Source organism: Acinetobacter sp. SAAs474 (assembly GCF_032823475.1).
Lineage (GTDB): Bacteria > Pseudomonadota > Gammaproteobacteria > Pseudomonadales > Moraxellaceae > Acinetobacter.
In genome coordinates, this window is the sequence record NZ_CP127915.1 from 807,402 (window position 1) to 865,072 (window position 57,671).

55 protein-coding genes and 3 pseudogenes (2 of these 58 cut by a window edge) are annotated in these 57,671 nt (G+C 36.5%); 34 read left to right on the forward strand and 24 right to left on the reverse strand.

The features are described from left to right. From QSG86_RS04765 to QSG86_RS04825, 13 genes are all read left to right on the forward strand, one after another. A protein-coding gene (locus QSG86_RS04765; protein ID WP_317030438.1) for a glycosyltransferase family 4 protein crosses the window boundary here: on the forward strand, nt 1-20 show its 3' end. 1,120 nt of this gene lie to the left of the window's left edge; only the last 20 of its 1,140 coding nucleotides appear in the window; its start codon lies off the left edge, out of view; its stop codon occupies nt 18-20. Further along, nucleotides 20-628 carry a sugar transferase gene (locus QSG86_RS04770; RefSeq protein ID WP_317030439.1) on the forward strand — a complete coding sequence of 203 codons (609 nt, stop codon included), beginning with the start codon at nt 20-22 and terminating at the stop codon, nt 626-628. The genes QSG86_RS04765 and QSG86_RS04770 overlap by 1 nt, the downstream gene beginning before the upstream one ends. Beyond that, the gene (locus tag QSG86_RS04775; RefSeq protein WP_317030440.1) at nt 621-1,277 is read left to right on the forward strand and encodes a NeuD/PglB/VioB family sugar acetyltransferase; all 657 of its coding nucleotides are present in this window, start codon (nt 621-623) and stop codon (nt 1,275-1,277) included. The genes QSG86_RS04770 and QSG86_RS04775 overlap by 8 nt, the downstream gene beginning before the upstream one ends. Nucleotides 1,278-1,299: 22 nt before the next feature. Next, on the forward strand, nt 1,300-2,469 hold the full coding sequence (locus tag QSG86_RS04780; RefSeq protein WP_317030441.1) for a DegT/DnrJ/EryC1/StrS aminotransferase family protein: 1,170 nt from the start codon (nt 1,300-1,302) through the stop codon (nt 2,467-2,469). Between the two features lie 67 nt (nt 2,470-2,536). Further along, on the forward strand, nt 2,537-4,402 hold the full coding sequence (locus QSG86_RS04785) for a polysaccharide biosynthesis protein (RefSeq protein ID WP_410487444.1): 1,866 nt from the start codon (nt 2,537-2,539) through the stop codon (nt 4,400-4,402). A gap of 135 nt (nt 4,403-4,537) precedes the next feature. Then, entirely contained in the window at nt 4,538-5,827 is a 1,290-nt protein-coding gene (locus tag QSG86_RS04790) for a polysaccharide biosynthesis protein (protein ID WP_317030442.1), read from the forward strand. Nucleotides 5,828-5,829: 2 nt separating this feature from the next. After that, nucleotides 5,830-6,699: an ATP-grasp fold amidoligase family protein gene (locus QSG86_RS04795; RefSeq protein WP_317030443.1), complete on the forward strand. Its 870-nt coding sequence runs from the start codon at nt 5,830-5,832 to the stop codon at nt 6,697-6,699. Further along, nucleotides 6,699-7,868 carry a nucleotide sugar dehydrogenase gene (locus tag QSG86_RS04800; protein ID WP_317030444.1) on the forward strand — a complete coding sequence of 390 codons (1,170 nt, stop codon included), beginning with the start codon at nt 6,699-6,701 and terminating at the stop codon, nt 7,866-7,868. Before QSG86_RS04795 ends, QSG86_RS04800 begins: the two co-directional genes overlap by 1 nt. Beyond that, nucleotides 7,868-8,446: a glycosyltransferase family 2 protein gene (locus QSG86_RS04805; RefSeq protein WP_317033359.1), complete on the forward strand. Its 579-nt coding sequence runs from the start codon at nt 7,868-7,870 to the stop codon at nt 8,444-8,446. The genes QSG86_RS04800 and QSG86_RS04805 overlap by 1 nt, the downstream gene beginning before the upstream one ends. 281 nt (nt 8,447-8,727) lie before the next feature. Then, nucleotides 8,728-9,702: a glycosyltransferase family 2 protein gene (locus QSG86_RS04810; RefSeq protein WP_317030446.1), complete on the forward strand. Its 975-nt coding sequence runs from the start codon at nt 8,728-8,730 to the stop codon at nt 9,700-9,702. Between the two features lie 2 nt (nt 9,703-9,704). Further along, complete coding sequence (locus tag QSG86_RS04815) at nt 9,705-10,745, forward strand: EpsG family protein (RefSeq protein WP_317030447.1); 1,041 nt, start codon at nt 9,705-9,707, stop codon at nt 10,743-10,745. Between the two features lies 1 nt (nt 10,746). Next, nucleotides 10,747-11,634 (forward strand): glycosyltransferase family 2 protein, encoded by an 888-nt coding sequence (locus tag QSG86_RS04820; protein ID WP_317030448.1) that lies wholly within the window; start codon nt 10,747-10,749, stop codon nt 11,632-11,634. A gap of 2 nt (nt 11,635-11,636) precedes the next feature. Continuing rightward, on the forward strand, nt 11,637-12,773 hold the full coding sequence (locus QSG86_RS04825; RefSeq protein WP_317033360.1) for a glycosyltransferase family 4 protein: 1,137 nt from the start codon (nt 11,637-11,639) through the stop codon (nt 12,771-12,773). An 89-nt stretch (nt 12,774-12,862) separates the two neighbouring features. Here the strand turns inward: QSG86_RS04825 and QSG86_RS04830 are convergent, their stop codons facing one another. Next, nucleotides 12,863-13,333 (reverse strand): transposase family protein, encoded by a 471-nt coding sequence (locus QSG86_RS04830; RefSeq protein ID WP_317030450.1) that lies wholly within the window; start codon nt 13,331-13,333, stop codon nt 12,863-12,865. Beyond that, complete coding sequence (locus QSG86_RS04835) at nt 13,281-13,670, reverse strand: transposase family protein (RefSeq protein ID WP_317030451.1); 390 nt, start codon at nt 13,668-13,670, stop codon at nt 13,281-13,283. The genes QSG86_RS04830 and QSG86_RS04835 overlap by 53 nt, the downstream gene beginning before the upstream one ends. A 124-nt stretch (nt 13,671-13,794) precedes the next feature. On the opposite strand from QSG86_RS04835, the gene QSG86_RS04840 reads away from it, so the two are divergent. Beyond that, nucleotides 13,795-14,515 (forward strand): IS5 family transposase gene (locus tag QSG86_RS04840; protein WP_317030452.1). Its coding sequence is split into 2 segments (ribosomal slippage): nt 13,795-14,030 and nt 14,029-14,515, totalling 723 coding nucleotides; the frame shifts between segments, so codons are not numbered across the junction. Nucleotides 14,516-14,593: 78 nt separating this feature from the next. On the opposite strand, the pseudogene QSG86_RS04845 reads toward QSG86_RS04840, so the two are convergent. After that, nucleotides 14,594-14,689, reverse strand: a pseudogene (locus tag QSG86_RS04845) (IS3 family transposase); the annotation flags it as partial. A gap of 26 nt (nt 14,690-14,715) precedes the next feature. On the opposite strand from QSG86_RS04845, the gene QSG86_RS04850 reads away from it, so the two are divergent. The 3 genes and pseudogenes from QSG86_RS04850 to tnpC all read left to right on the forward strand — a co-directional run bounded on the left by QSG86_RS04850 (nt 14,716) and on the right by tnpC (nt 16,968). Then, a complete protein-coding gene (locus QSG86_RS04850; RefSeq protein WP_317030453.1) occupies nt 14,716-14,976 on the forward strand; it encodes an IS66 family insertion sequence element accessory protein TnpB in 261 nt (86 codons plus the stop codon). Next, nucleotides 14,973-15,308 (forward strand): IS66 family insertion sequence element accessory protein TnpB, encoded by a 336-nt coding sequence (gene tnpB, locus QSG86_RS04855; protein ID WP_317030454.1) that lies wholly within the window; start codon nt 14,973-14,975, stop codon nt 15,306-15,308. The genes QSG86_RS04850 and tnpB overlap by 4 nt, the downstream gene beginning before the upstream one ends. 74 nt (nt 15,309-15,382) lie before the next feature. Continuing rightward, nucleotides 15,383-16,968: pseudogene (tnpC, locus tag QSG86_RS04860) on the forward strand (IS66 family transposase). A 260-nt stretch (nt 16,969-17,228) separates the two neighbouring features. Here tnpC and QSG86_RS04865 read toward each other — a convergent pair. From QSG86_RS04865 to QSG86_RS04880, 4 genes and pseudogenes are all read right to left on the reverse strand, one after another. Beyond that, a complete protein-coding gene (locus QSG86_RS04865; RefSeq protein WP_317030455.1) occupies nt 17,229-18,143 on the reverse strand; it encodes a beta-1,6-N-acetylglucosaminyltransferase in 915 nt (304 codons plus the stop codon). A gap of 224 nt (nt 18,144-18,367) precedes the next feature. After that, nucleotides 18,368-18,838, reverse strand: coding sequence for a transposase family protein (locus QSG86_RS04870; protein WP_317030456.1), 471 nt, complete (start codon nt 18,836-18,838; stop codon nt 18,368-18,370). 133 nt (nt 18,839-18,971) lie between these two features. Further along, nucleotides 18,972-19,235 carry a transposase family protein gene (locus QSG86_RS04875; protein WP_317030457.1) on the reverse strand — a complete coding sequence of 88 codons (264 nt, stop codon included), beginning with the start codon at nt 19,233-19,235 and terminating at the stop codon, nt 18,972-18,974. A gap of 140 nt (nt 19,236-19,375) precedes the next feature. Beyond that, nucleotides 19,376-20,143 (reverse strand): annotated as a pseudogene (locus QSG86_RS04880) (IS982 family transposase); the annotation flags it as partial. Nucleotides 20,144-20,343: 200 nt separating this feature from the next. Here QSG86_RS04880 and QSG86_RS04885 point away from each other — a divergent pair. The 6 genes from QSG86_RS04885 to galE all read left to right on the forward strand — a co-directional run bounded on the left by QSG86_RS04885 (nt 20,344) and on the right by galE (nt 26,862). Continuing rightward, nucleotides 20,344-20,577: a transposase family protein gene (locus QSG86_RS04885; RefSeq protein WP_317030458.1), complete on the forward strand. Its 234-nt coding sequence runs from the start codon at nt 20,344-20,346 to the stop codon at nt 20,575-20,577. 793 nt (nt 20,578-21,370) lie between these two features. After that, nucleotides 21,371-21,991 carry a sugar transferase gene (locus tag QSG86_RS04890; protein WP_317030459.1) on the forward strand — a complete coding sequence of 207 codons (621 nt, stop codon included), beginning with the start codon at nt 21,371-21,373 and terminating at the stop codon, nt 21,989-21,991. Between the two features lie 26 nt (nt 21,992-22,017). Continuing rightward, nucleotides 22,018-22,893, forward strand: a complete 876-nt coding sequence (galU, locus tag QSG86_RS04895) for a UTP--glucose-1-phosphate uridylyltransferase GalU (protein ID WP_317030460.1) — start codon at nt 22,018-22,020, stop codon at nt 22,891-22,893. Nucleotides 22,894-22,908: 15 nt separating this feature from the next. Beyond that, nucleotides 22,909-24,165, forward strand: a complete 1,257-nt coding sequence (locus tag QSG86_RS04900; RefSeq protein ID WP_317030461.1) for a nucleotide sugar dehydrogenase — start codon at nt 22,909-22,911, stop codon at nt 24,163-24,165. A 2-nt stretch (nt 24,166-24,167) separates the two neighbouring features. Beyond that, complete coding sequence (gene pgi, locus QSG86_RS04905) at nt 24,168-25,841, forward strand: glucose-6-phosphate isomerase (protein ID WP_317030462.1); 1,674 nt, start codon at nt 24,168-24,170, stop codon at nt 25,839-25,841. After that, on the forward strand, nt 25,834-26,862 hold the full coding sequence (gene galE / locus QSG86_RS04910; protein ID WP_317030463.1) for a UDP-glucose 4-epimerase GalE: 1,029 nt from the start codon (nt 25,834-25,836) through the stop codon (nt 26,860-26,862). The genes pgi and galE overlap by 8 nt, the downstream gene beginning before the upstream one ends. Nucleotides 26,863-26,909: 47 nt before the next feature. Here the strand turns inward: galE and QSG86_RS04915 are convergent, their stop codons facing one another. The 8 genes from QSG86_RS04915 to ribBA all read right to left on the reverse strand — a co-directional run bounded on the left by QSG86_RS04915 (nt 26,910) and on the right by ribBA (nt 35,076). Continuing rightward, on the reverse strand, nt 26,910-28,280 hold the full coding sequence (locus QSG86_RS04915) for a phosphomannomutase CpsG (protein ID WP_317030464.1): 1,371 nt from the start codon (nt 28,278-28,280) through the stop codon (nt 26,910-26,912). Nucleotides 28,281-28,344: 64 nt separating this feature from the next. Next, a complete protein-coding gene (gene glmS, locus QSG86_RS04920; protein WP_317030465.1) occupies nt 28,345-30,183 on the reverse strand; it encodes a glutamine--fructose-6-phosphate transaminase (isomerizing) in 1,839 nt (612 codons plus the stop codon). 12 nt (nt 30,184-30,195) lie between these two features. Continuing rightward, entirely contained in the window at nt 30,196-31,560 is a 1,365-nt protein-coding gene (gene glmU / locus QSG86_RS04925; protein ID WP_317030466.1) for a bifunctional UDP-N-acetylglucosamine diphosphorylase/glucosamine-1-phosphate N-acetyltransferase GlmU, read from the reverse strand. Nucleotides 31,561-31,582: 22 nt separating this feature from the next. Further along, complete coding sequence (locus QSG86_RS04930; RefSeq protein ID WP_317032675.1) at nt 31,583-32,059, reverse strand: phosphatidylglycerophosphatase A; 477 nt, start codon at nt 32,057-32,059, stop codon at nt 31,583-31,585. A gap of 22 nt (nt 32,060-32,081) precedes the next feature. Continuing rightward, complete coding sequence (thiL, locus tag QSG86_RS04935) at nt 32,082-32,999, reverse strand: thiamine-phosphate kinase (RefSeq protein ID WP_317030467.1); 918 nt, start codon at nt 32,997-32,999, stop codon at nt 32,082-32,084. A gap of 19 nt (nt 33,000-33,018) precedes the next feature. Then, the gene (nusB, locus tag QSG86_RS04940) at nt 33,019-33,468 is read right to left on the reverse strand and encodes a transcription antitermination factor NusB (protein ID WP_317030468.1); all 450 of its coding nucleotides are present in this window, start codon (nt 33,466-33,468) and stop codon (nt 33,019-33,021) included. 4 nt (nt 33,469-33,472) lie between these two features. Beyond that, nucleotides 33,473-33,943, reverse strand: a complete 471-nt coding sequence (gene ribE / locus QSG86_RS04945; RefSeq protein WP_317030469.1) for a 6,7-dimethyl-8-ribityllumazine synthase — start codon at nt 33,941-33,943, stop codon at nt 33,473-33,475. Nucleotides 33,944-33,954: 11 nt separating this feature from the next. After that, nucleotides 33,955-35,076 (reverse strand): bifunctional 3,4-dihydroxy-2-butanone-4-phosphate synthase/GTP cyclohydrolase II, encoded by a 1,122-nt coding sequence (ribBA, locus tag QSG86_RS04950; RefSeq protein WP_317030470.1) that lies wholly within the window; start codon nt 35,074-35,076, stop codon nt 33,955-33,957. A gap of 972 nt (nt 35,077-36,048) precedes the next feature. Between ribBA and mhpT the strand changes: the two genes are divergently transcribed. From mhpT to QSG86_RS04970, 4 genes are all read left to right on the forward strand, one after another. Continuing rightward, nucleotides 36,049-37,263: a 3-(3-hydroxy-phenyl)propionate transporter MhpT gene (gene mhpT, locus QSG86_RS04955; protein WP_317030471.1), complete on the forward strand. Its 1,215-nt coding sequence runs from the start codon at nt 36,049-36,051 to the stop codon at nt 37,261-37,263. A 200-nt stretch (nt 37,264-37,463) separates the two neighbouring features. Continuing rightward, nucleotides 37,464-38,105, forward strand: a complete 642-nt coding sequence (gene pncA / locus QSG86_RS04960; RefSeq protein ID WP_317030472.1) for a bifunctional nicotinamidase/pyrazinamidase — start codon at nt 37,464-37,466, stop codon at nt 38,103-38,105. A 143-nt stretch (nt 38,106-38,248) separates the two neighbouring features. Beyond that, complete coding sequence (locus QSG86_RS04965) at nt 38,249-39,193, forward strand: bile acid:sodium symporter family protein (protein ID WP_317030473.1); 945 nt, start codon at nt 38,249-38,251, stop codon at nt 39,191-39,193. 819 nt (nt 39,194-40,012) lie between these two features. Further along, the gene (locus QSG86_RS04970) at nt 40,013-41,029 is read left to right on the forward strand and encodes an AI-2E family transporter (protein WP_317030474.1); all 1,017 of its coding nucleotides are present in this window, start codon (nt 40,013-40,015) and stop codon (nt 41,027-41,029) included. 454 nt (nt 41,030-41,483) lie between these two features. Here the strand turns inward: QSG86_RS04970 and QSG86_RS04975 are convergent, their stop codons facing one another. Continuing rightward, a complete protein-coding gene (locus QSG86_RS04975) occupies nt 41,484-42,740 on the reverse strand; it encodes a hypothetical protein (protein WP_317030475.1) in 1,257 nt (418 codons plus the stop codon). A gap of 77 nt (nt 42,741-42,817) precedes the next feature. Here QSG86_RS04975 and serB point away from each other — a divergent pair, with 77 nt between their 5' ends. The 3 genes from serB to QSG86_RS04990 all read left to right on the forward strand — a co-directional run bounded on the left by serB (nt 42,818) and on the right by QSG86_RS04990 (nt 45,433). Next, the gene (serB, locus tag QSG86_RS04980) at nt 42,818-44,038 is read left to right on the forward strand and encodes a phosphoserine phosphatase SerB (RefSeq protein WP_317030476.1); all 1,221 of its coding nucleotides are present in this window, start codon (nt 42,818-42,820) and stop codon (nt 44,036-44,038) included. Between the two features lie 431 nt (nt 44,039-44,469). Then, the gene (gene aciT / locus QSG86_RS04985; protein WP_317030477.1) at nt 44,470-44,805 is read left to right on the forward strand and encodes an AciT family ciprofloxacin tolerance protein; all 336 of its coding nucleotides are present in this window, start codon (nt 44,470-44,472) and stop codon (nt 44,803-44,805) included. Between the two features lie 148 nt (nt 44,806-44,953). Further along, a complete protein-coding gene (locus tag QSG86_RS04990; RefSeq protein WP_317030478.1) occupies nt 44,954-45,433 on the forward strand; it encodes an SCP-2 sterol transfer family protein in 480 nt (159 codons plus the stop codon). 59 nt (nt 45,434-45,492) lie between these two features. Here the strand turns inward: QSG86_RS04990 and dtd are convergent, their stop codons facing one another. Beyond that, a complete protein-coding gene (gene dtd / locus QSG86_RS04995; protein ID WP_317030479.1) occupies nt 45,493-45,933 on the reverse strand; it encodes a D-aminoacyl-tRNA deacylase in 441 nt (146 codons plus the stop codon). A gap of 317 nt (nt 45,934-46,250) precedes the next feature. Between dtd and pncB the strand changes: the two genes are divergently transcribed. The 3 genes from pncB (at nt 46,251) to asd (ending at nt 49,314) form a co-directional block, all read left to right on the forward strand. Then, a complete protein-coding gene (gene pncB, locus QSG86_RS05000) occupies nt 46,251-47,450 on the forward strand; it encodes a nicotinate phosphoribosyltransferase (RefSeq protein WP_317030480.1) in 1,200 nt (399 codons plus the stop codon). Nucleotides 47,451-47,623: 173 nt separating this feature from the next. Next, complete coding sequence (locus tag QSG86_RS05005; RefSeq protein WP_317030481.1) at nt 47,624-48,466, forward strand: sulfurtransferase; 843 nt, start codon at nt 47,624-47,626, stop codon at nt 48,464-48,466. After that, on the forward strand, nt 48,463-49,314 hold the full coding sequence (asd, locus tag QSG86_RS05010; RefSeq protein ID WP_317030482.1) for an archaetidylserine decarboxylase: 852 nt from the start codon (nt 48,463-48,465) through the stop codon (nt 49,312-49,314). Before QSG86_RS05005 ends, asd begins: the two co-directional genes overlap by 4 nt. A gap of 67 nt (nt 49,315-49,381) precedes the next feature. Here asd and phoR read toward each other — a convergent pair whose 3' ends face one another. The 7 genes from phoR to QSG86_RS05045 form a co-directional block, all read right to left on the reverse strand. After that, the gene (gene phoR, locus QSG86_RS05015; protein WP_317030483.1) at nt 49,382-50,749 is read right to left on the reverse strand and encodes a phosphate regulon sensor histidine kinase PhoR; all 1,368 of its coding nucleotides are present in this window, start codon (nt 50,747-50,749) and stop codon (nt 49,382-49,384) included. A gap of 9 nt (nt 50,750-50,758) precedes the next feature. Then, nucleotides 50,759-51,469 (reverse strand): phosphate regulon transcriptional regulator PhoB, encoded by a 711-nt coding sequence (gene phoB, locus QSG86_RS05020; RefSeq protein ID WP_317030484.1) that lies wholly within the window; start codon nt 51,467-51,469, stop codon nt 50,759-50,761. A 335-nt stretch (nt 51,470-51,804) separates the two neighbouring features. Further along, on the reverse strand, nt 51,805-53,175 hold the full coding sequence (locus QSG86_RS05025) for an MATE family efflux transporter (RefSeq protein WP_317030485.1): 1,371 nt from the start codon (nt 53,173-53,175) through the stop codon (nt 51,805-51,807). 109 nt (nt 53,176-53,284) lie between these two features. After that, nucleotides 53,285-54,439, reverse strand: a complete 1,155-nt coding sequence (locus QSG86_RS05030) for a methionine aminotransferase (protein WP_317030486.1) — start codon at nt 54,437-54,439, stop codon at nt 53,285-53,287. Nucleotides 54,440-54,536: 97 nt separating this feature from the next. Then, nucleotides 54,537-55,841, reverse strand: a complete 1,305-nt coding sequence (locus QSG86_RS05035) for a DUF445 domain-containing protein (protein ID WP_317030487.1) — start codon at nt 55,839-55,841, stop codon at nt 54,537-54,539. 14 nt (nt 55,842-55,855) lie between these two features. Continuing rightward, nucleotides 55,856-56,422: a CC0125/CC1285 family lipoprotein gene (locus QSG86_RS05040; RefSeq protein WP_317030488.1), complete on the reverse strand. Its 567-nt coding sequence runs from the start codon at nt 56,420-56,422 to the stop codon at nt 55,856-55,858. Nucleotides 56,423-56,462: 40 nt separating this feature from the next. Then, a complete protein-coding gene (locus QSG86_RS05045; RefSeq protein WP_317030489.1) occupies nt 56,463-57,002 on the reverse strand; it encodes a DUF924 family protein in 540 nt (179 codons plus the stop codon). Between the two features lie 204 nt (nt 57,003-57,206). Here QSG86_RS05045 and gshA point away from each other — a divergent pair, with 204 nt between their 5' ends. Then, nucleotides 57,207-57,671, forward strand: partial view of a glutamate--cysteine ligase gene (gshA, locus tag QSG86_RS05050; RefSeq protein WP_317030490.1) — the 5' portion only. It continues 1,113 nt past the right edge of the window; 465 of the gene's 1,578 nt are visible here — the first part of the coding sequence; its start codon is at nt 57,207-57,209; its stop codon lies off the right edge, out of view.

The window sequence follows — 57,671 nt, forward strand, 5'->3', positions numbered from 1 at the left end:
ATAAAATGGGGATTCACTGATGTTAAAACGTATGTTGGATATTGTGATTGCATCTAGCGCTTTGCTGATTTTATCGCCTTTGTATGTCTGGGTGGCATATAAAGTGAAAAAAAACTTGGGATCTCCAGTACTTTTTCGTCAGCTACGTCCGGGGCTACATGGTCAACCTTTTGAAATGATTAAATTTCGCACCATGAAAGATGCGGTTGATGCACAAGGTGATCCATTGCCAGATGCGGCACGTTTAATACCTTTTGGTCGAATGCTTCGTGCCACCAGTCTGGATGAAATGCCAGAGCTCTGGAATGTGCTTAAAGGTGAAATGAGTATTGTTGGGCCACGGCCATTATTGATGGAGTATTTACCTTTATATAATCCAGAGCAGGCCAAGCGTCATCAAGTTCGTCCGGGAATGACCGGTTATGCACAGATTAATGGACGCAATGCTATTTCTTGGGAAGAAAAATTTCAACTCGATACTTGGTATGTCGAACACCAATCTTTATGGCTTGATGTTAAAATCATGTGTAAAACCGTCAAAAAAGTGTTGATGAAAGAAGATATTCATGCAGCAGGTGAGGTGACCATGTCTAAATTTACCGGTACAGTGGATCAAGATCATGACTAGACTGTATGCCGTCTATGGCGCTTCGGGGTGTGGACGCAGTCTGATGCCTGTAGCGCGTCAACAACTGGCACGTGAACAGCAGCACGCTGAAATTGTGTTTATTGATGATGGACTCAGCCAAATCAGTGATATCAATGGCCATCGTGCGATGAATTATGCCATGTTTCAGGCACAAACTGCCGATGAGAAATGGGTCTTGTTGGCGATTGCCAATAGTCAGATACGTGCGCAGTTGGCACAGCGTTTGGTTGCTGATGATATTCGGCTGTGGTCAGTATTTGCAGATAACATGCTGTGTATGGATCAAACGGAGATTGCTGCAGGCGCAGCGATCAGCCCTTTTGTCACGCTTGCCTCAAATGTGAAAATTGGTCAATGTTTTCATGCCAATTTATATAGTTATGTCGAGCATGATTGTGTGATTGGGGATTTTGTCACCTTTGCACCTGGCGTAAAATGTAATGGCAATATTCATATTCATGATCATGCCTATATCGGTGCTGGTGCCATCATTAAACAGGGTACACCCGCTCAACCTTTGATTATTGGTGCTGGTGCTGTGGTGGGTATGGGAGCGATTGTGACTAAAAGTGTACCTGCTGGTGTAACTGTGGTGGGTAATCCTGCTCGTATCATTGAGCCTAAATAGATTTTAACGCTGGAAAAATTTAATGTTAAATACTGCATTTGAACCATGGCCGAGTTTTACGCAAACTGAAGCTGACGCGGTATCCAAGGTGCTATTGTCCAATCAGGTGAACTATTGGACAGGACAGCACTGTCGTGAATTTGAAAAAGAATTTGCCCAGTTTGTCGGTACGAAATTTGCGATTGCACTCTCAAATGGTACTGTTGCATTAGATTTGGCCCTGCATGCTTTAGGGATTGGCGCAGGTGATGAGGTGATTGTCACTTCACGTACTTTCTTGGCATCAGCAAGTTCGATTGTCAATGCGGGTGCTGCACCTGTATTTGCTGATGTTGAGCTTGATTCACAAAATATTTCACGCCGTAGCATCGAAGCCGTATTAACGCCCAAAACCAAGGCCATTATTTGTGTGCATTTGGCTGGCTGGATGTGCGATATGGATCCAATTATGGCATTGGCCAAAGAAAAAGGCCTATATGTGATTGAAGATTGTGCACAAGCACATGGTGCTCAATATAAAGGTCGTGCTGCAGGTTCGATTGGTCATGTTGCGGCATGGTCATTCTGCCAAGATAAAATTATGACCACAGGGGGCGAAGGAGGAATGGTCACCACCAACGATGAAGCCTTGTGGAAAAGCATGTGGTCTTATAAGGATCATGGTAAAAATTACGACAGTGTTTATCACACTCAGCATCCAGCAGGTTTTCGCTGGTTACATGATTCCTTTGGTACCAACTGGCGGATGATGGAAATGCAAGCCGTGATTGGCCGGATTCAACTGACTCATATGCCACAGTGGACTGCACAGCGTCAGCACAATGCACAGCGTATTCTGGCTGCTTTTCAACCGCATGCTTTATTTCAGGTCAATCAGCCTGATGCAGATTATGTCCATGCCTATTATAAATGTTATGTACAGGTGGATGTGGATGCATTACCTCAAGGGTGGTCTCGTGATCGCATTATGCATGACATCAATGCACTGGGTGTGCCGTGTTTCAGTGGTTCATGTTCTGAAGTGTATTTAGAAAAAGCATTTGATGCCACACCATGGCGGCCAAAACAGCGTTTAGTCAATGCCAAGCAGTTGGGTGAGAATAGTTTGATGTTTTTAGTCCATCCAACCTTATCTGAGGCCAGTATTCAGAAAACAGTTGCAGTAATTCAGCAGGTCATTGGTCAAATTTAATGGCTAATCGCGTATAATCGTCCGATATTGATCTCCCCCTCATCTTGATTGACTTCTCGAGCCTTTAGTGAAAGATACTATTCGATATTTTGCATCGCTGTCACGTCGTAAAAAACAGATGTTTTGGGTGCTGATGGATCTCTGTGCTTTGCCGATAATGCTATGGCTGGTCTATGCCATTCGTCTGGCAAAACCCGATGTAGCCGTGATGCAGGGGATTGATTTTTGGTATCTGTATGTCGGGGTGATTGGGGTTGTTATTTTTGCCTTTTTAGGGGTCTACCGCGCGATTGTACGCTCATTTAATGAAGATTATTTACTGCGTATTTTAATTGCCACCTTTATCCAGATTGTGGCTTTATATGCCATTAAAAAACTCAGTCTAGCCTTTATTCCAATGAGTATTCCATTGATGTATGGCTTTGTACTGTTTTCTTATATGTGGTGGAGTCGTGCCATTGTGCGTTATGTAACCTTACGTACATTTGCCAAAAAGCAACAACGCAAACGTGTAGCAATCTATGGCGCAGGTCTTGCGGGGCAACAGATTGCAGCAGCATTAAACCGTTCGGATGACTATTTACCGGTTTTTTTTATTGATGATAAAAAATCATTGCAAGGTCGTTCTTTAAGCGGCCTTAAAATTTATTCGGCTAAGCGTGCGCAGCATCAATTGGCTAAATTTGCCATCGAAGAAATTTTACTGGCCATGCCTTCGGTTGGGCGTATTCGTAAAAAAGAGTTGATTGAATCGTTTCAACAAAGCAATGTAAAAATCATGGAATTGCCTGGTGTGACCCAATTGGTCGATGGCCGCGTCCATGTCTCCGATATTCGTGAGGTCGATATTATTGATTTATTGGGCCGTGATCCTGTACCACCTAAAGTTGAACTGTTAGAAAAGAATATTCAACATAAAGTCGTGATGGTGACTGGTGCGGGGGGATCGATTGGTTCTGAATTATGCCGACAGATCGTAAAACATCAGCCGAAATGTTTAATATTATTTGAAATATCGGAATTTGCACTCTATTCGATTGATCGTGAACTACAAAATTCGACAATTCAGATTGTGCCTATTTTGGGCTCAGTGACACATCAAGCCAAATTAGAACGTGTGATTGCCGAATATCAGGTACAGACGGTATACCATGCTGCCGCATATAAACATGTGCCTTTGGTGGAAGCCAATCCTTTTGAAGGGATTTATAATACCTCGATTGGTACTGCACGTAGTGTCGATGCTGCGGTGAATAAGGGGGTGGAAACCTTTGTACTGATTTCAACCGATAAAGCCGTACGTCCCACTAATGTCATGGGGGCATCAAAACGTATGGCTGAACTCTATTGCCAAGGTTTAGCCGCGATCCATCCCAAAACCCAGATTAGTATTGTGCGTTTTGGTAATGTACTAGGATCATCCGGTTCCGTAGTACCGTTATTTAAACAGCAAATTGCACAAGGTGGCCCGATTACGGTCACTGATCCTGAAGTAACCCGTTATTTTATGACCATTCCAGAAGCAGCTCAATTGGTCATTCAGGCAGGTGCAATGGGAACAGGCGGTGATGTATTTTTACTGGATATGGGGGAGCCGATAAAAATTGTCGATTTAGCTCAACAAATGATTCGTCTTAGTGGTTTAAAACCGATTAATGAAAAGGGCATTGGCGATATTGCAATCCAGTTTACCGGACTACGTCCAGGTGAAAAGTTATATGAAGAATTATTAATTGATGCTGAAAATGTGCAAAAAACAGCGCATGAACGAATTTTACGTTCTTATGAACATTTTTATATGTGGTCTGAAATAGATCAAATATTTCAAGATTTAAATCAATGTGTGGATAATAATAACTTAAATTGGGTATTTCATATTTTAGAAAAATATGTTGATGGTTATCAACCCAGCAAATTTTTAAAGATATTATGATATTTCTAAATAAAATATGAGACATATTATTTTATAGTGATTATACTATGCCGCTATAATCAATTCATTTATTTTATAGCCTATAAGGTGACTGTTTGATTTATTAAGTAAAACTTTAAAACCAGAGCTAGAGTCATGGACATTTTTTCTAAAAAAATCATGTCAAATTCCTTATGGATGATGCTTGAAAAGTTAGTTTCCATGATTGGACTAATTTTTGTCAATTCATATATGGCAAAATATGTAGGTCCTGAAAATTTTGGAAAAATTATTTTTGCTTCTAGTCTATTTATTTTTATCCAAAGTATTGCTTGGTTTGGAGCACAAAATGTTTATTTAAAACGTATGAGCGAAAATAAAATATCTGGTATGCGCTTAGCAAGTGCTAATCTAAATTTTAGACGAGCATTGTTTTTCATTAGTTCAACTATTTTACTTGTTTATTTATATTTATATAATGAATTTATTGTATTTTTATTTGCACTAGCTAGTTTTATTGCTTCTTATTATACTATTAGTGATATATTTTCTATTTATAATAATAGTCAATTAAAATCTGTTATTAATGCATTAACTAATATTTTTGGTTTAATTATTGCATTACTTGTTAGATTTTTTTTAGTTTATTATGAATTTCATCTTTATTATATGGTACTCCCAATTATACTGATTGTTGCCATTCCTTATCTATTAAGATGGTATATTTATAAAAAAGAAAATAGTCTCTTAATCTCTTTAACTATTAAAAAATCAAAAAAATATAATATTTATTTAATAAATACAGGAGGTGCTTTATTAATTTCATCTATATCCATTGTGGTTTATAATCAAGTTTCAAATATATTTTTAGCTCAATATTCTACTTATGCCGAACTTGGTATTTATAATATAGCTATGACTTTGGGTGGTGCTTGGGCATTTATTAATATTGCTTTAATTACCAGTTTATTCGCTAGAATTTATGCTGAAAAATCAGAAAAAAAATCTATTCAATTGTTTATTTTAACACATTATATTGTTGTTTTTGTTTCTTTTTTGGTCTATCTTTTTCTAAGGATTACTGGTGCTTGGTGGATTGAAATGCTTTATGGTTCTAAGTATCTAGATGCTGCAAAAATATTGGGATTAATTGTAATAGCTACAGCATTATCAAATATGGGAACTATTAATTATCGCTATATGATGAAATTAGGTGCCTATAAATATTTATCTATAAAAATGTTAATTATTAGTTTATTGAGTATACCAGTTTCATACTTTTTAATTATAAAATATGGCTTAGTTGGTGCGGCATATTGTTTTGTTTTAATTGAATTTTTTTCATTAACCATAGGGAATTATTTATTTAATAAAGGGGAGGTTTTTAAAATGCATTTAAAATTGCTACAACCCTATAAATTATATTTAATTTTTACTAGGAAATAGATGTGATTATATTAAAGAAAACTTATAAACATATATTGAAAATGTTACCATCAAAATATAGGGTATCTATTCAGTATTATCGTTTATTTAATATGTGGCCGAATCTTCAGAATCCTACAAATATTAATGAAAAAATTTTAAAAAGAATACTCTCTGAAAAGGATACTAAGTTTGCATTTTACGCAGATAAATATGCAGTTCGTAGTTATATCGCTGAGACAATAGGTGATCAATATTTAATTCCTTTAATTGCCGTATATTCATCTGGTCAAGAGTTAACTCAATTAACTCAGTGGGACAATATTGTAATTAAACCAACTCATGGTGCTGGTATGGTTAAAATTTTAAACCAGGAACCAACAGTGAATGAAAAAAATCAGATTATAGATTTGGCAAATAAGTGGTTAAAAGAAGATTATAGTCAATTTAGTGATGAATGGCATTATAGTTTAATTACCCCTAAATTGGTGGTTGAAAAAAAAATTACCAATATGAACGAAGCCTTAAAAGACTATAAGTTTCATCGATTTTTACAAAAAGATGGTTCATATAAACAAATATTACAAATTGTTGCTGAGCGATCAGAGCTTGGATATGAAACAGTCTTTTTTGATACTGATAATTTAGACCAAATATTGCACTCTCCATTTGGTTATGTTGAAAATTTAACAGTACATGAAAAACAATATATTCAAAAAATATTATTATTAAATCAGCAATTATGTTTAGAATATAATTATGTACGATTAGACTGGTATATTTTAAAAGACACAATTTATTTTGGTGAAATTACATTTACTCCAGGCGCAGGTCGCAGTAAAAGCTTTGCAGGTGAATTTGGTAAAACGATGGCAAAATTATGGAATGTTTAATGAAGAATATAACAGTTGTTGGTACTGGCTATGTGGGGCTATCTAATGCAGTACTATTTGCACAGCAGCATCAGGTCACCAGTTTAGATATTGATGCTACACGTGTAGAAATGATCAATCAACGTCAATCACCGATTGTTGATGATTATATTCAAAAGGCATTGCTTGAATCTGATTTAAACTTGGTGGCAACACTTGATAACGTCTCTGCTTATCAATCTGCTGATTATATTATTATTGCCACACCCACCAATTATGATTCAGAAACCAATTATTTTGATACCTCATCAATTGAAACGGTGATTCATGATATTTTAGCGATCAATTCAAATGCAGTGATTATTATTAAATCAACAATTCCAGTTGGTTATACTGCAAAAATTAAGGCACAGTTTAATACTGAGCAAATTATTTTTTGTCCTGAGTTTTTACGTGAAGGTAAAGCTTTATACGATAATTTATATCCATCACGTATTATTGTTGGTGAAAAATCTATACGTGGCGAAGCAATTGCACAACTTTACTTACAAGCCACCATTGAAAAAAATGCTTTAACCTTATGTATGGACTCAACAGAAGCTGAAGCAGTTAAATTATTTTCCAATACCTATCTTGCTATGCGTGTAGCTTATTTTAATGAGCTTGATACTTATTGCGCAAAACAAGGCTTAAATAGTTTAGATATTATTTCTGGTGTAAGCTTAGATCCTCGTATTGGTAATCATTATAACAATCCTTCTTTTGGTTATGGTGGCTATTGTTTACCAAAGGATACTAAACAATTATTAGCCAATTATAAAGATGTACCACAAAACCTGATTCAAGCCATTATTCATTCTAATAAAACACGTAAACAGTTTATTGTAAAAGAAATTTTAAAAAAACGGCCAAATATAGTTGGTATTTATCGTTTAACGATGAAAGTAGGTTCAGATAATTTCCGTGATTCAGCAATTCAGGATATTATTACGGAACTTGAAGAGTATAATGTACAGATCGTTATTTATGAACCAACCTTAAAAACAGATCATTTTGAACACTATCTAGTTAATCATAATTTATCTGCATTTTTACAACAATCAGATGTTATTTTAGCCAATCGTATACATGATGATTTAAATCCAGTTCAAGATAAAGTCTATACGCGTGACTTATTTGGGGAAAATTAATGGATACTATACAACCTTTAGTTACAGTTTATATTCCAACTTATAACCGTTTAGAACTTTTAAAGCGAGCAGTTAAATCTGTTCAAGAGCAAACATATACCAATCTTGAAATTATTATTGTTGATGATTGTTCTACCGATGGTACACAAGAATATTTAATACAATTAGCCAGTCAAGATCAACGAATACGTTATTTTTTTAAAGAAAAAAATAGTGGTGCATGTGTTAGTCGAAATATTGCCATTAAAAATGCGACAGGTGAATTTATTACAGGTTTGGATGATGATGATTATTTTCTTAAAAATAGAATAAAAGAATTTATACTTGCATGGGGAAATAAAAAAGAGACGACAAAAGTACTTTATAGTCTTTACTTACGAAAAACAGAAACTGGTCTTACTAAAAAAGTATATAAATTAAAAAAAGTTCTGATGAAAAAAGAAATAAATGCTAAGGATCTTATATATTACTTTTATCTAGGTAATCAAATTTTTACATTAACAAGTTTATTTAAAAAAATTTATTTGATGAAAATTTTATCGCATGGCAAGATTTTGAATGTTATTATAGATTTCTAAAAAATTTTAATTGTACTGCTGAATTAGTTGTAGAGGAAAATTATATTGTAGATATTAGTCATCCTCATGAAAGAATATCAACTAAAAAAATAGATAATATCTTAAAAACTTTTAATGATTTTAGTATTAAACATGATGTTGTAGGGAATGATTTAATCTTACTAAGATGTCATTTATATAATTATCCTAGTATTATAATTGAAATGAAGGATATTATTTTTAGATTTTTTTATAAGCCATCACTCCTTGACCTTAAAAGAATTATTAGGAAGATATAATTCATGAGTATGCCTTTAATATCAGTAATAATGCCTGTATACAATGCAGAGGAATTTATTGAACAAGCAATTTTTAGTATTCTAAATCAAACATATAAAAATATTGAATTAATTATATGTGATGATGGTTCAAGTGATAATACAATAGTTAAAATTTTAAATATAGATGATAATAGGATTAGATTATATAAAAATGAAAATAATAAGGGTAATCTATTTACAACAAATAAACTTTTATCTTATTGTCAAGGGGAGTATATAGCTATACAAGATGCTGATGATTATTCAGAACTAAATAGAATAGAAATACAAATGAAATATATTGTTGAAAAAAATGTAGATTTGATTGGTGGAGCAGTTAATGTTTTAAGAGAAAAAACAATAATAGATGTAATTAAAAATCCTCAAAAGCATCATGAAATTATTTACTATATGAAGAATAAAAATAAATTTCCCGTTATTTGGGGAAGTGTTTTATTTAAAAAAATAATATATACAAATTTAGGTGGATTTAATACCTTATTTGATAAAAAAGGAGCTGCAGATATTGAATGGATGCTAAGAGCGATAAAAAAATATAAATTTTATAATATTAATGATATAATTTATAATTATCGTCAACATGTCCAAAGTTTTACTAAGGCACTAGATACTAATGATCCTAATTTAATTTTACGGCTTTTTGCTGAAGATATAGCAATAGATATGTATAGTAAAGAAGATAAATACCCAGCAGATATTTTTTTTCATGAAAGATTGAAATATTATTCTAATTTGTTTGAAATAGATAAATCAAGGCTTTTATCTATTTATTTTAGTAAGCTAATATTAGGTAATATTAATTATTTTTTATTTTTAAAAAAATTGTTATTATTGAAGGCCTGTTTTAAACAAAAGATTAAATATTTAGGGATGGCAACTATATTTTATATAGGTGGTTTTCAATTATTAGAATTGATAAAGCGAAAAATTAGATAATTATGTGGCCATATATTGTTATTCTCTTTACTATAATGTTATGGATTTTTTCTTTTAAAAAGGTAACGGGTCGGAATGAAATTTTTATTCCGATTATATTATTAACAATATTATATAGTATTAGAAATTATAATGTTGGGACTGATACACCAGCTTATGTCTCAAAATTTATGAAATCATTTGACTATAATTATTATTATTTTAATCCAAATGTTGAGTATGGTTATCAATTGCTTGAATATTTGATTTTAGGTATTACACATGAATATTTTTTATTTTTTACATTAATATCTTTAATTATCATACCATTATATATATTGACAATAAACAAAGTTTCAGTAAACTACTTCTATTCTATTCTTATATATTTTACTTTTGGTTTTTATACATTTTTCTTTAATGGTTTAAGACAAGGTATAGCAATGGCAATTTGTTTTTCTGCTCTACCATTTTTATTACAAAATAATTTTTTTAAATATTTTTTACTAGTTATATTAGCTAGTTTTTTTCATATTTCAGCTTTAATTATGTTGCCTATATATTTTATTGTTAATTTAAAAATGAAAATAGAGCTGAAATTTTTATTTATTTTATTTGCTTCAATTTCTTTAAGTCAAATTATAATAGAGTATTTAGCACAAGATAATATAAGGTATGAAAATTATACTCAAGAAGTAGATAATCCTGGAGGATATCTTACTCTATTTTTCTATTTTTCTATCGCTATATTTTTCTATTTCTCAGGGATAAAAAATAGAAAACAAGATATTAAATATAGTAAAATGGAACAAATTTTCTTTTTGGGACTGGCAATTATAATGCCAATATCATTATTGGGCACAGATCCATCTGGCCCTCAACGTCTATTATATTATTTTGTTAGTATGGTTATTTTTCTTTTACCATATTATATTAATAAATATAAAAATTTATATTTTAATATAGGATTTTTTATTTTATGTATTATCTATTTTACTCTAACAACTATGCGTTTTAGTAATTTATACCCTTATCAAATTAACCCTATTTTTGGACTTTTTTAATATGAGTAAGAATTCTTTTATAAGTATTGGTATTCCTTTCTATAATGCAGAATTATTTTTAGAAGATGCTATTAAATCAATTCTAGCTCAAACTTATCCATATTGGGAGCTTATTTTGGTAAATGATGGCTCTACAGATAAATCACTTGAAATAGCGAAAAAATATGTTGATTTTGATTCAAGAATTAGATTAATTAATGATGGTTTAAATAAGAAATTGCCTTTTAGATTAAATCAGATAATTCATGAAGCTAAATATGATTATATTGCAAGAATGGATGCAGATGATTTAATAGCAATTGATCGTTTAACAAAACAGATTAGATTTTTAGAAAATAATACTCAATATGACTTAATAACTACTGGAATGTATTCTATCGATAATAAAAATAAAATATTAGGTAAGAGAATACTAAAAAACTATCATATGAGTGCTCCTGATATGTTGAATGGACTGACTAACTTATTACATGCTTCTATGCTTGCTAGAAAAACTTGGTGTTTAAGAAATTTATATGAAGAAAAAAATTCTTTGGCTGAAGATTATGAGCTATGGTTAAGCGCAAATATTAAAAATGATCTTAAATATTATGTTATAGAGGAGCCACTTTACTATTATAGAGAAGGTGAAAATGTAAAAAAAGAAAAAATGATTAAAGGTTATAATACTCAAATTCAGGTTATTGAAAAATATTATAAAAATATAATTTCAGATAATAAAAAAAATAAAATTATCAAAAAATTTAAAATTAAAAAAATTATTGTATTAATACTAGATAAATTAAATTTAATGTATATTCTTCAAAGAAAACGTGTGACTGTACTTAGTCATAATGATTTTTTAAATTATTCTTCTAATTTAGAAATAATATATAAATTTGGATTATAAATATGTCTAGTTCGTTTTTAATTGGAACTACAGCATCTAATCTTTATTTATTTAGAAAAGATTTTATTCTTAGTTGTAGACAGCGAGGAATTATTGTATACACATTAATTTCTGAATATAATGATGAGTGGATTGAAAAAATTAAATCTTTAGATGCTCAGGTTTTAACTTATAACTTAAGTCGAGCAGGTTTAAATCCATTAAGTGATATCAAGTCAATGTTGGAAATAAAAAATTATATCAAACAATATCAACCAGATTTAGTTTTTTCTTTTTTTACTAAACCGGTGATTTATGGTTCATTGGCAGCAAAACTTGCTGGTGTGTCTAATATAGTTGGAATGATTGAAGGCTTGGGTTCGCCATTCACTGAGCATCCAAATGGTCAGAGTTTTAAAATGAAACTTGTACAATTTTTTCAGGTTTCACTGTATAGAGTTGTATTTCCTTTTTTAAATAAAATTATTTTTCTGAATAATGATGACCCAAAGGACTTAATAATTTCAAAAAAGATTTATCATCGTAAAGATTCAATTCACGTTCTTGGTGGAATTGGACTAAAACTTGAAGACTATCCCTATAGTTTATGGGATACTACATCTAATATTTCTTTCGTTATTATAGGAAGGCTATTGGTAGAAAAAGGTATTTATGAATATTTGGCAGCAGCTAAAATTGTAAAATTAAAATATCCAAATACATCTTTTAAGGTAATTGGCGCATTAGATACGCAAAATCCTTCAGGACTTACACAACAAGAGTTAAATCAAGTCATTCAATCTGGTATAATTGAATACAAAGATTTTACAAATCAAATTGCTGAAGAGTTGAAAAATACCAGTGTATTTGTATTACCCTCTTATCGAGAAGGGGTTCCACGAAGTACTCAAGAAGCTATGGCGATAGGTCGTCCTGTTATTACGACAGATGTTCCAGGTTGTCGTGATACGGTTAAAGATGGTATTAATGGTTTTTTAATACCGAAATGGGATGTACAAACCCTTGCAAATAAAATGATCTATTTTATTGAAAATCCTGAGCAAATAAATATTATGGGGCAGCAAAGTTATTTAATAGCTCAAAAAAAATTTGATGTAATAAAAGTAAATAAAAAATTATTGAGTATTTTAAATATTTAAGGCTTTGTTACACAAACCTAGTATATAGGGTTTATTCAGCCATATAATTTCGAAATGAATAAACCTATCTATTAGAGTTCTTTCATAAGTCATTTTCTACTCAGTTCCATATTATAAATTCCAGCAATTAAATTAAATCTTAAACCCAGTCTTTTTCCTCGGTTACGATATCGCTCAGCAAGAATTTTAAAGGTTTTCAAAGGACCAAATATATGCTCAATGCTGATTCTCCTCTTGTTTATTTCTTGATTATAAATCTTCAGCTCAGGATCTAATGTGCAACGCTTTTTTGCTTTTAATGGCAATAGACTATTCGGATACACGGCATAAAGTCCTTGATAGCCCTTATCTGCGAGAATAAAGCCACTTACAGGAATCTGATGCAAGTTACGTTTGAATAATTCGAAATCATGCACAGCACCTCGGCTTGTACATAAACTCAGAATTTGCTGAGTTCTATAATGAATGATCGCTTGAACTTTGAAAGTATGTGCCTTCTTCTTGCCGCTATAGCTTTTTTTCTGTTTTTTTAGGCCGTTGTATTGGAATTTCTGTAGCATCTACGATGACCACATTCCAGTCTATGCCTTCGCCTTCTGGCAAATGCTTCGGTAAATTAAATAGATTAGACTTGATGAGGCAATCCTCTACATGACGCACAATTCTTGAAGCTGTGGGCTCTGAAACTCCGTAACTTGTGGCAACATGAAATAAGGTTCGGTATTCACGCCAATAGCTTAGGCATAAGAGAATCTGATCCTCTATGCTTAATTTGGGTGGCCTGCCTTTGGAAGGAGTTTGCTGCTTTAATTGCATTAAATCAAAAGTTGACCACGAGATGCCTGTATAGCGCTTAAATTGTGTTTCAGAAAGCTTTTTTGAGTCGATGTATTTCATCTGCAAATTATGCACGAATACTCAGAAAATTAGAGACTAAATATTAGGGCGTGTCCTTATTTGAAGAATAATATTTAAACGCCTAGAATTAGGCTCTACTTTATCTCCATTTCAATATTTTTCAATGGCACGTACTCTTCTCACAGATGATATTTGGCAACAGATTCAAGTAACAATGAAATTTCATAGTTGCTATAGCTCAAAGAACAGTAGAAATATTATGAAAGCTATTTTATGGAAACTGCGCACAGGTGCGACATGGCGTGATATTCCTCAAGAGTTTTGTCCTTGGAAAACTGCTTATAACCGTTTTAAAAAGGCTTATGGGATAAATTTTTTTCAAACTACGAGGCAGCTTGGACCAAGAATGGGTATTCATTGATGGAAGCTACATACACGCGCATCAGCATGCAAGTGGAGCTCGGCATGGCTTCGAGCATGCAATTGGGCAATCTCGTGGAGGACTCACAACAAAGATTCATCTTGCAACCGACGCGAATGGATTACCGATTGATTTTAAAGTCACTGGGGGTGATGTCCATGACAGCCAAGTTGCAGAACACCTAATAGATCTAATTGAAACAGCAGATTATCTAATCGCGGACAAGGGATATGATTCTGAACATATCAGGAAGTCAGCTAGAAATCGAAAAATGATACCTATTATTCCATTAAGATCAAATAGTAAGAAATTCAATCCTGATTTTGATAAGTACTTATATCGCTTAAGGCATTTAGTTGAGAATGCCTTTGCAAGATTAAAACATTTCCGTGCGATAGCAACTCGATTTGATAAACTCGCACGTAATTATCAGTCTATGATTTATATCGTAAGCATCCGCTGAACACCACTTTTTCTCACTCCAGAATCTCGCGATAGTGTCCACTAAGATTGCCCCGACCCCCGAAAGTTAGACGATTGATTACGCAGCTTTTAATAACTGAATTCTGTATTGTACAGGGCTCAGTCCTCTCAATTTAACCTTAATTCGTTCATAGTTGTAATAGTGAATATATTCTTTCACAGTTTTCTCCAATTCATCAAGTGAATGCAAATTTATTACATAAATGGATTCGCCAAAATAAATCTGATACACCTCAGTCTGAGCAACAGACCGATTTTCTACCTGTCATTTTACAAACAACTCCAATAAAAGAAAACATACTTTCACCAACTATACCCGCAAGAAAAGTACCTGTTCGGATTAGAATCAATCCTCAACACTTGGGTAAATCTGTTGAAATTGAGTATGAAATGGAATCAACAACTGAGTTATTGTTGCTGGTTAAGGAACTCGCTAAATGATCCGTATTGATGAAATTTGGCTTTCTACTCAGCCTATGGATATGCGTGCAGGAATGGATACAGCTATGGCTCAAGTGATGAAAGCCTTTGGTGCGATTAAGCCTCATTGCGCATATTTATTCTGTAATAAACGTGGTCATCGCATGAAAGTATTAGTTCATGATGGACTTGGTCTTTGGTTATGTGGCCGACGGTTAGAACAAGGTAAATTTCACTGGGCGAAAGTGCATCAAGGTGAAACTATATCTCTCAGTGCTGAACAATTACAGGCATTAATTCAAGGTTTACCTTGGCAACGTATTGGATTAGAAAAAGTCGTTACTATGCTCTAAATCAAGCTGATGGCTTCTGCCATTCTCCAAACGTTTTATATCATTGTATTCATGATCTCAGGCATACTATGGTCATGAATACGATGCACGATCTAAGCCAACTGACCCATAAAGAACTGCTGGAATTTACCAGACAGTTAGCTATGCAGCATCAAAAACTAGCAGAAGATAAACAACAATTAGATTCTAAAGTCCAGCATCTTTCAGTACTCAATAAAAAATATGAGCATGAGTTAGCACTTTTTAAAAAACATAAATTTGGTTGCAAGAATGAACATCTCACTGCAAAGCAAATCCATCTTTGGGATGAGGCAGTTGAAGAGGATATTGCTGCGGTTGAGCTAGAGTTAGAGCGATTGAATACAGATAAAGCCAATGCATTAGCTGTAAAGAACAAAGCAAATAAACCTAAACGTCGTCCATTACCCGATCACTTATCTACGATTCGTATTGATCATGAACCAGTATCAACACAATGTACTTGTGGTTGTCAGTTACGTCGTATTGGTGAGGATATTAGTGAAAAATTAAATTTCCGACCTACTCAGTTTTATAAAGAACAACATGTTCGTGGTAAATGGGTTTGTGATCAATGTGACACCTTAATGCAACAAGTAATGCCGGCTTATGTGATTGATAAAGGAATAGCAACACCTAAATTACTGAGTCATGTCTTGGTATCTAAATATGCAGATCACTTACCACTATATCGTCAACGTCAGATCTTCTTACGTGCGGGTGTAGATTTATCAAGATCGACTTTATGTGATTGGATCGGTCGTTGTGGTGTTGAATTAGAATGCTTAACTAACACTTTAAAAAAAGTGATATTGCAATAGCAAGTTCTACATGCAGATGAAACACCTGTGACCATCATGCGGTTAGATGACAAAGAGAAAAAGCCAAAGAAAGGTTATGTTTGGGCTTATGCCACGACTCAATATAATCCTATTCAAGCGGTGATTTATGGCTTTCAAGATAGTCGCTCTGGTGATCATGCTGAAGCTTTTTTAACAGATTGGCAAGGTCATTTGGTCCGTGATGATTACAGTGGTTACAAAGCACGTTTCAAATCAGGTCAGATCATTGAAGTGGGGTGCATGGCACATGCACGACGTAAATTTCATGAGCTGCATGTGACTGGTAAAAGTAAAATTGCAGAACAGGCTTTAGCATTGATTCCAGAAACTCTACACAATAGAGGCTGAAATCAGCAAAAATACCGATGGTAGTACTGAACAACGCTATCAGTACCGGCAAAAATATAGCAAACCTATTATGGAACAACTCCATGAGTGACTAATACAACATCAAAGCGTAGTCCCCTTCAAGTTCTGCAACAGCCAAGGCGATTAATTATAGTCTCAAACGATGGCTGGCCTTAAGCCGTTATTTGGATGATGGTCATCTACCTATTTGCAATAACTGGATTGAAAACCAAATGCGTCCATGGGCTTTGGGGCGTAAGAATTGGCTATTTGCGGGCTCACTTCGTAGTGGTCAACGTGCTGCGAATATCATGACATTAGTTCAGTCAGCTAAACTTAATGGTTTAGATCCGTATGCCTCTTTAAGTGATGTCCTAAGACGATTACCCTTGCACAAAGTCACAGAACTTGAAGATTTACTCCCTCATCGTTGGGCACCCGAAGCCAATTAAAATATAGCTACGGGATTTATCGGACGCTTACGTATTATCATCCCAAGTTATGTTTGAGATAAATACTAAAATTAACGAGAATAGCTTTTAGCTTAGACTAGTATTGATTAGTTAGCATTATTCGAGGCATAGCGAGGAGTGAATTTAGTTTGGCGATTGAATTCTACTTTCTCGCTATTTTTTTGAACAGACAATGTTAATAGACTTTACATTTATTTTATGATTTACAGGAAAGTCCTTATTCAGGATTCAGGATATATTTAATAGTTATTTATTGAATATTTTTTCATATTTTCTTCAAGAGTAGAAAGCGGAATATTTTCTTTAAATTTTCTAGAAAATAATAGTTGAGATTTATAGGCCCTATTAAAGTCACTCTCATCCAATGTTTTTGGAAAATCAGGCCCTGTTATCCAATCAATATAACGTCCGCCCATTTCACAGTCTGGTAGATTTAAATCTAATCCATAAATTTTTGTTTTTAAATCTGGATTGTTAAAAACAATAGTTTGAAAAAACACTTCATCGCCACATAAAGATGTTTTAAAGCTTTTTAAATAGTTAGGATTCGTATTTACATAATTAAAAATATATTTAATAGTTTTATCTGTAAGTGTAAACCAAGTAGATCCTTTATAAAGTGTAGGTAGATGGGATAGATTTTTTCTTTTCATTTTTTTGGCAAAAAATAAAAATAATTTTCTCTTCATTTTTCCAAAAAACGAGTGATCTTTTTTAAAGAAGAAATTAGGATAGTTTATTCCTAATCTATCAGATGCATCATTATTAATATTTATGCCAATAAATTCTATTGATTTTTTATAAGAATTTTCAAAATAAATCTCTCTTTTTATATTAGGCAAAATAGGAATATCATCGCCAGAAATTAATGAAAAATATTTAAATTCAAAATCAAGAGCTTTATTCATTAAAAGAAGCATAACCTCTATTTGTGAAAAGTTTCCCCATTGTACATCTATGGATTCTTGTTCTTTTATATAGTATAAATTTGAATGCTTTCCTAAATTTGAGTAAATTTTTTCTCTTTCCATTTGATTGGTTTTTTTATCAATATGAAGGAGTACTATACTTTTATTACTTTTAAGTAAATGATGAACTGTAAAAATAAGAGGATTTGTTATTTTATGACAAATAACTGCATATACATAATTCATGATGTTTTATTGAACCTAGATATAACTTGAATTGCAGATAAGAAATTGGCCTGAAAAATAAAAGGACTAAAGTAATCAGTTGAGTTGCCATACTAAACTTAAAGCTCTAGCGTCAGTATTCAATAATACCGAATTATTCAGTATCATTGATAATTTTTTAAAAAAATTGAAGCAATATATTGGAAATTTTTTAAACAAAGTAATCATTAGAGTTCTTTCATAAGTCATTTGCTACTCAATTCCATATTATAAATTCCAGCAATTAAATTAAATCTTAAACCCAGTCTTTTTCCTCGGTTACGATATCGCTCAGCAAGAATTTTAAAGGTTTTCAAACGACCAAATATATGCTCAATGCTGATTCTCCTCTTGTTTATTTCTTGATTATAAATCTTCAGCTCAGGATCTAATGTGCAACACTTTTTTGCTTTTAATGGCAATAGACTATTCGGATACACGGCATAAAGTCCTTGATAGCCCTTATCTGCGAGAATAAAGCCACTTACAGGAATCTGATGCAAGTTACGTTTGAATAATTCGAAATCATGCACAGCACCTCGGCTTGTACATAAACTCAGAATTTGCTGAGTTCTATAATGAATGATCGCTTGAACTTTGAAAGTATGTGCCTTCTTCTTGCCGCTATAGCTTTTTTTCTGTTTTTTTAGGCCGTTGTATTGGAATTTCTGTAGCATCTACGATGACCACATTCCAGTCTATGCCTTCGCCTTCTGGCAAATGCTTCGGTAAATTAAATAGATTAGACTTGATGAGGCAATCCTCTATATGACGCACAATTCTTGAAGCTCGAATCTTGACCGCAATTCGTCATGCAGCATCCTCTACATGACGCACAATTCTTGAAGCTGTGGGCTCTGAAACTCCGTAACTTGTGGCAACATGAAATAAGGTTCGGTATTCACGCCAATAGCTTAGGCATAAGAGAATCTGATCCTCTATGCTTAATTTGGGTGGCCTGCCTTTGGAAGGAGTTTGCTGCTTTAATTGCATTAAATCAAAAGTTGACCACGAGATGCCTGTATAGCGCTTAAATTGTGTTTCAGAAAGCTTTTTTGAGTCGATGTATTTCATCTGCAAATTATGCACGAATACTCAGAAAATTAGAGACTAAATATTAGTCAGAAGATGACTATTTTTTGATTTATGAAAGATATCTAATCTAAAAAACAAATATTAATCCAAAAATATTATTATTTTAACCCCAATCCTGTTTAAGCCAATGATTCTATAATCTGAATGGTTGGCTTATTTCGATGGGTTAATTGATATGCACATAACGAAGCATAAATCCCACTTAAAAAGCCCAGAATACTACGCGCTTTGCTCGTTACTAAACTGTATTGTCCTTTTAAGAGGCTGAATAAAGTCTCTATTTTATTACGCTGTTTTAAGTGATATTCATCAGATTGTTGTAGTTGAACAGACTTCATATTCTTTCGATGATAGGTAATCAAATCAATACATTGATCTCTTAACCTGCTTTTTAACTCTTTGCTGATATAGCCACGATCTGCATAGAGCTTCGCTTGTAAACCCGCAACTAACTTCTCCACCATTTTAGCAATATTCCCGTTGGATAAGGCTGAGCTAACGATCTTGCCAAATTGATTCATCACGATATGTAATTTACAACCATAAAACCAACTCCTCGAACTTTTACCACGAGTTGCGATTTTAGCTAGAGATTTATGGCGCTGAATCCGTTGATTTTTACAGACTAGTAGTGTTGTTGAATCAATCCATAAATATTGTTTATCTTGACCTTTCATCAGTGACACATGTAAAGCATGTAGGGCGAGTTGGTGCATATTGATCAAATGAATCATACGTTGGTAACAGGGTAAGCTTTTAAATAAATGACATTTATCCTGCTTCAACCATGAAAAGAATGCTTTGAAATTGTTGAAGTGAGAACACTTATACCAAATGGCGATAAAGGTAATTTCTGAGATGCTTAGTTGACCAGTTCGGATTCTTAAACAGTGATTGCTTTAGCGGCAAGAAGAAGGCACATACTTTCAAAGTTCAAGCGATCATTCATTATAGAACTCAGCAAATTCTGAGTTTATGTACAAGTCGTGGTGCTGTGCATGATTTCGAATTATTCAAACGTAACTTATATTAGATTCCTGTAAGTGGCTTTATTCTCGCAGATAAGGGCTATCAAGGACTTTATGCTGTGTATACGAATAGTCTATTACCATTAAAAGCAAAAAAGCTTTACACATTAGATCCTGAGCTGAAAATTTATAACCAAGAAATAAACAAGAGGACAATCAGCATTGAGCATATATTTGGTCGTTTGAAAACCTTTAAAATTCTTGCTGAGCGATATCGTAATCGAGGAAAAAGACTGGGTTTAAGATTTAATTTAATTGCTGGAATTTATAATATGAAACTGAGTAGAAAATGACTTATGAAAGAACTCTATTAAAAATAATGAGTTAAAAGCCAACTACAATACTTGGTTTAAAATAAGCTATTTGTTATGTTATGACAAAATACTAATATTAAAAAATTAGGTTATTACCAAAATAAAGTGTTTAATTATTTTTTAAATAATTGTTGAACTACTTTTTAATATAGATGATATGGTAATCATTTACCTAAAAATAGTGATTGATCTTACATATAATATATGATCGTTTGATTAAAAAACAATAATGTTAGCTTATAAATTTTTTTTTAATTTTAATGTGTATTTGATCATCATATTTGATTTCAATTGAATTAAAAATATCATTATTTATTTATATTTACATTTATGTTGTTGATAAATTGTATATGTATTAGTCTTATATTGATAAGATAATATTAACAATTATTTATTTTAATTAGTTTTGATTAAATATTGATAGTTATAAATTTCTATTATTCTTGTTATAGATCAATCTATTGAGTATACCAATAAGCTTTTATTTTCTTTTTAATAAGATATACTAAATTTTAAATTTAATTTTAGTTTATAAATAATTATTATTTTTTGCTGGAAATAGCACAAGAATAGTACATAAAAACATTTTACTTTATTTAAAACTTTAATAATAAAAAAAGTCGTATTATAATCCCTAGAAATCGGTATTTTAGTTGCCGTTTTTTTAGGAAATAATGATATTGAGTATATGGAATACATAATCGAGTTTTATTGTGATTTTCATAATTCTCAAAATAAATTTTTAAGTTTTTTAAATTATGCAGGGTAAAAAATGAAGAGATTAATTGATATTAGTATTGCGTTATTCGCATTACTAATTTTATCGCCTATATTTATTTTTTTATGCTTTAAGGTCAAAAAACAGCTCGGTGCTCCTATTTTCTTTTGTCAAGAACGTCCTGGAAAAAACGGTTGCCTCTTTAAAATGATTAAGTTTCGTTCTATGCGTAATGCGGTTGATAAAAATGGTGATCCATTACCCGACGAACAACGTATTACCCCCTTTGGACAAAAACTACGTTCAACCAGTCTTGATGAAATGCCACAATTGATTAATGTCCTTAAAGGCGATATGAGTATTGTGGGGCCTCGTCCACAAATGAAAGAATTTCTAGAACATTATACTGCAGAGCAACATCGTAGACATGAAGTTAAACCTGGTATGACTGGGCTTGCCCAAGTCAATGGCCGTAATCATCTAAGCTGGGAAGAAAAATTTGCTTTAGATGTTCAATATGTTGATAACCGTTCAACTTTGCTAGATTTTAAAATTATGTTAAAAACAGTCAAAGTAATGTTGATGAAAGAAGGAATTAATGCACCAGACCAAATTGTTGGTGCAACTCGATTCAATCGTCAGTCAGTCTCGGAAAGTAAAACTTTCCAAAAATAGTTTGTAAATTGATAGCGGTCACTTTAATGATTAAAAAAGCAATTCTTCCAGTCGCTGGACTCGGTACACGATTTCTTCCTGCCAGTAAATCAATTCCTAAAGAAATGGTGACCGTGGTTGATCGCCCTGCGATTGAATATGTAGTCAAAGAAGCTGTTGCAGCAGGTATTGAACATATTATTTTGGTCACGCACTCTTCTAAAGTATCGATTGAAAATTATTTTGATCGTAATTTTGAATTAGAAACTATACTCACACAGAAAAAAAAGTTTGATTTATTAAAAGAAATTACCGAGATTTTGCCGCCACATGTCACCATCAGTAGTGTTCGTCAACCACAGCCTTTGGGCTTGGGACATGCGGTTTTATGTGCCAAAGATCTTATTGGTCAAGATGATTTTGCGGTGTTGTTACCCGATGTTTTGGTGAAAGACAACAGTGAAATCAATGATCTCAATCTAATGATCCAGCGTTTTGAAAGCAGTCAAGCTGCACAAATTATGGTTGAAGCTGTAGCAGATCATTTGGTGGATCAGTATGGCATTGTCGATGTAGCGGAAATTCCGCCAGAAGGTCGTAGTAGCGTAATGCAAGGGATTGTGGAAAAGCCGGCCATCGGTTCTGCACCGTCAAATCTTTCTGTGGTTGGACGCTATATTTTACCTGCCAAAATTATGTCATTATTGGCACAAACGCCTAAAGGTGCGGGCAATGAAATTCAATTGACGGATGCAATTGCCATGTTACAACAGCATGATGTCGTTGAGGCCTATCGAATGAAAGGACAAACATTTGACTGTGGCAGTAAGCTGGGTTATTTAAAAGCAGTGTTACATTATGGAGTTGATCATCCACAATTGGGTACTGCATTTAAAAGCCTGATTCAAGAACTTGATCACTAAAAATAAGGTATTGTCATGAAAGTCGCAATATTTGGCCAAACGCTTTATTCTGGTGTATTGGCTGCGCTACTGGCGGAATGTGGTCATTTGGTTTTTTGGTGCGATCTACTCCAAAAACCGGTTTTAGAACAGGCTTATACTCAAGATAAAGCAGTCAAGCATTTACTTGATCAACAACAGGCCAGTGGATTTTTAAGTTATTGCGGCTTTCAGGATATTCCTTTAGATGCTGATGTATATTTCTTTAGTTTTAATCCTGCCGAAGAATTACAAGCGATTGAAATTTTAACACAGTTAACATTAAGACCGATTATTCATCCTAAATTGATGATTAATGCATCTACCTTGGGTTTGCATGGTACAGAAAAATTTGCCAATATCTTATCGGAAGATGACTGGGTGTATTTGCCTGATATTATTCAAGAAGGTAATGCATTACAGAGTTTTACTCAAGCCAAACAATTGGTTGTCGGATGTTCCAAACCATCGAGTGAAATCAAAATAATCGAATTATTACGACCTATTTTTCCACGAAAACAACATTATAATTTTATGCCAGTGCTAGATGCTGAATTTACTAAGCTAAGTGTGTCTGGCATGTTGGCGACACGCATCAGTTATATTAATGACTTGGCAATTGTTGCGGAAAAGTTAGGCATTGATATTGAACATGTGCGTCAAGGTATGGCGGCCGATAGTCGTATTGGTGCTTCATATTTATATCCTGGTGCAGGCTTTGGTGGTGAAAATTTTTCACATGATATTCTGACTTTGGCCAATACTGTCTCTGATACAGGCACTAAAAGTCAGCTACTGGCACAGGTGTGGGAAATTAATGAACAACAGAAAGAAATTTTATTTCGTAAATTGTGGAATTATTACCGTGGTGATTTAAGTGGTAAAACAGTGGCAATCTGGGGTGCGTCTTTTAAAGAAAATACCGCACGTATTCAACAGTCACCGATTCACACCATGTTAAAAGCACTCTGGGCACAGGGTGTAACGGTAAAATTACATGATCCACAAGCGTTAACTGAAATTGAACAACACTATGGCCAGCGTGCCGATTTAATCTATTGCCGAAATCAATATGATGCCATTCAGGATGCACATGCTTTATGTCTATTAACCGCTTGGAAGCAGTATTGGAGTCCAGATTATACGCGGCTATTAAAAGAAATGAATCACCCTTTAATTCTAGATGGGCGTAATATCTATGATCCACAATATGTTAAAGCACAAGGATTGGTCTATCGAGGTGTGGGGCGTTAATCATGAGTCAGTATAAATATCCCTATCCAGTCGAAACGGTTGAAAGTGTTTTTAGTGATTTAAATCATTTAAAACAACAGTTTGAACAGCAGCATTTGACCACATTATTTGCACAGCAGCCACAGCGTTTTGATCGGTTTTCCGTCGATTTAAAACCGGTATTTTTTGATTTTAGTAAGCAGCGTGTTGATGCGACAGTATTAAAAAAGCTGGTGGGCTGGGCACATGCGCAAGATTTAACCCTTTGGATTAAACGTTTATTTTCATCTGAAAAAATTAACTATACCGAGCAGCGTGCAGCGATGCACTGGGCACTGCGTTTACCATCCCATGATCACTTACATGGTGATCTTGCACAGCAAGTGCATATACAACAAGCACGTATGTTTGAGCTGGTGGATAAAATTCATGCAGGTCAGTATCGAGGCGCTACCGGAGAAGTGATTCAGGATGTGGTCAATATTGGTGTAGGCGGGTCTGATCTCGGTCCACTCATGGTGACACATGCATTGTCTGACTTTAAACAAGCCACTGAAAAACCACTGAATATTCATTTTGTTTCAACCATTGATGGTAGTCAGCTTTCTGAACTGTTGCATAAACTTCGTCCTGAAACCACGTTGTTTATTATTTCTTCAAAATCGTTTAGTACCATTGATACTTTATCAAATGCACAAACCGTACGGCTGTGGTTAGAGAAATCCTTACTCTTAACCCATCAAATTTTAAAACATCACTTTATTGGGGTATCGACCAAACCCGAGAAAATGACGGCATGGGGCATTTGTCCTGAAAATCAATTCTTATTATGGGATTGGGTGGGTGGACGTTATTCACTGTGGTCATGTATTGGTTTACCGATTGCCTTGACCATTGGGGTTGAAGGTTTTAAACAGTTTTTGGCGGGTGCGTATCAGATTGATCAGCATTTTCAGCATGCACCATTTGAGCAGAATATCCCTGTATTGATGGGATTACTGGGCGCGTGGAACAATAATTTTTTAGATATTCAGACCCATGCTATTTTACCTTATGATGGTCGCTTAAAGTATTTTGCAGCGTATTTACAGCAGCTTGAAATGGAATCGAATGGTAAATCCATTCAACGCAATGGTCAAAAAGTCCCATGGGATACCTGTCCGATTGTATGGGGAGAAGTTGGCCCGAATGCACAGCATGCTTTTTATCAGTTATTGCATCAAGGTACACAGTCGGTCAGTAGCGATTTTATTGCACCGATACAACGTTATAATAGTCAGCAATTTACCTATGTTGATAATGCTGAGGCATTAATAGAGCAACACCATTTGGCATTGTCCAACTGTTTGGCACAGTCTCGTTTATTGGCCTTTGGTAATCAAGCATTGGCAGCCGATGAAGTTGCTACACTTGCAGAGTATAAACAATATACAGGTAACCAGCCGAGTAGTACGATTTTATTGGATGAATTAAATCCTTATAGCTTGGGTATGTTGATTGCGATGTATGAACATAAAGTATTTGTACAATCGGTATTATGGAATATCAACCCATTTGATCAATGGGGTGTTGAAAAAGGTAAAGAAATAGCCAACCATTTATTGCCAATTTTAAATGGACAAAGTCGTGATCTATCTGATTTGGACAGCTCGACACAAGGCTTAATTGATAAATTAATGGGGAAAAAGCATGGCTAAAATTTTAGTAACGGGTGGCGCAGGCTATATTGGTTCCCATACTTGTGTAGAACTGTTAAATGCAGGTCACGATGTGATCGTGTTGGATAATTTATCGAATAGCTCAGAGCAATCATTACAACGTGTGCAGCAGTTAACAGCAAAAAGCCTGGAATTTATCCATGGTGATATTCTGGATGCAGCACTTTTAGATCAAATTTTTCATCGTCAGTCGATTGATGCCGTGATTCATTTTGCGGGTTTAAAAGCTGTAGGTGAAAGTCAGCAATTACCGCTTAAATACTTTGAAAATAATATCGCAGGTTCGATTAGTCTCGTCAAAGCGATGGAGCGGGCAAATGTATTTAAATTGGTGTTTAGCTCCTCGGCAACGGTCTATGATGAAGCCAACTGTTCACCGTTAAATGAACATATGCCAACAGGGATGCCAAGTAATAACTATGGTTATACCAAATTAATTGTGGAGCAACTGTTAGAAAAACTGGCGATAGCAGATTCGCGTTGGTCGATTGCCTTATTACGTTATTTTAATCCGGTTGGCGCACATAAAAGCGGTAAAATTGGTGAAGATCCACAAGGTATTCCAAATAATCTCATGCCTTATGTAACACAGGTTGCAGTCGGTCGTCGTGAAAAACTGACGATTTTTGGTAATGATTATGACACCATTGATGGGACTGGTGTACGTGATTATATTCATGTGGTTGACTTGGCCAATGCCCATCTGTGTGCATTGCAAAATCGTTTAACGACGGTAGGATGCCGAGCATGGAATATTGGTACGGGTCATGGATCATCGGTACTACAAGTCAAAAATACCTTTGAACAGGTGAGTGGTGTCAAGATTCCCTTTGAATTTGCTGCACGTCGTGCCGGTGATGTAGCAACATCTTTTGCCGATAATACTCGTGCTATAGCGGAATTGGCTTGGCAGCCGCAATATCAGCTCGAAGATATGCTTGCAGATAGCTGGAATTGGCAACAGCAAAATCCAATGGGCTATCAAAGCACATCAGATTGAGCAATATGCTGGAATTAAAAAGGAGCTTACAAGCTCCTTTTATGGATTTAACCTTGAATCAGTTGAGTCAGCTCATCAATATAATGCTGCATTGGCTGAGGATTTTGATCTAAACGGCTTTCAATATTAAGACGCAATAAGGGTTCGGTATTGGATGCACGGACATTCAGACGCCAAGCTGTAAAATCAAGGCTGATACCATCAGTCTCATCAATCACGGGTTGCTGTGCTTTAAAATGATCAAAAATCTTTTGAATCGTGGCGTGCGTATCGCTGACTGTAAAATTAATCTCACCTGAACATGGAAATTTAGCAATCATGTCTGCAACTAGCTCAGATAAAGATTGTTGAGTTTCGGACAGCACACTGATCACCAATAACCAAGGAATCATACCACTATCACAATAGGCAAAATCACGGAAATAGTGATGTGCCGACATTTCACCACCATAAATGGCATTATGTTGACGCATGCTATCTTTGATAAAGGAATGACCTGATTTAGATTGAATCGCAATCCCTTGATATTGATCAATAATATCAAGTGTATTCCAGACTAAGCGTGGATCATGGACAATTTTTTCGCCCGATTGCTTGAGTAAGAAGGCTTGTGCCAATAAACCGACAATATAATAACCTTCGATAAATTGTCCTTTTTCATCAAACAAGAAACAGCGATCAAAGTCACCATCCCAAGCAATGCCCATATCTGCCTGATGTTCAATGACAGCATTTGAGGTACTGGCACGATTTTCCACTAAAATGGGGTTGGGAATACCATTGGGAAAGTGTCCATCAGCTTGATGGTGAATTTTAATAAACTCGACAGGAATGTTGAGGAAATTAAATTTTTCTTCAATCGCATCAATCACGTGTCCAGCAGCACCATTGCCGGCATTGACCACCAGTTTAAGTGGACGAATGTTTGCAGGATCAATATAGCTCATCAAATGATCAACAAATTCAGGTAGTATATTATACTGAGTTGTTGAACCTCGTTGAGTGACAGCATTAAAGATGCCTTGTTCTGCCAAGTGTTGAATATCTTTTAAGCCGGTATCTGCACCAATCGGTCGTGCATTTTCACGTACCAACTTTAAACCATTGTAATCCATAGGATTATGGCTAGCAGTGATTTCAATTCCGCCTTGTACATCGAGATGAAAAGCAGCGAAGTAAACTTCTTCAGTACCGGTCATGCCCAAATCAAGTACATTGACACCAGCATCATTTAAACCTTGAATCGTGGCTTGTTTGAGTGCCTTACTACTTAAGCGAATATCGCATCCAACAGCGACTGTTTGTGGTTGATAGATTTGGCCATAGGCACGGCCAATTTTATAGGCAATCTCTTCATTGAGCTCGCTACCGAGTTTACCGCGGATATCATAGGCTTTAAAGCAGGTTAATGGTGTCATGAGAATGTTCCAAATAAGCTGAAAAAAAGCTGGTCTATATCACACCAGCTTTTTAAGTCAAAAATTATTCAACGGTCACTGATTTGGCCAAGTTACGTGGCTGATCTACATCTGTGCCACGTAATATAGCAACATGATAGGAGAGGAGTTGTACTGGAATACTATAGACAATCGGGGCTAATAACGCATCAATACTTGGAATTTTAACCACATGCTGACGATCTTTACTGTCAATACCACTATGTTCATCGGCAAAAACAAATAATTCACCACCGCGTGCTTGAACCTCTTCCATATTGGATTTAAGTTTATCCAGCATATCATCTGGTGGCGCCAAAATCACAATCGGCATATCGTTATCGACCAATGCCAATGGTCCATGTTTAAGCTCGCCTGCGGCATAGCCTTCTGCATGAATATATGAAATTTCTTTAAGCTTTAGTGCGCCTTCTAAGGCAATTGGAAAGTGTGTGCCTCGACCTAAGAATAAGCAGTGTTGTTTTTCTACAAACAATTCAGAAAGGCCTAAAATTGCTGCATCATTTTGTAAGGTATTTAAGACGACTTTTGGTAAATGCCATAAAGCTGTAATGATTTTATCAAAATCCTCTGCAGCAAGGCGTTGTTTGACTTGACCAATTTTCAGTACCAATAACATTAAAGCCGCCAACTGTGTGGTAAAGGCTTTGGTCGAAGCAACACCAATTTCTGGTCCAGCCAGTGTCAATAAATGATGATCCGTTTCACGAATCATAGATGAGGTTGCAACATTACAAATCGCCATGGTGCTAATGTGTAACGCTTTGGCTTTAGCGCGTTTTTGTGTATCACGTAATGCCGCAAGCGTATCGGCTGTTTCACCCGATTGAGAAATACACAGATATAAGGTGTGATTGACAATAACAGGCGAGCGATAACGGAATTCGCTGGCAATTTCTACTTGGCACGGTAAGTCAATCAATTGCTCAAACCAATATTTGGCAATCATACCCGCGTGATAGCTGGTACCACAGGCAATAATTTGGATTTGCTGAATTTGAGCAAAATCTACATTGGCACTGGCTAAAAAGTCGTCACGTAATTGTTGCCCATTCAGTGCTTGAGAAATAGTTTGTTGTAATGCCTCTGGCTGCTCATAAATTTCTTTGAGCATATAATGTTTATATTCACCTTTTGAGGCATTGGTGACTGTTGCATCAAGTTCTTTAATTGGACGTTCTATACGTTGTCCTTGAACAAAGATTTCAATGCTATCACGTGTTAAACGTGCAATATCACCTTCTTCAAGATAAATAAAACGATTGGTAATTGGTAATAATGCCAGTTGATCAGAGCTGATAAAGTTTTCACCAATCCCGACACCAATCACCAATGGAGAACCTTCACGCACCGTAATCAGCTCATTGGGATGATCTGTATGAATAATCCCTAAGGCATAGGCACCTTTTAAACGCGGTACGATTGCTTGGACTGCTGCCAATAAACTCGGTGTTGTTTTTAATGCATCATGAATTAAATGAGCCACAACTTCAGTATCAGTTTGTGAACTAAACACATAGCCAAGTGCTTCAAGCTCAAGTTTTAATTCTTGATAATTTTCAATAATGCCATTGTGAACCACCGCAACTGAACCGGAAGTATGCGGATGCGCATTTTGTTCAGTAGGTTTGCCATGGGTCGCCCAGCGTGTATGAGCAATCCCCACGCTACCTGTTAAATTACTTTCTAAAACAGCATGTTCAAGATTTACCACTTTACCAACACGACGTTCACGAAGTATTTGATCTTGATAGATTAAGGCTAAGCCTGCTGAGTCATAGCCACGATATTCTAAGCGCTTTAAGCCTTCAATCAAAATTTGACTGATATTACGTTCTGCAACGCCACCGACAATACCACACATATATAATTCCTCTTATTTTTCCATTTTCTGTGGACGTTGATAATTTGCTTTGACAAACTGCTGAGAACGCTCAATCGCTAAGCTATTTGCGTCAACATCTTGCGTAATGGTTGAACCGGCTGCGACAGTTGCACCATCCCCAATCTGTACTGGTGCAACCAGAGAGCTATTTGATCCAATAAATGCATGATCACCAATAATGGTCTTAAACTTATTGGCGCCATCATAATTGCAGGTAATGGTTCCTGCACCAATATTGGATGCAAAACCAATCTCCGTATCACCCAGATAGGTAAAATGATTGGCTTTCGATGCGGTGCCAATACGTGAGTTTTTTACTTCAACAAAGTTACCAATATGAACTTGGTCAGCAAGTTCTGTACCTGGTCTTAGGCGTGCAAATGGTCCAATACGGGTATCTTCCCCGACGATGGCCTGATCAAAAATACTATAAGGCTGTACTTGGGTATTTGCTGCAATATGACTATTTTTAATCACACAGCCTGCGCCAATCTGGACATTGTCACCGAAGTGACAATCGCCTTCAATAATGACATTAATATCAATACAGACATCTTTACCTGCGGATAAAGAGCCGCGTAAATCAAAGCGTGTTGGGTCAATAATATGTACGCCTTGTTGCATTAACTGCTGTGCCTGAAATTGTTGGAATTCACGCTCTAAAGCTGCCAGTTGGCGACGATCATTGACTCCTTCAACCTCAAAGGCTGCTTGTGGTTGTACAGATGCAACCTCTAAACCATCGGCAATCGCCATAGCCACGATATCTGTTAAATAGTACTCACCTTGTGCATTATGATTGCTGAGTTTGGGTAACCATTGATGTAATTTGGCATTGCTGACACAGTAAATACCGGTATTGATTTCTTGAATTTGACGCTGCTCCTCTGAGGCGTCTTTATGTTCAACAATGGCCTGAATTTGGTTATTGTGACGTACAATACGGCCATAACCGGTTGCATCGGCTAAGGTCAGGGTCACCAAGCCAATTCCTGTCTGACGAGACATCTCTAATAAGGTATTGAGTGTTTCAGTGCGGATACAAGGTACATCGCCAGAGAGAATCAATGACATCCCTTCTTGAGGTAATACCGGAAGCGTTACTTGTACAGCGTGCCCTGTGCCAAGTTGCTCTGTTTGTTCAACCCATTGAATATTTTCATGCTGAAAAGCACTTTTTACCAATGCACCGCCATGGCCAAAAACGGTAATGATATGGTCTGCATTGAGTTTTTTCGCTGTCCCGATCACATGGCTGAGTAAAGAACGTCCCGCAAGTGGTTGTAAGACTTTAGGTAAATTAGAACGCATTCGTGTTCCTTTACCTGCAGCGAGAATAATCACAGAGGTTGACATAACGCACCTTAAATATTTGGCTTTAAGCCATTGAAATGTTGAGGTATATAATAATACAAATTGCGGCCCAAATTCCTGCAATAATATCGTCAAACATAATGCCGAATCCCCCAGCTACTTGACGATCAATGACACGAATCGGCCATGGTTTCCAGACATCAAAAAGTCTAAATAAAGCAAAACTGACCAGCACCCAGAGCCAGCTCATTTGTCCGATATAAATCAGTGGTAAGAAAGTGATCGATTGTCCAGCAAATTCATCCCAAACAATACGTCCATCATCATGTACCCCCATGATTTTGGCTGTTTGACCACAAATATAAATCCCGATGATTGACATGATCACAATCGCAATCAGTGTATAGTAAAAACCAAATGCCAGCCAAATTGGTACAAAGAGTAAGGCAAATGCTGAACCGAAAGTACCAGGTGCTTTCGGTGCAAGTCCGGAACCAAAACCGACACCGCAAAAAACGATGAATCGGTTGAACCAAGACATATTTTTAAAATCAATATAGGGTTTATGCAAAGTGTTGGTATCCCTGAAATTGGGTATTTTGTTGGATATGATGATGCAGCAAAATTAATTCAGAACCGTTGGTGATTTGTCCGATTTTAGTGATATTTACGTCGAGCGGTTGTTGTAATAATTCCCGATAACGTTCAGGAGAGAGGGTAAAACATAATTCATAATCATCGCCACCCGTCAGTGCATATTGCCATTGTTGTTGTTGTGTCAGTGTGGCTAATGCAGGATTAATGGGCAAATGCTCAAGATTGATGATAGCACCTACTTTAGATGCCGTTAAAATATGACCCAAATCTTGTGCTAAACCATCTGATATATCAATCATGCTATGGGCAAAGTTTTTTAAACGATCACCTAAAGCACAGCGTGGCGTTGGATAGTCGAGTCGCTTTCTTAAGGGGTGTTGTAAATGATGTAATGCAAATGCGGCATCACCGATATGGCCGCTGACACAGATATAGTCACCGACTTGTGCACCTGAACGTGTGACTGCCTGACCAATATCAACCCAACCTAATGCGGTAATGGAGATGGTTAAATGTGGACTTTGTGTGGTATCACCGCCAATTAAGCTTACACCAAACCGATCACAGCAATCATAAAGCCCCTGACTAAATTTCTGAAGCCAAGTATGATCAATATCTGGCAAGCTTAAAGCCAGCAGTATACTGTGTGGTTTGGCACCCATCGCGGCAATATCGGATAGATTCACAGCAACGGATTTCCAGCCGACTGCATGTGGATCTGTATCGACAGGAAAATGGCGTCCAGAGACTAAGGTGTCAGTACAAATCACCAACTGTTGCTGTACCGGAGGGGTGAGCAAGGCTGAGTCATCACCAACACCTAAATCGACAGAATGATATTTCTGGCGATTAAAGTAACGATCAATTATTGAAAACTCAGCCATACCGCAATCCTGTATTTGCCTAGTTGGATTGCTGTTTTTCTGCTGCACGTAGGGTAGTGGCTAAACGGTCCAATACACCATTGATGTATTTATGGCTGTCTGCACCACCAAAATGCTTAGCAAGCTCAATTGCTTCATCTAAAACAACACGATATGGAATTTCAAGATGTCCTTGTAATTCATAGGCACCTAGACGAAGTGTTGCGAGTTCAACGCCATCAAGGGCATTAATTTCGCGATCTAGTACAGGCACCAAAAGCGCATCCAATGCTGTGTGATTGGCAACCACTTGAGTCAATAGTTCATGATAATAGCTGAGATCTACTTTATGCATAGCATTATCGACACGAGTACGTGCTTCAATTTCATGCACCGGATTGCGACTCATTTGCCATTCATAAATCCCTTGTACAGCAAAGCGACGTGCTTTACGTTTTGCTGCATAAGCGGCTTGAAGTGTTTGCGACATAGCGTTAAATAGCCTTTAACAAGTTAACCATTTCAATTGCAGTCAAGGCAGCTTCACTACCTTTATTTCCTGCTTTTGTACCCGAGCGTTCAATCGCCTGTTCAATACTGTCCGTAGTCAATACACCATTAATTACAGGTAGACCTGTATCCAAACCAACCACACCTAAACCTTTGGCACATTCACCTGCAACAAAGTCAAAATGAGGCGTGCTACCGCGGATGACTGCGCCTAGCGCAATAACAGCATCGAAACGTCCTGAAGCTGCTAATTTTTTGGCAACCACTGGAAGTTCCCAAGCACCTGGTGCATGAACAACAGTGATATTATCGTCTGATACACCATGACGTTGCAACGTATCAATTGCACCATCTAATAAATGTTCGACCACAAAGCTATTAAAACGACCAACTAAAATCGCGTAACGGCCTTCGCTCGCGAGATGTAACATACCTTCAATACGGCGAATTGCCATAATAACCTCGATTATTTCTCTGATATTTGATCTGCAGTAATGTATTCTACTACTTCTAAGTTAAAACCTGATAATGCATTAAAGCGTAAAGGAGAACTGAGTAATTTCATTTTTTCCACGCCTAAATCGCGTAAAATTTGTGCACCCACGCCAATGGTTTGATAGTGCTGCGACAGCGCTGCATTTGATTTTACATTTTTTGGTGCTTTTAAGGTATCTAAAGCAGGTCCTAAATCTTGTAAATGTCTTTGGCCAATCCAGACCAAAACGCCACGTTCGCTATGGGCAATCGTTTTCAGCGCTTTATCTAGATTCCATGCCGCTTCACCGTCATGTTTATTTAACTTTAATAAATCACGTGCCGGATTAAAGCCATGTACACGCACTGTGGTTACACCACTTGCCGGTTCACCTTTGACCAGTGCTAGATGAATGTCTGGATTACCAATTTCACGATAACGGAACAGATCAAAGGTACCATATTCAGTATCAAGCTGTTGATGATCGACACGCTCTACCGTTTGTTCATTGGTCATACGGTAATGAATGAGATCTGCAATCGTACCGATTTTTAAATCATGTTTTTCTGCAAACATTTCCAAATCTGCACGACGAGCCATGGTCCCGTCTTCTTTAATAATTTCGCAGATAACCGCAGCCGGTTCTAAACCTGCTAAGCGTGCTAAATCACAACCCGCTTCAGTGTGTCCTGCACGGTGTAAAACGCCACCAGGCTGTGCCATAAGTGGGAAAATATGTCCGGGCTGTACAATATCGCTGGCTTTGGCATGTGCTGCAACAGCAGTTTGAATAGTATGTGCACGTTCAGCAGCTGAAATACCTGTGGTAATTCCTTGAGCGGCTTCAATAGATAAGGTGAAGTTGGTCCCATGCTGTGCACCATTGGCATCAACCATTAAAGGTAAATTTAATTGTTGGCAACGCTCTTTGCTGAGCGTAAGGCAAACCAGACCCCGTGCATGGGTGATCATAAAGTTAATGTCTTCAGGGCGAATATGTGTAGCAGCAATTACTAAATCGCCTTCATTTTCACGGTCTTCGTCATCCATTAAAATGACCATTTTTCCTGCACGGATATCAGCTACAAGCTCTTCAACGGTATTGAGCGGCATTAACCTTCACCTTCTGTATTGATGTAATAAACACATTTTTATTACATTCATTGTTATATAGTTTAACGCTTTTTCAGAAGCTATGCCTATCTTTTATAGACTGTTCTGATTGCTCCATTGTTATACACAGTCCAATGCATATTGAAAAGACTATTCTATTTTTTTCATCATATTTCCAAACTGAAAATTTGATTTTTTAAATAAATAATTAACTTGAACTGTGATTGATTAAAAATCGCTTACGATTTTCGCAGCCGTATATTTTTGATCAAAATAAAGCAGATGTAAAATCATATTCTGCATATATGCTTTCATTTTTATGCTAAAGACGGCCTTGATACTTTAAAATAACGGAATTGTCATCATAGGCTAGGGTGGCCTAAATCCTTGTAGCATGTTATTGGAGCGATGTTATCCGTGGTTTTAAACTATATTTATGCGAAAGGTGATTTTAATTAAGCCAAAATGCTTAGCTAAACCCTGATTCTTTATATTCAATATTTGCAGTGATACCACAGAGAACAATACCGCTGCGTTGTCGTTAAAAAATTTGTTCACTTTATGATGATTGATCAGATGTAATCAATCATTCAGCCCATCTTTGCTTGATAAATTTATGATCTAATAGGAAAAACATCTATTTTTAGAGAGTAAACATATAAAACAACCGCTATTTATTAAATCTTAAAACGTTAATTAAAGATGTTAATTAATCGTTTTTAAGTCTTTTTGATACACGATGAGGTTCTTAAATGATGAGAATATTTCCATGAAATAGCTTTAATTCTGATCAATTTGGTCTGATTTTAAAATGAATAATCGTTTTTTTGCCTATTTAAAAATTTATACAATATGTGAAAATTGTTTTAAATCAGATTTGATCATTTAAAGATGTTCAACTATTTGATAGTTCTTGTTCAAACTGAAAGTTAGCGAAGATAGCGCTTCTTTTTCGATTTTCAGAGATAGGACATGGATAGAAACAGTCATCAATCTGATAAAAAGCATGCGGTAATTACGGTTGCAATATGCTTTCTGATCGCCGTCATTGAAGGGCTAGATATTCAAGCAGCAGGGATTGCTGCGGCAGGTATTCGTGAACATTTCGGTTTAGATAGTTCTCAACTCGGTGTATTTTTTAGTGCTGGAATTTTAGGTTTATTACCGGGTGCATTGATCGGTGGTCGTGTTGCAGATCGTATTGGCCGAAAAAAGGTGTTGATCTGGTCGACAGCCACCTTTGCTATTTTTACCTTGTGTACAGTATGGGTCAATAGTTTTGGCTCATTATTGGCTGTACGCTTTTTAGCTGGTGCGGGTCTAGGCGCAGCTATGCCAATTCTCATCACCCTAGCATCAGAAGCAGTAAAACCTGAAAATAGAGGTCGTGCTGTTGGTTTGATGTATTGCGGTATGCCGGTTGGTGCAGCAATTTTATCTTTAGTGGCGAGTACTGATTTTGGCTCAAACTGGAAAAATATTTTTTATCTCGGTGGTTTATTACCTGTGATTGTTATTCCAGTGATGATGTTGTTTTTACCAGAATCAAAAGAGTTCTTAAGTACACAAAGTAAAGCAGCGACGAAAGATGCACCGTTACAAGCTTCATTTAAAGATTTATTTAATTCACAGAATATCTGGCGTACGCTATTTATCTGGGTAAGTTATTTCTTTACCTTGATGGTGGTTTACATCATGTTAAGCTGGTTACCTTCACTCTTTATGGAACTTGGTTTCTCTCGTAAAGAAGGCAGTACAGCACAGTTCTACTTTATGCTCAGTGCAACAGTTGGAACCGTTATTTTGGGTATGTTGACTGATCGCTGGAAAAAAGCCTATGTGATTTTGTTGATGTATGGCGGTATTGTTGCAGGACTGTTTGCTTTAAATGGTGCAAGTTCATTAACACAAATGTATTTAGCATCTGCATTGGTGGGTGCTTTTGTGATCGGTTGTCAAGGGGTATTGTATGCCTTTGGTAGTATCGTTTATCCAACTGAATTACGTGGTACAGGGGTGGGGATTGCATCTGCTGTAGGCCGTATCGGGGCGATGCTTGGCCCTGCGATTGCAGGACAGTTACTTGCTGCAGGTTTTGGTGCTGCAGGCGTAATTTCAGCAGCCATTCCATGTATTATTATCTCAGCGATCTTTATGTTGCTGTTGGTTCGTAAACTACAAAAATAATGCCAAATAAGCTGTATCGATGAGATCAGAGCCTGTCCTAGACAGGCTCTATATATTTCAGAGCATATTATCGATATTTTGCCATTTTAATGGTTAATTTTTTAATAATCTGATCAGATCTTTGAGGCTAATTTTGGTATCGAGATTGATTTGTTATATGCTTAATAACAACGTTATGGTTTATAGATCCAGAGATCAAGATGCAGCAGAATACAGCATTAATTGTTGTTGATGTACAAAATGGCTTTACTCCAGGTGGTCAACTGGCCGTTGCAGGTGCAGATCAAATTATTCCAGATATTAATCAATTGGCACAATATTTTAACCATATTGTGCTCACACAAGACTGGCATCCTGAAGATCATATTTCATTTGCAGATAACCATCCCGATAAGCAGCCATTTGAGCATATTGAGCTAGCTTATGGTACTCAAGTATTATGGCCGAAACATTGTGTACAAGGCTCACATGATGCAGCCTTACACCCTGCATTGAATTTACCGACAGCACAGTTGATTATTCGTAAAGGCTATCATCAAAATATTGACAGTTATTCGGCATTTCTCGAAGCTGATCAATCGACAACAACAGGTTTAGATGCTTATCTTAAAGCAAAAGCCATCGATACGGTTTTTATTGTTGGTATTGCGACAGATTTTTGTGTGGCATGGAGTGCAATTGATGCCTGCCAACTCGGTTTTAAAACTTTTGTCATTGCAGATGCCTGTAAGGCAATCGATTTAAATACATCTTTGCAACATGCATGGCAAAACATGTTGGCACATGGTGTTCAGCGCGTTTATCTTAAAGATATTCCACATCTATTGGCACAACAAGATTAATTGAATCACATTATTTTGTTGATCTTATTTATCACATCATGGATGTGTGAGCGATAGTGCATAACGTGATGTGCCCAGCTTTAGGATGGCCTGCGTTTTGATACTGTTCTTTGATCCAAGGCGATGTGGTTAGGAGTAGGCACATGCCAGTTCTTTTTAAATTTTCACAATTTATTCAAAAAACCTTTGCAATTTGGGTGATTGTATTTGCAGCGCTGGCACTGTGGCAGCCAACTGTATTTATTGGATTAAAATCTTATATTATCTGGATGCTTGGTCTGATTATGTTGGGAATGGGTATGACCATGACCTTACATGATTTTAAAAGTGTAATTGAACATCCCAAAGCTGTATGTTTAGGTGTCGTTGCACAATTTGTACTGATGCCAGGTTTGGCATTTATTTTATGTAAATTATTTCATTTACCTGCAGAAATTGCTATTGGTGTCATTCTTGTGGGCTGTTGTCCCGGCGGAACAGCATCGAACGTTATTACCTATATGGCCCAAGGCAATACAGCATTGTCTGTCGCTTGTACATCAGTATCGACGTTATTGGCACCCATTTTTACTCCCATCATCTTTTACTTTTTGGCCAGTCAATGGATTGAAATTGATGCTTGGGCAATGTTGCAGTCTATTTTACAAGTGGTGTTATTGCCAATTGTATTGGGGTTGATTTTAAGAACCGTATTTCAAAAGCATGTAGCGCATTATATTCCCATAATGCCGTTAGTTTCGGTGATTGCCATTGTTGCCATTGTGGCCGCGATTATTGCGGGTAGTCGGACACAAATTTTTGAATCAGGTTTACTGATTTTAGCCGTTGTCATCTTGCATAATGGCTTGGGTTTGCTACTCGGTTATTGGATCAGCCGTTATTGTGGTCTAAAAGAAATAGATTGCAGAGCAATTTCGATTGAAGTTGGGATGCAAAATTCAGGTTTAGGTGTTGCATTGGCTGCAGTACATTTTGCCCTGTCGCCAATGACTGCGGTACCGAGTGCAATTTTTAGCTTATGGCATAATATCTCAGGCGCAACTTTGGCCAGTTATTGGGCCAGTCGATCGCCACAGAAACCAGAGTAAAATCTGAATGTATTTTGAATGTATTCTGAATGTATGGAAGTGATCTAAGCTCGATCAAATTTGCTGGATCTTTTTGTATGTTGTGCAAAGTTGGCTGATTCTGTTCCAGTAATCAGCAACGATAGCAGTCATCAATGGCAAAACATCTTAGGCGTAATTAAAAGAACAGTGATGCTAGATTCTGCTGTGAGTGGAGGGCTTTGCTGTGAGTGGAGGGCATTGTATTTACCACTTGGGAGCGTTGAGGTTGAGCGAACTTTTGTTGATTGAGCTTTAGCTAGACATACAGATTGATCAAAATTTCAGAAAATATTAGATCTAGGTGTGAGAAGAAAATATTATCATTGTGTATGTGATAGTTTATTTTGTATACGGTCTAAAAGCTGGAGTTATAGAGGTAGAACAACGATTGCAACGCGCTATTGTTATTCAGTTTGTAAAAATATTACCTTTATAGCTAAAGCCGCTCCTGTGGATAATTTAATGTTACAACTTATGCAAGCCTTCGCTCAGTTTGCAGATGAAATCCTTTTAGAATGATCAAAGAAAGAGATTAACTTTACTACTGCATAAGCATGGTATAAAAATCGAGGACATCAACTCGAACTCAATTAAACTGAAGCTTTCGGTCAAGCGTGGCAAAATGCAGCATATCCATTAAAGTTGTATCAGCACAAGTAGTTGGTTGAAGTTGGCAAGCTATACATCGATATTTAAAAGCGACGAAGAAATTTCTGTAACTTTAGAGCCAAAATCCGAATTCGTTTTGTCTTTATCATGATTTACAACAAACCTATATTATTTTTTGAGGCATGTTAAATGCAGTTACTCAATGATAAAAACAGCTTAATTGCCAGTTATTTATTAATTTTTATTTTTCTTGCAGTTCTTATTCCATTACATTTAACGGTAAGCTTTTTTTCAGGCTTTTTAGTATTTTCAATTATTCATAGCTTAAGTAAATCGAGTGAAAAGTATATTGATGGCCGGTATGCCCGTCTCACCTTTAGCATTGTGATTAGTTTGATCATTATTGGTTTAATTGTGCTCGGGATTGCTCGTCTGATTAGTTTTATTCATTATGATTTACAAGGTGCTCGGCTAGACCAATTGAATACAGAAATAGATATTCTACTACAACAAGTACAAGCAGAAATTATTAAGTATTATCCGAACTTTAATCCTTATACCACGATGAGTTTAAAAGATCAGTTATTTGCCTATATCAAAGAAAATTTAGGCATGCTGAGACATACCGGTACCAATATACTGCATAGCTTTGCAAGTATGATTATCGCAATGATCATTGGTATAATGGTGTCATTACATCAAGTTCAACCAAAAATGCATATTCCTGCATTTAAAGTCGCGTTAATTGCAAGAATTCAAAACTTAGCCACGGCTTTTCAGAATGTTGTTTTTGCACAAGTTAAGATCTCCCTGATTAATACGATCTTATTTATTATTTTCGCTCATATCATTTTACCTATTTGTGGCTTTCACCTGCCATTTGTCAAAACACTCACTATTTTAACGTTCATCTTTGGCTTAATTCCAATTATTGGTAATCTCATTACCAACACATTGATTACTGTTGCTGCACTGACGATTTCAGTCAGTCTTGCCATTGTTTCATTGGCATATCTGATTATTATTCATAAATTAGAATATTTTATTAATGCCAGAATTATTGGTACAAAAATTAATGCTTCCGCTTGGGAGGTTTTATTAGCGATGCTTATTTTTGAAGCGATCTTTGGAATTACCGGATTAATTGTGGCGCCTATTTACTATGCCTACCTTAAACTTGAACTCAAACAACAAAACATGATTTAAGCTCATCGAAAAATCAGCATAAGGAAGCTGGTTGGCTATCGTTGATGGTTGTTTTGAGCCACCATCACTTAAGATACTGAATAAGATATAACAAGCATTAGACATTCAACTGGCGCTGTCGCATTAAGGAGTAATTGTTGAGAAAGGTGACTTAGTTCTGCTGTTGGTGAGTCCATTGAAAGCGTCATGCTATGAAATGGTTTCATGCCATCTTATATTAAGCAAGCAAAATTAACATTTTTCCTGTCTAAACATGCAAAATATAGTGAGGCGAGGACATGCCATTTTAGGTATAAGTGTCATAAAGCATCGTTACAATAAGCAAAAAATAAGTGAAATCTGTGAGCAAATCACGTCTGTATATGTACTTTAAAAATCCCCCCATTTAAGTATGTTAAAAGGGGGGATAGGTTAATATCAGTGATGATGAATCTAACCAGATTACAGTTGATCTTTAAGATGCTTTAGATTGTTTAGTCTTTAAAATTTCAGTACGAATATTTTGTGCCAATTGAGCATATTCACTGTCCATACCATTAATCATAAATGCATGTCGCGTTAATACATTGGTTGGAGAGGGCAAGCTGACCAACTCATAATGATCAGACAATGTTGCCAAAAGCGCTTGAGGTAAATGTAAGGCACTTTCCTTGGCCGCTAATACATGGGTTAAACGCTCTGCTGCTTCAACTGAAGAGAGTTGCATCGATTCTACATCGCTCGATAGCGCACTGCGTGTTTGTAAAACAAAGCGTTTATCTTCACGATAACGTTTATAGAGTACTTCGGATAACAGTTGAAATACCGTACCAATCATAGCCATACATCGTGCAGCTTCGGGTTTGTCTGCCGCAATACTAATGGTGGCACCAGATTCATTAAAAGACTGTATGCTCTGAATGTCAGAACAGTTTAGCTTATAATGTTGTACACAAAGCTCAATACTTTTATTTAAAAAGATCTGACATAAATTAAAATACGGTAGAGAAACGCTACTGGTGACGGTATCTAATAGCTGTTTAGGATCATAGAACTGGATATTCAGTGCCAATCGATGATCTTGTTGATGCTCATAGTTTGGATGTTTTAATGTTTTTGGCGTTGGTTTGGCATTTTGCTGTGCTTGAGCAATCGCCAATGAAGCATTATGTTTTTCTTGTTCCAAGAGTTGAGTCAAGGTTTGTATTTCATGTTTTAAGCGTGATTCATTATTAATACGTGCCAGATATTCACTACGACTTGGACGTGCAATCGCACGATAAGCCAGCCATAACAAGACATGAATAATAAAAGAAACCAGAATGGCTAGCCATTGTGTCCGTAAAATTTCGCCAACACTAGGTTTAATTAAGGTGACTTCAACTGCACCGACTTTTTTCTCATTTTGTAGTGCATCACGAACAAAGATTTCACCCTGACGGGTTTTAGACATCCCGCTGGTAGCTAAGACCTGATTGTTGGCATTTAAAATACGAATAGAGGCAATATTCGGGTTGGTTGCATACCGATTGGCCAGTAATGCCAATGAAACAGTATTGGCTGGTTCTAGTTCAGAAAGGCTATCGATGACCAATTGTGTGGTCATCAGTTGCCCTTGGTTTGTTCGGGTTTCATTTAATTGATGAGTCGTTGCAAGGACCAATAAAAAGGTTTGCAAAATAAAACTTACAATTAGTAGGCTAGCAAATAGCCCTTGTCTAGGCGCATTCAACGTAAACTTCCAAAGTAATTCTACTGAATTTAGATTATGATTCTTACAATAGTTGTAGCTCAGATCAGAGTCAATTCATGCGAGAAATCATTCTTATATCATTTTTGGGACCTGACCAACCTAATCAGTTTACTCGATTAATGCAGGTATTGTCCGCCCATTCTTTACAAATTTTAGATGTAGGTCAGGCAGTCATACATAATCAATTGACTTTAGGCATAGTTGTATCTTCCGATGACCAAACGGCAACAGCTTTAGCCATGAAGGAAATTTTGATTCTAGCACATGAAATTGGATTAACAGTTCGTTTTAAACCAATATCTGCTGCAGTTTATGAACAATGGGTACAAGAGGGAGGGGCAACACGTTATATTATCACGGCTTTAGCGCCAGAATTAAAAGCCTCTCACTTACAAGCAGTGACAAAAATTGTCTCCGGTCAAGGTTTTAATATTGAAACAGTGACACGTTTGTCAGGTCGCCTTACCTTAGCCGATGATCCTACAGGGCCTAAACGCGCCTGTGTACAATTTGGTTTAAGTGGTCAAATGCTTGATGCCATTGCCATGCGTGCAGCATGTTTAAGCTTGTCAAATGAATTAAATATTGATGTCGCTGTGCAAGAAGACAATGCTTATCGACGTAATCGCCGTTTGGTCTGTTTTGATATGGATTCAACGCTGATCGAGCAAGAGGTGATTGATGAACTGGCGATCGAAGCCGGTGTCGGGGAGCAGGTCGCTGAAATTACCGAACGTGCCATGCAGGGTGAACTTGATTTTCAGCAAAGTTTTCGTGCTCGTGTTGCTTTGTTAAAAGGTATGGATGCGGCAGTATTGCCAAAAATTGCACAACGCCTCACGATTACAGAAGGTGCTGAACGATTAATTTCAACTTTAAAATCATTGGGCTATCGTACTGCTATTTTATCGGGTGGATTTCAGTACTTTGCTGAACATTTACAAAAGAAATTAGGGATTGATGAAGTTCATGCCAATCTGCTGGATGTACAAGATGGTATCGTCACAGGTGAAGTAAAAGGCCATATTGTTGACGGTGCACGTAAGGCATTCTTATTGGGCCAAATTGCCACAGAGATGGGAATTTCTCTCGAACAAACTATCGCAGTAGGTGATGGTGCCAATGATTTACCGATGTTATCGATTGCAGGACTGGGTGTTGCATTTAGAGCCAAACCATTGGTTCGACAAAATGCGAATCAGGCCATTTCGAGTGTTGGTTTAGATGGTATTTTATATTTACTTGGCGTACATGATAAAGACTTAGGGCGTGCTTAAACTGTAATGTGATGACACCATGTTCGATCAGCATGGTGTCATGATGTTACAAAAATATTTTGAGTTAAAGTTTAACCCTGATTTATGCGGATGATGTCTATAATTCATCATCACATGATCAAATCAAGTACCCTCACTCTCCTCAAATTTGAAAAAAATGATTGTTGATAAAAAATATCTGCCATTTTTGTAATGACACGCGAATCGCGCTGTGGCTTTATTTATCGCTGTATAGCCGGTAAAAAAATGTAATGACAATAGAATATAGCGACAAGATGTGTCGCATAATAAAAAAACAGCACTTCTTTTCTTAAAAAAAAACATCATAATGCACTGCATATAGAGTTTAATTTAGATATATAACCTTATTAAACGGTAACTGAGTTGGAGTCAAATTCTCTGGATTTACTTCAACTAGAATGGAGGTTTTTATGACCACAGCAAGTTTGGCAAGTATTATAGGCTTAAGCTTATTGGCAGTTGCTTTGATTGTAATTTTGTTTTCACCTTATCGCCGTTGGTTAAGTTTTATGTTTGCAGGTATGCTGTTTTGGGGTGTACTTGAAGCGTTGCGTTATGCAATACAACGTGTATTTGAGTGGTCTGTTACATCAAGTTATTTGCTGGCAATTTTTATTGCGATGATTTTAATGACAGCTTTATTGTTAAGAGAGGATCGTAAAGCACGTCAAGCAACTGCAAAGCGTCGTTATATTGAACATACACCTGTATATGAGGATGATCAGCAGCAATATTCTAGTCGCTAATCGACGATCATTTTTCATGATGGGTATGTATTTATCGTGATATTTTTCACTTTAAATAGCTTTTGCATGACAAAGCATTAATGACAAATTTGCTAGCTATGTTAGGATTGTCATCCATGTTGAAAAAATTACAATAGGCTTAAACTTCATGAAAATTTCTTCGATTCCTGTCGTAAAATTACCGTTGCTTGATGTCAGTACAGATCCTTTAGATATTTTTGTCGCAGGTTTGGCCTTACGTATGAAACAGCTCGCACGAACCAGTCCAAAATTTATCGAATTAATTCATGAACGCCAGTTTCGCTTACAAATCGGGACAGATTTGGGCATGGCACGTCAGATTATTGTTGATCATGGTCAAATTCATACCGTTTCTGGTGATGCAGAAAAAGCAGATTTTATTTTACAATTTGCCGATAGTGAGCATGGGGTAAAAACATTATTAAAAGGTGATCCGAGTGCATTTATGACTGGGATGCAAAATGGTTCGATTAAAATGGAAGGTGATTTTAGTTTATTGGTGTGGTTCAATAAAGCAGCGAAATTAATCCCGCCACAATTACCGAAACCATTAAAAGCTAAAATTAAGCAAGCACGTCAATTTGTAAAACAAAAAACGGGCCGTTAATGTGTCTGCACATAGGCAGAGTTTGACAAGGTCTATGTGCTTCGCCTCATTTGAGGTCGTTATGAAACATCTAAATTAAATGTCACAGGTCCATCATTAATCAGATGTACCTTCATATCGGCTGCAAAAATTCCTGTTTGAGTATGGGGAAATTGTTGCTTGGCATAACTCACCAGTTGTTCATACAATTGTTTTGCTTGGTCGGGCGCCATTGCTGGGCCAAAGTCTGGACGTAATCCCTTTTGTGTTTCAGCCATTAAGGTAAATTGTGAGACCAGTAATAAGCCGCCATCGGCTTGGCTGACATTCCAGCCCATTTTGCCCTGCTCATCATCAAAAAAACGATATTTTAAGATTTTATCAATCAGTTTTTGACCTTTGGCTAAATTATCATCTCGTCCAATACCTAAAAATACCAGTATTCCATGTTGAATTTCGCCTGTAACCTGACCATCAACTATGACTTTCGCTTCTAGGACGCGTTGTAATAATGCCCGCATAATTCTCTATCATCGCTCTATATGGTATTCAATTATAGCAAATTGGCTTTTCCTAAAAAATGCTGATCATATGTGCTGCACTGGCTAAAATCAGCATTAAAATTCAAATATTCAGCCAGTAAAACGACACGATATATCCCTATAGATCAGATGCAATCGATACTACAAGAGATAAGCGGATATATAGCAAGCCTAAATATTGAGCATGATGAATCCAGATGAATTCAATTGAATATATCTGGCTTAATGTTAAAAGCGGTAATATCTGAAGTAAAAATATGCTTTAATGGATTAAGTATCGCGAAATTTAACAAAATATGGCTTCAATCATTCAATCTTTGTTAGATACCGACTTGTACAAATTTACAATGTTACAAGTGGTATTGCATAAATTCCCGCAAACACACAGTGTCTATCATTTTCGTTGTCGTAATCTTGATGAGACCGTTTATCCTTTAGTTGATATTTTAGATGCATTAAATGAACAGCTTGATTTGCTGTGCGAATTAAAATTTAAAGAAGACGAATTACAATATTTACGTGGTTTACGTTTTATTAAAAGTGATTTTGTTGATTATTTAGAATTATTCCAATTAAAACGTCGTTTTATTAAAGCAGGAATTGATGCACAAGGGCGCTTAGATATCTGGGTCGAAGGTCCCATGGTACAAGCGATGATGTTTGAAATTTTTGTCTTGGCCATTGTCAATGAATTATATTTTAAACGCTTGAATGGTGCAGAGCTTGTTGCAGAAGGACAGCGACGTTTGACTGCAAAAATTAAGCTGATGCAACACTATCAATTGGCTCAAGATCCACACGATCCGCCATTTTTGGTATCAGATTTTGGTACACGTCGTCGTTATAGTTATTTATGGCAAAAACACGTTGTACAATCATTACATCAGGCGGTTCCAGAAATTTTTAGAGGAACCAGTAATGTACTGTTGGCAAAAGATCTTAATATTACACCGATTGGTACGATGGCACACGAGTTCTTACAAGCCTTTCAAGCATTGGATGTTCGTTTGCGTAATTTTCAAAAATCGGCATTAGAAACATGGGTACAGGAATATCGTGGTGATTTAGGAATTGCCTTGACTGATGTTGTTGGTATGGATGCTTTTTTACGTGATTTCGATTTATATTTTGCGAAATTATTTGATGGCTTACGTCATGATAGTGGTGATCCCTATGAATGGGGTGATAAAGCCTATGCACATTATAAAAAGTTAAAAATTGACAGTAAAACCAAAATGCTGACTTTTAGTGATGGCCTCAATATTGAAAAAGCGTGGGCTTTACACTTGTATTTTAAAGATCGTTTTCAGGTCAGTTTTGGTATAGGGACTAATCTGACCAATGATATGGGACAAACCGCATTAAATATTGTATTAAAGCTGGTTGAATGTAATGGACAATCTGTAGCCAAAATTTCCGATAGCCCTGGTAAAACCATGACGGACAATGATACTTTTCTGGCTTACTTAAGGCAGGTTTTTGATATTATTGAATAAAAAATAACAAGCGATTATTGCCGAAGGTCATCACATCGCCTTCGGTTTTTTTGTTATATCATCATCATGATTAATTCATATAGATCCTGTTCTGTGGCGTCATTAAGCGAATGCAACCGTGTCAAAGGCTATGTTAAACTGCTGTACATTGATCTTAATAACATATGATAAAAATGATGGTTTCTACATTAGATTTAGGATTGTTGATCGATGCCGATGAACTGCTTCCTTATCTCGATCATGATCAATTACGGATTATTGATCTAAGTCGTCGTTCGGTACATGAACAATTACATATTCCCGGTGCAGTGCATTTGACACCGGCATATCTGCTCAGACAAGATGAATACAGTGCTGGACTATTGCCTGATCAAGCAGGATTAATGGCACTCATCCAGCAATTAAATATTTCCCCACAACACCATGTTGTTGTCTATGACGATGAAGGTGGTGCATGGGCAGGACGCCTGATCTGGAATTTACACTGTATTGGATTTAATCAGACCAGCCTTTTAAATGGTGGAATTCATGCATGGCTGGCAGCCGGCTTACCCACCACGACTGAAATCAGCAAAATACCTGAAATTTCAAATCTTATTCAGGTGAATTTTAATAATAAATATCGGATCGAGTATGCTGATTTACTGCCACAAGTCACGGCACAACAGGTTCAACTCTGGGACTGTAGAACTAAGGAAGAGTATACAGGACAACGATTGGCAGCTCGACGTGGCGGACACATACCAAATGCTTTACATTTTGAATGGAGTACTGCACTTAATCGTGAAAATCATTTAAAATTACATTCTTTAGAACGCATTCAACAGCGTTTGGAACAATTGGGCTTTAATTTAAGTCAGCCCGTTGTTGTGTATTGTCAATCACATCATCGATCAGGGCTGGCGTATATGGTAGGACGTCTGCTTGATTGGGAGATCCAAGCGTATGATGGTGCGTGGAGTGAGTGGGGCAATCGCCTCGACAGTCCTATCATTACCGGAGAGTTGCCGTCTTGAGCCTTACATCACGTTTCAAACAACATATTTTCATTAAGGCACAACGTGTCGTTCCTCAACATCAGTTATCTCGTGTGGTGGGGCAACTGGCGGCAAGTGAAAATCCATTGGTTAAAAATGTTATTATTTCAGCGTTTAAAGCACAATACGGCATTGATATGTCGATTGCACAACAAAGTAATCCACTAAAATTTAAATCATTTAATGATTTTTTTACCCGCTCTCTTAAAGCGGGCGTGCGTGAAATTGATACAGATGTAAACAGTATTGTTTCTCCTGCCGATGGGGTGATTTCACAAATTGGTCAAATTGATGACGGTGAAATTTTTCAAGCAAAAGGTCAGCAATTCAGCGTCGAAAAACTGATTGCAGATCCACAACTGGCTGCACCTTTTAAACAAGGGCAATTTGCCACAGTGTATTTGTCACCCAAAGATTATCATCGTGTGCATATGCCATTTTCTGGAACATTAACAGAAACGTTATATGTGCCTGGTGAACTCTTTTCTGTAAATCAGACTACTGCAGAAAATATTCCGGGTCTATTTGCGCGTAATGAGCGTATGGTCTGTTTATTTGATACGGATATTGGCCGTATGGCTGTAGTTTTGGTGGGTGCAATGATTGTTGCAGGGATTGAAACCGTAGCGACTGGAAAGGTAAAGCCTTCTGGACGTCTAGAACTCAACCAGCATAATTTGTTTTTAGAAAAAGGTGCTGAATTAGGACGATTCTATTTAGGTTCTACCGCAATCGTATTATTTGAACAAGATAAAATGCAATGGGATACTGAGTTTAAAGCCAATTCAGCAGTTACCATGGGGCAAGCATTCGGTCATTTGTTATAAATGACCATAGGATCTATTGTATGTGCTATATCAATAGATCCCAATAGCTCAATCATCAAGCGATCAGCTAGCTTTGATTGGCTGTATTGTACAAACGTTCTTTAGGAAAAACCGCTTTAAAGAGTGAGCCTTTATTTTCTTCGGATTCAACTTCCAAATAGGCATTGTGTTGCATTAACACATGTTTGACAATGGCAAGTCCTAGACCAGTTCCTCCTGTTTGTCGACTACGCGCACTATCGACCCGATAAAAGCGTTCTGTCAGTCGAGGTAAGTGTTTAGGATCAATACCAATTCCTGTATCTTGTACTGTAAAGTAACCATGTTGTTCATCATCATGCCAGCCAATGGTAATCGTGCCACCTTTCGGTGTATATTTAATCGCATTGGTAATCAGATTGCTAAATGCGCTAGCCAGTTCCATATCCGAACCAATTAAATCACAATGACTGTCAATTTCTAAATTGAGTGTATGACCATAATCGGCATTATAGGCTTGCGCATCATCAAACAACTGATTCATGAGACTGGGTACTTCAATAATTTGATTTTTAGCAATATTTTTTTCATTTTCTAAACGTGACAGCAACAACAAATCATTAATTAAAGCATTCATACGTCGTGTTTGTGACTGCATTTGATCAAATGCACGTTTCCAGCGAGGATTAATATCTTCCTGATCTGTAAAGGTTTCAATATAGCCACTGAGAACAGTTAAAGGTGTACGTAATTCATGTGAAATGTTATCGACAAAATCTTTACGCATCTGTTCTAAATTATGCATACGTGTGACATCATGGGCGACCAATAAACGGCTTTCACTGCCGAAACGAGTCAATTTAAGTTGTACATAGAGCTCATCGTAAATCGATGATTTCATTTTTAAACCGTCTGGAAACTGATCAATATGATTAAAGTATTCAATAAAGCGTGGTTGCCGGAGAATGGTTAAAATATTACGTTTACGATCTTGTTGTTGTATGCCCAATAAGCGTTCTGCAGCTAAATTCCACCATTCTATTTGGTGATTATCATCAATTAAAATCACGGCCTCATCTAAAGCAACCAGTGAAGATTGTGCACGGTCAATTAATCCGACCATTTCTGCCTGAACAATACGTTCTTGTCGCTGTGAACGATATACATTAAATAATAAAGCGCCCCAAATGCCGGTTAAATTTGGCGGAACATCATAAGGGCGATTGGAAATCCAGTCATTGACTAAATAGAGTGAGCGAAGCTGTAAGGCAAAAAAAGTTGCAAATGCCAGCAATAGGCAAATGGCTAAATATCCAATTCCAAAACCAATAAAACTTGCAATGATAATAAAAAATAATAACAGTCTGAGATCTTGCTTTGCAAAAGCCCATAAACTGCTATAACGAGTGTGTTTATGATCACGCGCAAGATCGGGAACAGGGTAAGGTTCATACATGAATAAAAATTAACCTAATGCAACATCTGCTCGAGTAGAAAAACGGTATCCTGTGCCACGTACAGTTTGTACATAACGGTCTGTACCAAATGGTTCTAAGACTTTACGTAAACGTCGAATATGTACATCAATGGTACGATCTTCAATATAGACATTTCCGCCCCAAACCTGATCCAGTAATTGTGCACGGGTATATGCACGTTCAGGATGCGTCATAAAAAAGGCCAATAAGCGATATTCAGTTGGGCCCATGTCCAGAATTTTATCACCAAAACTTACCCGTTGGCTGACTGGATCTAAAATAAGGCCGTTGGCATCAATCATTTTTTCGCCGCTTAGGGCATTAGAACGACGTAATACTGCTTTAATACGAGAAACCAGTTCACGTGTTGAAAAGGGTTTAGTCATATAGTCATCTGCACCAGCATCTAAGCCTTGAACTTTATGATCTTCTTCGCCACGCGCAGTGAGCATAATCACTGGAATTTCAGCTAAATTTTCATCCCGCTTAAGACGTCGACATAAATCTACGCCACTGACACCACCTGGCATCATCCAATCTAATAAAATTAACGCTGGACGCTGATCAACAATCATTTGATGTGCTTGTCTGGCATCTTCTGCTTGTAAACATTGAAATCCTGCCATATCTAAAGAGGTATGGATCATTTCTCGAATCGGAAGTTCATCATCAACAATTAATATGTAATCTTCTTTCACAACGTAATACCCCCTATATTGGTCACAGTTGATCGTTTTTTATTTATGACAGGCTTATTACAAAGATTAATTATGACAATATCATTGCACGGCTTGAGGTTTCCTAATTTTTTGAAAAAAAATGTGACAAATTTTCAGCTATTCTCTAAAATAGGAGCATATCACACGAAAATAAACACAGACCATTGACGATCGCCATCCAAATTCCCATTTAAATCTTTGGCTAGATCAATCATGATATGCATCTGAAATTTGCATTACTCAGTTAAAAATAGCATTCATATGATCTGCATTTTATTATTTTGAATTTGTCAGATCATCCAGTCACATTACCATTAAACCAAAATATCGATGGTCTTCTTTTTCCAAATCCATTGATAATAACAAGCTTGCATTATACATAAACTGACAAATGCTAAGGCATAGCCATACCAGATACCTTGTAAACCCCACCATTCACTAAAAAAATAGGCACTTGGGATCTCAATACCGATAATTGCAAAAATATTAATCAACATTGGAATATTAACGGTACCACTGGCTCGCATAATAGAGGCAAAAATTGCACTTGCACCAAAGAAAATAATTGACCATAACACAATAAATAAGAGCTGTTGTCCTAATTGAACCACTGCGGGATCAGTAATAAAAAGTGCCATTAAATATTTGGAAAAAAGATAGGCCAATGCCACCAGTGTTCCAGTAAACAGTATATTCATCACCAATGCAGTACGTGTGACTTTGGCCAGCAAATCGGATTTTCCCGCACCAATTGCTTGTGCAGCAAAAATAGAGGCTGCAATAGCAATCGATAAAGCTGGAAATTGAATATAATTTAAGACTTGATTAACTGCACCATAAGCTGCAGTTGCATTGGCACCATGGCGATTGACCAAACCTAGAATCACCAGACCTGCGACAGCAGTCGTCATCATTTGAATACCTGTCGGAATACCAAGACGTAAAATTGTTTTACTGAGTTGCGGTGTAAAGCGAATCCGGCTGAGCAATTGCCAATCTGGTTTTAATGGATGGTTTTTATAATTCAAGTAGAGAAAAAGAAAAATCAGTACACTTAAAAAACCAATTGCAGTTGCAATCGCGGGCGCAATAATACCAAGCTTTGGTAAACCCCAATGACCTAAAATCAAGGCCGGTGTAATCATGACACCAATTACAATGGTCATTGCAGATGCAAATAGGGGGGTGATGCTGTCACCCACGCCACGTAATAATGCTGTATACATGATATAAATAAATAACAATGGACTACTGGCGAGCATCCATTGTACATACGGTAATGAAAACTGCATTAATGTGACATCGGTACCTAAAGCCAACAAGATAGGACGTGCACACATGACACTGAGGACGGCAATGACGACTCCTCCTGTAATGGTCATAAACAGTGCTGATCCAACCACATCACGTACTTTTTCAATTTCCTGAGCTCCCCAAGCTTGTCCAACCAATACAGTTGCACCAGCAGACAAACCAATCACAAATGCCATCATGCAAAATAAGATCGGAAAAAATATGGCAACAGCAGCAATGGCATGAACACCGAGTAGCTGACCCACAAAAATCGTGTTGATGGTACCCGATAGGTTTTGTAAAATATTGGTTGCAATTAAAGGCAGAAGAAAAACGACAAAGGTTTTCCAGAGCTGTGGTTGATTGACCAGAGGAGTTTCTTTTGCTGCCATATCTAATCCATTTGACTCCGTTTTTTCAGTTGTAATTTCATGTTTACGCTGTTTTTATGCTGAGTAAATATACAATAAAATATAAATTTATCATGATCTTAGCTAATGTTTATAACTGCGATAAAATTTCACCAGCGTGGACTAAGGTTTGATCTTTTTTCGCAAAACAAAATCGAATCATGGTTAATGTAGTGGGTGGTTTTTGATAAAATACAGAAATTGGAATAGCAACAATTTTATGCTGTTGTGCTAGAAACTGACACATCTCAATATCATTTAAATCTGGGCGAATTTGACCATAGTCTAAATTTTGAAAATAGGTACCTTGAGAAGGAACCCATGAAAAACGTGACGTACTTAAGGCTTGATTAAACAAATCACGTTTGGCTTGATAAAAATCTGCCAGTTGTTGGATATGTTCAGGATGTTGTTGCATAAATTGAGCTAAGGCGACTTGTATTGGTGTTACAGCACAAAAATTGGTAAATTGATAAATCTGCCGGAATACTTTCATGAGCGCTGGACAGGCAATGCAATAACCTGTTTTCCAGCCAGTGACATGAAAGGTTTTACCGAAAGAACCAACCACAAAGCATTGTTGACGTAATTCAGGAAAGGATAAGGCTGAATAATGCTGCTGCCCATCATAAATAAGATGTTCATAGACCTCATCCGATAAAACCAGAATATTTTTATCTTGAATTAAGTCAATTAAGTGATACCAATCCTGTTTGCTCCAAATCGAGCCCGTTGGATTATGTGGTGTATTGACAATAATCATCCGTGTTCGGTCATTGATTGCCGTCGCCACATGATCCCAATCAACCTGAAAATGACCATCACAGAGCGGAATATGTACGGCCTTTGCACCGATCATTTTTACACAAGGTGCATAACTATCATAACTTGGATCAAAAATAATGACTTCATCATCGATATGAATGAAAGCATGAATAATGTTGGCAATTGCACTGGTGGCACCTGCAGTAATACTAATTTCTTCAACAGGGTCTAAGCAGAGTTGATCACGCTTTAAAAACTGCTGTGCCAGTAGCACTCTTAATTGCATCAGGCCATCACCAGATGCATATTGATTAAAATCGTTTTGCGTGGCGTGGCTTAATGCCGCAATTAAATCGGGTGGTGCTGGAAAATCAGGAAAACCCTGTGCAAGGTTTAAGGCATTTAATTGCTGTGCCAGTGCTGACATCACACTAAAAATAGTGGTTCCCTGATCCGGAAGTTTAGTGTGAATTTGCAACATAAGCACCGAAACAGTAATGATGAAATGGTTTTCAACATAACATATCTTTTTAGTTGGTTGCGTACTATTTTTTTAGCATCTTATCGATCAGTCTGTCTTACCATACATAATCCAGTACAGCACGAATGATCCCCAGTGCCAAACCAATACATGCACCGACTACGACACCATTAACACGAATCATGTGTAGATCACCACCCACTTCATTTTCGATTTTATCAATCATTTCACGTGAGTCCCATTCATGGATACGTTCACTAATAAATAAAATGACTTTTTCACTGTATTGATCAGAAAGGGTGATTGCAATACTGCCGAGTTTATCATTGAGCAGCTGTCGAACATCATCATTGATGATGATATTTTCACCGACTTGCTGAATGGCAATACGTAAATTTTCAGCGATACCAGAGTGAGGTTTTTCTAAATCCGTTTTAATGGCATTACATAAAATCACCACGGCACCACTCATAAAATTGAGGAGTTGAGGGCTATTGAGTAAAGCATCTTTGGTTGCATTGAGTTTTTGACTGGTTTCACTGTGCTGATCAGCCAGTTGTGTAATCAGTTGTTGTCCATATGCTTCTATTTTAATACGCCAAGGGTGATCAGGATCTGCCAGTATCGCTTCAATACGTTGAATAAGTGAATCAATTGAACGTTGTTGTACATCAATACCAAACCAACTGACGCCTCGTGCCAAACGCCATACTCCCAGTTCTTTAAAGATTTTTTTAATCATTTCTTGGACTTGTTCAGGATGTTGTAACATCCAGTCATGTAATTGATCCAAGCCACGTTGTAATACTTCCTGATGGAAATCATTCTCCAAAACAGCGCGTAGCATTTCGCTGGCCAGCGTATTGATTTGCGTATTTTTGATCCATTGCACACTATTATTTTGAATAAATTGCGCAATTTTTTCTTGACCTACAAACTCAAAAATTTTAGGTGCACTTTGTTGAACCATTTGGCTTAGGCGTAAGGTATTTTCGGGTTGTGCCAACCATTGACCGAATAACAGCGATAAATCTGTTTTCGCGAGGCTTTTTTCAACAATCTGTGGCGATAAAAAATTTTCTTGAACAAAATGACCCATAGAAACGGCAATACGGGCCTTATTACGTGGAATAATTTCAGTATGATCACGTAAAAAGCGTGGGATAGGGAATTGACCAAATGGATTACGGAATAATACGGTAATGGCATACCAATCTGCGAATCCACCCACGACGCCCGCTTCTGCAGAGAGCATTAAAATATGAATTAGCCAAGCATATTCTGGTAAGAGTTTGGCTGCAATCAGTAAAATTAACCAGATACTAATGGCAATGATGAGTGCAATGGTTGCTAATCGCTTGCTACGCTGTAGATTTTGTGAACTGTTTTGCTCTTGAGTCATCGTCTATCTGCTATTTAATTTTGTGCTGCATTCGGTGCTAATGGTTTACCAGTTTCACTGATACCGTACTTTGCACCTATGGATTTCAAAATCAGGGTCGCATTAAATGCATCATCAGGTGCATCCGCCTGATATTTAAAACATTCAATGCTATAGGCAACTTGAGTCGGTTCAATATTGACCACTTGTGGTGCAGTATAATAGGGATAAGGCATCTGCATCGGCCAAGGATGAGAGAATCGACCATAATAAGGCGGCGGATAATAGATTGGTGGTGCTGGATAAACTACGGCTTGGCGTGGTGGTTGACTGACAATGGTATTTGGATTATCAAGCACTTTAAAAAATTGAAAACCATTTTCTAATGTAACTTGAGCTGCTTTTACGAGGGTAATTTCCTGTGCAGTTGCATAGCTGATGCGTGCATCTGTCTGGAAACTAATCCGATAAGTATTCTGATTTAAAGCAATTCGATTAAATTGTCCCAATTGATTTAGGTCAAGGGGGCGACTAGGAGAAAGGGTGCATCCGCTCAGATATACTCCGAATAGGATACAGAGTCCAATAGGGAATTTTTTCATTGGTAGCGCTCCTTGTTGGCAATAGGGCAAAACGAACACGTTAAAAATGGCTATCAGGCTGCGTTAAAAATATACGTTCTTCTGCTGAAGACTGACGTCCCAGAATTTTATTGCGGTGTGGATAACGGCCAAATCGATCAATAATCACTTTATGCTTGATTTCAAATGCTAGGTTTATCGGATTGGCTAAGCTTTGAAATAATTCTAAAGCATATTGATGAATAAGTTTAGACTCACTATGCATAAAAGGAAGATATAAAAAGCTGCGTTGCTGTGCATTTAAATCGAGATCTAAACCTAAACGAATAGCTTCTTGCGCCAGCCCGAGTGCTAATCCATCTTGTGCAAATGCATGTGGGGATTGACGATATAAATTTCTAGAAAATTGATCTAAAACAATGATTTCAGCAAGACGTCCTGCAATGTTGTCACGCCAGTGATAAAGTTCACATTGACTGGCTTGTTGATGAATTTGTTGAAATTGATCGTGAATTTTTTGATCAAACTGATCATCTTGTTTAAACCAAAATACTTGATGTTGTGGCTGAAACCAAAAATCCAAAATGGTGTGATAATTCATAAATATTCATCTTGATTCTTAAATAATTATCAATAAAATCATAAAATGCCTATGTCTAATAGAGTAAGTTTGTGATAAAAAACGGTAAAATAAGATCGAATGATCGGGCTAAACATATTTAAATAGTCATTTACACCATAATAATCACGGTATAATTTTACTCACCAATGATGGTCGTGATTTCTTGATATAAGCGAGATTGTAATGAGTCAACCCCAAGCTAATCCTCAACATGTTCTACCGGACTGGGTGGATTCTTCGCTTTTAAAAGGAATGTTGCGTGGTATAGAACGCGAAAGCCTGAGAATGCAAAGCAATGGTTTTTTATCGCAACAAGATCATCCTAAAGCATTAGGTTCTGCACTGACACATCCACATATTACGACCGATTATTCTGAAGCATTGATGGAGTTTATTACACCACCACAAGAAACTATCCCAGATGTTTTGGCTTACTTATATGATATTCATGCAGTGGTACACCGTCATTTAGAGCATGATGAAAAGCTTTGGCCTTTATCGATGCCATGTATGTTAGATGATGCAGAAGATAATATTCGTTTGGCACAATATGGTCACTCTAATATTGGTCGCTTTAAAACTTTATATCGTCGTGGTTTGGGGGTGCGTTATGGCCGCCGTATGCAAACCATTTCTGGTGTCCATTAT

Coding starts and splice junctions, on each gene's coding strand:
- QSG86_RS04770 (WP_317030439.1), top strand. CDS start 20: ATGTTAAAACGTATGTTGGATATTGTGATTGCATCTAGCGCTTTGCTG.
- QSG86_RS04775 (WP_317030440.1), top strand. CDS start 621: ATGACTAGACTGTATGCCGTCTATGGCGCTTCGGGGTGTGGACGCAGT.
- QSG86_RS04780 (WP_317030441.1), top strand. CDS start 1,300: ATGTTAAATACTGCATTTGAACCATGGCCGAGTTTTACGCAAACTGAA.
- QSG86_RS04790 (WP_317030442.1), top strand. CDS start 4,538: ATGGACATTTTTTCTAAAAAAATCATGTCAAATTCCTTATGGATGATG.
- QSG86_RS04800 (WP_317030444.1), top strand. CDS start 6,699: ATGAAGAATATAACAGTTGTTGGTACTGGCTATGTGGGGCTATCTAAT.
- QSG86_RS04805 (WP_317033359.1), top strand. CDS start 7,868: ATGGATACTATACAACCTTTAGTTACAGTTTATATTCCAACTTATAAC.
- QSG86_RS04810 (WP_317030446.1), top strand. CDS start 8,728: ATGAGTATGCCTTTAATATCAGTAATAATGCCTGTATACAATGCAGAG.
- QSG86_RS04815 (WP_317030447.1), top strand. CDS start 9,705: ATGTGGCCATATATTGTTATTCTCTTTACTATAATGTTATGGATTTTT.
- QSG86_RS04820 (WP_317030448.1), top strand. CDS start 10,747: ATGAGTAAGAATTCTTTTATAAGTATTGGTATTCCTTTCTATAATGCA.
- QSG86_RS04825 (WP_317033360.1), top strand. CDS start 11,637: ATGTCTAGTTCGTTTTTAATTGGAACTACAGCATCTAATCTTTATTTA.
- QSG86_RS04830 (WP_317030450.1), bottom strand. CDS start 13,333: ATGCTACAGAAATTCCAATACAACGGCCTAAAAAAACAGAAAAAAAGC.
- QSG86_RS04835 (WP_317030451.1), bottom strand. CDS start 13,670: ATGAAATACATCGACTCAAAAAAGCTTTCTGAAACACAATTTAAGCGC.
- tnpB (WP_317030454.1), top strand. CDS start 14,973: ATGATCCGTATTGATGAAATTTGGCTTTCTACTCAGCCTATGGATATG.
- QSG86_RS04865 (WP_317030455.1), bottom strand. CDS start 18,143: ATGAATTATGTATATGCAGTTATTTGTCATAAAATAACAAATCCTCTT.
- QSG86_RS04870 (WP_317030456.1), bottom strand. CDS start 18,838: ATGCTACAGAAATTCCAATACAACGGCCTAAAAAAACAGAAAAAAAGC.
- QSG86_RS04875 (WP_317030457.1), bottom strand. CDS start 19,235: ATGAAATACATCGACTCAAAAAAGCTTTCTGAAACACAATTTAAGCGC.
- QSG86_RS04890 (WP_317030459.1), top strand. CDS start 21,371: ATGAAGAGATTAATTGATATTAGTATTGCGTTATTCGCATTACTAATT.
- galU (WP_317030460.1), top strand. CDS start 22,018: ATGATTAAAAAAGCAATTCTTCCAGTCGCTGGACTCGGTACACGATTT.
- QSG86_RS04900 (WP_317030461.1), top strand. CDS start 22,909: ATGAAAGTCGCAATATTTGGCCAAACGCTTTATTCTGGTGTATTGGCT.
- pgi (WP_317030462.1), top strand. CDS start 24,168: ATGAGTCAGTATAAATATCCCTATCCAGTCGAAACGGTTGAAAGTGTT.
- galE (WP_317030463.1), top strand. CDS start 25,834: ATGGCTAAAATTTTAGTAACGGGTGGCGCAGGCTATATTGGTTCCCAT.
- QSG86_RS04915 (WP_317030464.1), bottom strand. CDS start 28,280: ATGACACCATTAACCTGCTTTAAAGCCTATGATATCCGCGGTAAACTC.
- glmS (WP_317030465.1), bottom strand. CDS start 30,183: ATGTGTGGTATTGTCGGTGGCGTTGCAGAACGTAATATCAGTCAAATT.
- glmU (WP_317030466.1), bottom strand. CDS start 31,560: ATGTCAACCTCTGTGATTATTCTCGCTGCAGGTAAAGGAACACGAATG.
- QSG86_RS04930 (WP_317032675.1), bottom strand. CDS start 32,059: ATGTCTTGGTTCAACCGATTCATCGTTTTTTGCGGTGTCGGTTTTGGT.
- thiL (WP_317030467.1), bottom strand. CDS start 32,999: ATGGCTGAGTTTTCAATAATTGATCGTTACTTTAATCGCCAGAAATAT.
- nusB (WP_317030468.1), bottom strand. CDS start 33,468: ATGTCGCAAACACTTCAAGCCGCTTATGCAGCAAAACGTAAAGCACGT.
- ribE (WP_317030469.1), bottom strand. CDS start 33,943: ATGGCAATTCGCCGTATTGAAGGTATGTTACATCTCGCGAGCGAAGGC.
- ribBA (WP_317030470.1), bottom strand. CDS start 35,076: ATGCCGCTCAATACCGTTGAAGAGCTTGTAGCTGATATCCGTGCAGGA.
- mhpT (WP_317030471.1), top strand. CDS start 36,049: ATGGATAGAAACAGTCATCAATCTGATAAAAAGCATGCGGTAATTACG.
- pncA (WP_317030472.1), top strand. CDS start 37,464: ATGCAGCAGAATACAGCATTAATTGTTGTTGATGTACAAAATGGCTTT.
- QSG86_RS04965 (WP_317030473.1), top strand. CDS start 38,249: ATGCCAGTTCTTTTTAAATTTTCACAATTTATTCAAAAAACCTTTGCA.
- QSG86_RS04970 (WP_317030474.1), top strand. CDS start 40,013: ATGCAGTTACTCAATGATAAAAACAGCTTAATTGCCAGTTATTTATTA.
- serB (WP_317030476.1), top strand. CDS start 42,818: ATGCGAGAAATCATTCTTATATCATTTTTGGGACCTGACCAACCTAAT.
- aciT (WP_317030477.1), top strand. CDS start 44,470: ATGACCACAGCAAGTTTGGCAAGTATTATAGGCTTAAGCTTATTGGCA.
- QSG86_RS04990 (WP_317030478.1), top strand. CDS start 44,954: ATGAAAATTTCTTCGATTCCTGTCGTAAAATTACCGTTGCTTGATGTC.
- dtd (WP_317030479.1), bottom strand. CDS start 45,933: ATGCGGGCATTATTACAACGCGTCCTAGAAGCGAAAGTCATAGTTGAT.
- pncB (WP_317030480.1), top strand. CDS start 46,251: ATGGCTTCAATCATTCAATCTTTGTTAGATACCGACTTGTACAAATTT.
- QSG86_RS05005 (WP_317030481.1), top strand. CDS start 47,624: ATGATGGTTTCTACATTAGATTTAGGATTGTTGATCGATGCCGATGAA.
- phoR (WP_317030483.1), bottom strand. CDS start 50,749: ATGTATGAACCTTACCCTGTTCCCGATCTTGCGCGTGATCATAAACAC.
- QSG86_RS05025 (WP_317030485.1), bottom strand. CDS start 53,175: ATGGCAGCAAAAGAAACTCCTCTGGTCAATCAACCACAGCTCTGGAAA.
- QSG86_RS05030 (WP_317030486.1), bottom strand. CDS start 54,439: ATGTTGCAAATTCACACTAAACTTCCGGATCAGGGAACCACTATTTTT.
- QSG86_RS05035 (WP_317030487.1), bottom strand. CDS start 55,841: ATGACTCAAGAGCAAAACAGTTCACAAAATCTACAGCGTAGCAAGCGA.
- QSG86_RS05040 (WP_317030488.1), bottom strand. CDS start 56,422: ATGAAAAAATTCCCTATTGGACTCTGTATCCTATTCGGAGTATATCTG.
- QSG86_RS05045 (WP_317030489.1), bottom strand. CDS start 57,002: ATGAATTATCACACCATTTTGGATTTTTGGTTTCAGCCACAACATCAA.